The organism is Sediminimonas sp., from assembly GCF_024637375.1.
Lineage (GTDB): Bacteria > Pseudomonadota > Alphaproteobacteria > Rhodobacterales > Rhodobacteraceae > Sediminimonas.
The window spans coordinates 1-42,342 of record NZ_JAGXFK010000019.1; the positions used below are offsets into that span (position 1 = coordinate 1).

Annotated in this window: 43 protein-coding genes, 1 tRNA gene and 3 pseudogenes; 12 read left to right on the forward strand and 35 right to left on the reverse strand. The window is 64.6% G+C overall.

Going from position 1 to position 42,342, the window contains the following annotated elements; translation table 11 throughout:
- The 5 genes and pseudogenes from pyrB to plsY form a co-directional block, all read left to right on the forward strand.
- Positions 1-303 (forward strand): annotated as a pseudogene (gene pyrB, locus Q0L89_RS02440) (aspartate carbamoyltransferase catalytic subunit); the annotation flags it as partial.
- Positions 300-848 carry a hypothetical protein gene (locus Q0L89_RS02445; protein WP_296762260.1) on the forward strand — a complete coding sequence of 183 codons (549 nt, stop codon included), beginning with the start codon at positions 300-302 and terminating at the stop codon, positions 846-848. The pseudogene pyrB and the gene Q0L89_RS02445, both read left to right, overlap by 4 nt.
- Positions 849-856: 8 nt before the next feature.
- Positions 857-1,285 carry a hypothetical protein gene (locus Q0L89_RS02450; RefSeq protein ID WP_296762325.1) on the forward strand — a complete coding sequence of 143 codons (429 nt, stop codon included), beginning with the start codon at positions 857-859 and terminating at the stop codon, positions 1,283-1,285.
- Complete coding sequence (pyrC, locus tag Q0L89_RS02455; RefSeq protein WP_296762261.1) at positions 1,282-2,565, forward strand: dihydroorotase; 1,284 nt, start codon at positions 1,282-1,284, stop codon at positions 2,563-2,565. The genes Q0L89_RS02450 and pyrC overlap by 4 nt, the downstream gene beginning before the upstream one ends.
- Positions 2,566-3,171 carry a glycerol-3-phosphate 1-O-acyltransferase PlsY gene (gene plsY, locus Q0L89_RS02460; RefSeq protein WP_296762263.1) on the forward strand — a complete coding sequence of 202 codons (606 nt, stop codon included), beginning with the start codon at positions 2,566-2,568 and terminating at the stop codon, positions 3,169-3,171. It begins immediately after the preceding gene.
- Positions 3,172-3,288: 117 nt separating this feature from the next.
- Here plsY and Q0L89_RS02465 read toward each other — a convergent pair whose 3' ends face one another.
- The 3 genes from Q0L89_RS02465 to Q0L89_RS02475 all read right to left on the reverse strand — a co-directional run bounded on the left by Q0L89_RS02465 (position 3,289) and on the right by Q0L89_RS02475 (position 5,980).
- Entirely contained in the window at positions 3,289-4,659 is a 1,371-nt protein-coding gene (locus tag Q0L89_RS02465) for a glutamate--cysteine ligase (protein ID WP_296762264.1), read from the reverse strand.
- A gap of 71 nt (positions 4,660-4,730) precedes the next feature.
- The gene (locus Q0L89_RS02470; RefSeq protein WP_296762266.1) at positions 4,731-5,246 is read right to left on the reverse strand and encodes a hypothetical protein; all 516 of its coding nucleotides are present in this window, start codon (positions 5,244-5,246) and stop codon (positions 4,731-4,733) included.
- Positions 5,237-5,980: a 16S rRNA (uracil(1498)-N(3))-methyltransferase gene (locus Q0L89_RS02475; RefSeq protein ID WP_296762267.1), complete on the reverse strand. Its 744-nt coding sequence runs from the start codon at positions 5,978-5,980 to the stop codon at positions 5,237-5,239. The genes Q0L89_RS02470 and Q0L89_RS02475 overlap by 10 nt, the downstream gene beginning before the upstream one ends.
- A gap of 12 nt (positions 5,981-5,992) precedes the next feature.
- Between Q0L89_RS02475 and ubiA the strand changes: the two genes are divergently transcribed.
- The 3 genes from ubiA to Q0L89_RS02490 are packed head-to-tail and all read left to right on the forward strand — an operon-like array spanning position 5,993 to position 9,301.
- A complete protein-coding gene (gene ubiA, locus Q0L89_RS02480; RefSeq protein WP_296762269.1) occupies positions 5,993-6,967 on the forward strand; it encodes a 4-hydroxybenzoate octaprenyltransferase in 975 nt (324 codons plus the stop codon).
- Between the two features lie 59 nt (positions 6,968-7,026).
- Positions 7,027-8,988 (forward strand): OmpA family protein, encoded by a 1,962-nt coding sequence (locus Q0L89_RS02485; protein WP_296762270.1) that lies wholly within the window; start codon positions 7,027-7,029, stop codon positions 8,986-8,988.
- Positions 8,975-9,301, forward strand: a complete 327-nt coding sequence (locus Q0L89_RS02490; protein WP_296762272.1) for a hypothetical protein — start codon at positions 8,975-8,977, stop codon at positions 9,299-9,301. Before Q0L89_RS02485 ends, Q0L89_RS02490 begins: the two co-directional genes overlap by 14 nt.
- A gap of 24 nt (positions 9,302-9,325) precedes the next feature.
- On the opposite strand, the gene Q0L89_RS02495 is transcribed toward Q0L89_RS02490, so the two are convergent.
- The 15 genes and pseudogenes from Q0L89_RS02495 to Q0L89_RS02565 all read right to left on the reverse strand — a co-directional run bounded on the left by Q0L89_RS02495 (position 9,326) and on the right by Q0L89_RS02565 (position 20,938).
- On the reverse strand, positions 9,326-9,769 hold the full coding sequence (locus Q0L89_RS02495) for a molybdenum cofactor biosynthesis protein MoaE (protein ID WP_296762273.1): 444 nt from the start codon (positions 9,767-9,769) through the stop codon (positions 9,326-9,328).
- Position 9,770: 1 nt separating this feature from the next.
- Positions 9,771-10,019: a molybdopterin converting factor subunit 1 gene (moaD, locus tag Q0L89_RS02500; RefSeq protein ID WP_296762275.1), complete on the reverse strand. Its 249-nt coding sequence runs from the start codon at positions 10,017-10,019 to the stop codon at positions 9,771-9,773.
- On the reverse strand, positions 10,016-10,681 hold the full coding sequence (pgsA, locus tag Q0L89_RS02505) for a CDP-diacylglycerol--glycerol-3-phosphate 3-phosphatidyltransferase (protein WP_296762277.1): 666 nt from the start codon (positions 10,679-10,681) through the stop codon (positions 10,016-10,018). Before pgsA ends, moaD begins: the two co-directional genes overlap by 4 nt.
- Positions 10,682-10,729: 48 nt before the next feature.
- A complete protein-coding gene (locus Q0L89_RS02510; RefSeq protein WP_296762279.1) occupies positions 10,730-11,491 on the reverse strand; it encodes an enoyl-CoA hydratase/isomerase family protein in 762 nt (253 codons plus the stop codon).
- Positions 11,488-12,792 carry an AMP-binding protein gene (locus tag Q0L89_RS02515; protein WP_296762281.1) on the reverse strand — a complete coding sequence of 435 codons (1,305 nt, stop codon included), beginning with the start codon at positions 12,790-12,792 and terminating at the stop codon, positions 11,488-11,490. The genes Q0L89_RS02510 and Q0L89_RS02515 overlap by 4 nt, the downstream gene beginning before the upstream one ends.
- Complete coding sequence (locus Q0L89_RS02520) at positions 12,789-13,184, reverse strand: hypothetical protein (protein WP_296762329.1); 396 nt, start codon at positions 13,182-13,184, stop codon at positions 12,789-12,791. The genes Q0L89_RS02515 and Q0L89_RS02520 overlap by 4 nt, the downstream gene beginning before the upstream one ends.
- 96 nt (positions 13,185-13,280) lie before the next feature.
- Positions 13,281-13,469 (reverse strand): annotated as a pseudogene (locus tag Q0L89_RS02525) (hypothetical protein); the annotation flags it as partial.
- 86 nt (positions 13,470-13,555) lie between these two features.
- Positions 13,556-15,433, reverse strand: a complete 1,878-nt coding sequence (gene uvrC / locus Q0L89_RS02530; RefSeq protein WP_296762282.1) for an excinuclease ABC subunit UvrC — start codon at positions 15,431-15,433, stop codon at positions 13,556-13,558.
- A 299-nt stretch (positions 15,434-15,732) separates the two neighbouring features.
- On the reverse strand, positions 15,733-16,512 hold the full coding sequence (locus Q0L89_RS02535; protein ID WP_296762283.1) for an SDR family oxidoreductase: 780 nt from the start codon (positions 16,510-16,512) through the stop codon (positions 15,733-15,735).
- A 25-nt stretch (positions 16,513-16,537) separates the two neighbouring features.
- Entirely contained in the window at positions 16,538-17,527 is a 990-nt protein-coding gene (locus Q0L89_RS02540) for a calcium/sodium antiporter (RefSeq protein ID WP_296762285.1), read from the reverse strand.
- Positions 17,528-17,530: 3 nt separating this feature from the next.
- On the reverse strand, positions 17,531-17,698 hold the full coding sequence (locus Q0L89_RS02545) for a hypothetical protein (RefSeq protein ID WP_296762287.1): 168 nt from the start codon (positions 17,696-17,698) through the stop codon (positions 17,531-17,533).
- Positions 17,699-18,496, reverse strand: coding sequence for a S49 family peptidase (locus Q0L89_RS02550; protein ID WP_296762288.1), 798 nt, complete (start codon positions 18,494-18,496; stop codon positions 17,699-17,701).
- A gap of 97 nt (positions 18,497-18,593) precedes the next feature.
- Entirely contained in the window at positions 18,594-19,364 is a 771-nt protein-coding gene (locus Q0L89_RS02555) for an ABC transporter permease (protein WP_296762290.1), read from the reverse strand.
- Positions 19,361-20,293 (reverse strand): ABC transporter ATP-binding protein, encoded by a 933-nt coding sequence (locus Q0L89_RS02560; protein WP_296762292.1) that lies wholly within the window; start codon positions 20,291-20,293, stop codon positions 19,361-19,363. The genes Q0L89_RS02555 and Q0L89_RS02560 overlap by 4 nt, the downstream gene beginning before the upstream one ends.
- A gap of 114 nt (positions 20,294-20,407) precedes the next feature.
- Positions 20,408-20,938 (reverse strand): CoxG family protein, encoded by a 531-nt coding sequence (locus Q0L89_RS02565; protein WP_296762294.1) that lies wholly within the window; start codon positions 20,936-20,938, stop codon positions 20,408-20,410.
- A gap of 128 nt (positions 20,939-21,066) precedes the next feature.
- Between Q0L89_RS02565 and Q0L89_RS02570 the strand changes: the two are divergent.
- Together Q0L89_RS02570 and Q0L89_RS02575 are read left to right on the forward strand one after the other, a co-directional pair.
- Positions 21,067-22,055 (forward strand): annotated as a pseudogene (locus Q0L89_RS02570) (DMT family transporter).
- Positions 22,056-22,138: 83 nt separating this feature from the next.
- Positions 22,139-22,215, forward strand: a tRNA-Pro gene (locus tag Q0L89_RS02575).
- Positions 22,216-22,477: 262 nt separating this feature from the next.
- Here Q0L89_RS02575 and Q0L89_RS02580 read toward each other — a convergent pair.
- From Q0L89_RS02580 to Q0L89_RS02590, 3 genes are all read right to left on the reverse strand, one after another.
- On the reverse strand, positions 22,478-23,242 hold the full coding sequence (locus Q0L89_RS02580) for an EAL domain-containing protein (protein ID WP_296762296.1): 765 nt from the start codon (positions 23,240-23,242) through the stop codon (positions 22,478-22,480).
- Positions 23,243-23,311: 69 nt separating this feature from the next.
- Positions 23,312-24,289, reverse strand: coding sequence for a sensor domain-containing diguanylate cyclase (locus tag Q0L89_RS02585; RefSeq protein ID WP_296762298.1), 978 nt, complete (start codon positions 24,287-24,289; stop codon positions 23,312-23,314).
- 56 nt (positions 24,290-24,345) lie between these two features.
- On the reverse strand, positions 24,346-24,618 hold the full coding sequence (locus tag Q0L89_RS02590; RefSeq protein ID WP_296762300.1) for a hypothetical protein: 273 nt from the start codon (positions 24,616-24,618) through the stop codon (positions 24,346-24,348).
- A gap of 45 nt (positions 24,619-24,663) precedes the next feature.
- Between Q0L89_RS02590 and Q0L89_RS02595 the strand changes: the two genes are divergently transcribed.
- Entirely contained in the window at positions 24,664-25,071 is a 408-nt protein-coding gene (locus Q0L89_RS02595; protein WP_296762302.1) for an Hpt domain-containing protein, read from the forward strand.
- Between the two features lie 90 nt (positions 25,072-25,161).
- Here Q0L89_RS02595 and Q0L89_RS02600 read toward each other — a convergent pair whose 3' ends face one another.
- The 8 genes from Q0L89_RS02600 to Q0L89_RS02635 form a co-directional block, all read right to left on the reverse strand.
- A complete protein-coding gene (locus tag Q0L89_RS02600; RefSeq protein ID WP_296762304.1) occupies positions 25,162-26,139 on the reverse strand; it encodes a type II secretion system F family protein in 978 nt (325 codons plus the stop codon).
- A gap of 11 nt (positions 26,140-26,150) precedes the next feature.
- Positions 26,151-27,146: a type II secretion system F family protein gene (locus Q0L89_RS02605; RefSeq protein WP_296762305.1), complete on the reverse strand. Its 996-nt coding sequence runs from the start codon at positions 27,144-27,146 to the stop codon at positions 26,151-26,153.
- 19 nt (positions 27,147-27,165) lie between these two features.
- The gene (locus tag Q0L89_RS02610; protein ID WP_296762307.1) at positions 27,166-28,638 is read right to left on the reverse strand and encodes a CpaF family protein; all 1,473 of its coding nucleotides are present in this window, start codon (positions 28,636-28,638) and stop codon (positions 27,166-27,168) included.
- Positions 28,639-28,682: 44 nt separating this feature from the next.
- Entirely contained in the window at positions 28,683-29,933 is a 1,251-nt protein-coding gene (locus Q0L89_RS02615; RefSeq protein ID WP_296762308.1) for an AAA family ATPase, read from the reverse strand.
- 41 nt (positions 29,934-29,974) lie between these two features.
- The gene (gene cpaB, locus Q0L89_RS02620) at positions 29,975-30,751 is read right to left on the reverse strand and encodes a Flp pilus assembly protein CpaB (protein ID WP_296762309.1); all 777 of its coding nucleotides are present in this window, start codon (positions 30,749-30,751) and stop codon (positions 29,975-29,977) included.
- 33 nt (positions 30,752-30,784) lie between these two features.
- Positions 30,785-31,273, reverse strand: coding sequence for a prepilin peptidase (locus Q0L89_RS02625; protein WP_296762310.1), 489 nt, complete (start codon positions 31,271-31,273; stop codon positions 30,785-30,787).
- Positions 31,274-31,343: 70 nt separating this feature from the next.
- Complete coding sequence (locus tag Q0L89_RS02630; protein ID WP_296762312.1) at positions 31,344-31,523, reverse strand: Flp family type IVb pilin; 180 nt, start codon at positions 31,521-31,523, stop codon at positions 31,344-31,346.
- 192 nt (positions 31,524-31,715) lie between these two features.
- Complete coding sequence (locus Q0L89_RS02635; RefSeq protein WP_296762313.1) at positions 31,716-34,967, reverse strand: PAS domain S-box protein; 3,252 nt, start codon at positions 34,965-34,967, stop codon at positions 31,716-31,718.
- 726 nt (positions 34,968-35,693) lie between these two features.
- Between Q0L89_RS02635 and Q0L89_RS02640 the strand changes: the two genes are divergently transcribed.
- Complete coding sequence (locus Q0L89_RS02640; protein WP_296762314.1) at positions 35,694-36,374, forward strand: response regulator transcription factor; 681 nt, start codon at positions 35,694-35,696, stop codon at positions 36,372-36,374.
- A gap of 58 nt (positions 36,375-36,432) precedes the next feature.
- On the opposite strand, the gene Q0L89_RS02645 is transcribed toward Q0L89_RS02640, so the two are convergent.
- The 6 genes from Q0L89_RS02645 to Q0L89_RS02670 form a co-directional block, all read right to left on the reverse strand.
- Positions 36,433-36,801 carry a response regulator gene (locus Q0L89_RS02645; protein ID WP_296762316.1) on the reverse strand — a complete coding sequence of 123 codons (369 nt, stop codon included), beginning with the start codon at positions 36,799-36,801 and terminating at the stop codon, positions 36,433-36,435.
- Between the two features lie 201 nt (positions 36,802-37,002).
- A complete protein-coding gene (locus Q0L89_RS02650; protein ID WP_296762318.1) occupies positions 37,003-37,440 on the reverse strand; it encodes a TadE/TadG family type IV pilus assembly protein in 438 nt (145 codons plus the stop codon).
- Positions 37,437-37,997: a TadE family protein gene (locus Q0L89_RS02655; protein WP_296762320.1), complete on the reverse strand. Its 561-nt coding sequence runs from the start codon at positions 37,995-37,997 to the stop codon at positions 37,437-37,439. Before Q0L89_RS02655 ends, Q0L89_RS02650 begins: the two co-directional genes overlap by 4 nt.
- Positions 37,994-40,162 carry a pilus assembly protein TadG-related protein gene (locus tag Q0L89_RS02660; RefSeq protein WP_296762322.1) on the reverse strand — a complete coding sequence of 723 codons (2,169 nt, stop codon included), beginning with the start codon at positions 40,160-40,162 and terminating at the stop codon, positions 37,994-37,996. The genes Q0L89_RS02655 and Q0L89_RS02660 overlap by 4 nt, the downstream gene beginning before the upstream one ends.
- Positions 40,163-40,376: 214 nt before the next feature.
- Entirely contained in the window at positions 40,377-42,131 is a 1,755-nt protein-coding gene (locus tag Q0L89_RS02665; protein WP_296762323.1) for a calcium-binding protein, read from the reverse strand.
- Positions 42,132-42,201: 70 nt separating this feature from the next.
- On the reverse strand, positions 42,202-42,342 hold a 141-nt coding region (locus Q0L89_RS02670; RefSeq protein ID WP_296762327.1), incomplete at its 5' end, for a transposase domain-containing protein.

Consider the following 42,342-nt stretch of genomic DNA (forward strand, 5'->3'; position numbering starts at 1 on the left):
GACGTGGTGATGATGCTGCGCCTGCAACGCGAGCGAATGGACGGCGGTTTCATCCCCTCGGAGCGCGAATACTATCACCGCTTCGGGTTGGACACCGAGAAACTGGCTTATGCCGCCGACGACGCCATCGTGATGCACCCCGGACCCATGAACCGCGGCGTCGAGATCGACGGCACGCTCGCCGACGACATCAACCGCAGCGTCATACAGGAACAGGTGGAAATGGGCGTCGCCGTGCGCATGGCGGCAATGGACCTGCTGGCGCGCAACCTGCACAGCCAACCCGCCGGGGTGATGGCGTGAGCGACGCGGCGCATGTCACTGCGCGAGAGCACGGCGTCCTGCGCGTTTTCCACCTGTCCTACCCACTGTCGATGGAAGCCGAACACATGGACACATCGGGCGGGCTGGCCGATGCGCTCGGGGTGCCGGCGCTCGACGCGCGCGACGTGCAGATCGTCACCCTGTCGGAGATCGGTGACATGGGCCTCGCCGAGTTGATCCGCCGGGGCTATGGTGTCAGCGACGAAGACCTCGCGCCGCTGCGCGCGCGGCTCGACGCGCTGACGGGCAAGGTGGCGATCCTGCGCTCCGGCGCCTTCGGCGGCCAGCCGGCACACCTGAACACCGAGGGCGGCGCGCGGCTGGTCGCCACGATGCACGAAGGCGGGGCACCACCGCCCCGGATCACGGCAGGGGGCGGTGCGCACGAAAGCGCCCGCGGCACGCTGGGAACGGCGGGCGGGCGCCGCGCCCCGTCCAACGCGGCGATGTTGGGGCGGGTGGCGATGGGCGCGCTGGTGGTACTGTTCGCACTGGTGGCCCTGATGGTCTGGATAGGCGGCTGATGGACGAGATGACCCCGACAATCGCGCTGCCCCCCGGCGAAAAGGTGATCGCCAGCTTTCATGCCGACAAGGCGGCCTATTGGCGCGACCACGCCTGGATCGCGGCGGCGGCCATGGCCGCGGGCATGGCCATCCTGTGGGCCGTCGGCAACCCGCATGTCTGGACCGGTGCCGTCGGCGGGCTGGCGGCGGTGGCGGTGCGCGCCTTCTATCTGGCTTCGGACGAGGTGCGCGGCCGCTGGGACCTGACCGATCGTCGCCTGCTGGGCCCGCAGGGCCGCGCCGTGCGCCTGGGCGAGATCGCGAAGGTCCGCACCCTGGGCAGCGCCGTGCAGATCGTCACCCACACGGGCGACAAGCACCTGCTGAAATACCAGGCCGACCGCGACGCGACCAAGGCGCGGATCGAACGCGCCATTGCCGGAGGGACAAGATGACCACCACCCTGTTCACCAATGCCCGCCTGATCGACCCCGAAGCTGGCACCGACGCGCCTGGCTGGCTGCTGGTAGGCGCGGGGCGCATCACGGCGCGCGGGGCGCCGGGCGATCCGCTGCCAGAGGCGGCGGCGCGCATTGATTGCGGCGGCAAATGCCTTGCCCCCGGTATCGTGGATATCGGCGTCAAGGTCTGCGAGCCCGGCGAGCGACACAAGGAATCCTTCCGCTCGGCCGGGCTGGCAGCGGCGGCGGGCGGGGTCACCACCATCGTCACGCGTCCCGACACCGAGCCGCCCATCGACAGCCCCGAGGCGCTGGAATTCGTATCCCGCCGCGCCAACGAGGCGGCGCCGGTGAACGTGTTACCGATGGCGGCGCTGACCAAGGGGCGCCAGGGGCGCGAGATGTCCGAGATCGGTTTCCTGATGGATGCCGGCGCGGTGGCCTTCACCGATTGCGACCATGTCGTGACCGATACCCGCGTCCTGTCGCGGGCGCTGGCTTACGCGCGCAGCCTCGGCGCGCTGGTCGTCACCCACCCGCAGGAGCCGGGCCTGTCGCACGGCGCCGCGGTCACCAGCGGCAAGTTCGCCTCGCTGCGCGGGCTGCCCGCGGTATCGCCGATGGCCGAGCGCATGGGCGTGGATCGCGACATCGCGATGGCCGAGATCACCGGCGCGCGGCTGCATCTCGACCAGATCACGACCCATCGCGCCCTGCCGGCGCTGGAACGGGCGCGTGCCAACGGGTTTGACATCACCGCTGGCACCTCGATCCACCATCTGACGCTGAACGAACTGGACGTCGCCGATTACCGCACCTTCTTCAAGGTCAAGCCGCCGCTCAGGTCCGAGGACGACCGCAAGGCGGTGGTCGCTGCGGTGGGTAGCGGACTGATCGACATCGTCAGCTCCATGCACACCCCGCAAGACGAGGAATCCAAGCGCCTGCCCTTCGAGGAGGCCGCCAGCGGTGCCGTGGCGCTGCAAACCCTGCTGCCGGCGGCGCTCAGGCTCTACCACGCCGGCGACCTGACCCTGCCGCAACTGTTCCGCGCGCTGTCGCTGAGCCCGGCGCGGCGTCTGGGGCTCGACCGCGGCCGGCTCGCGGCCGGCGCGCCGGCCGACCTGGTGTTGTTCGACGCCGACGCGCCCTTCATCCTCGACCGCCTGACCCTGCAATCGAAATCGCGCAACACGCCCTTTGACGGGCAGCGGATGCAGGGTAAGGTGCTGGCCAGCTACGTTGCCGGCACCCGCATCTTCGGAGAGCCCTGAATGCCCCCCATCGACAGCAGCGCAGCGATGCTCGTCCTCTGGGCGGTGCTGGGCTACGGGCTCGGCTCCGTCCCTTTCGGCATGGTGCTGGCGCGACTGATGGGGCTGGGCGACCTGCGAAAGCAGGGCTCTGGAAATATCGGCGCGACCAACGTGCTGCGCACCGGCAACCGCGCAGCTGCGGCGGCGACGCTGGTCCTCGACGCCGGAAAGGGGGCGGTGGCGGTGCTCCTGGCGCGCGCGCTCGCCGGCGAGGCGGCGGCGCAACTGGCCGGGCTGGCGGCGATCCTCGGGCACTGCTACCCGGTCTGGCTGGGCTTTCGCGGCGGCAAGGGCGTGGCCACATTCCTCGGGCTGTTGCTGGCGCTTTCGTGGCCCTTGGGGCTCGCCGCCTGCGCGACATGGGCCGCGGTGGCCGCCGCGGCGCGCATCTCGTCGCTGGCGGCGCTCACCGCCGCCGCACTGTCCAGCATCTTGGCGATCTTCCTGGGCCATGGCGAGGTGTTCGTCCTCACCATCGCGCTGACCTTGCTGATCTTCTGGAAACACCGCGACAACATCACCCGCCTGCGCAACGGCACCGAACCGCAGATAGGCGCGAAATAGCGCACTGCCGCTTCGGCCCGGTCGCGCCAGAATCCCTTTCCTCTCATAGGATGTCCCGGGAAGTTGCCGTCAGGTGATCGGGGGCAGAGCCCCCCCGCCGCGACGCTTCAGGATGTCTCAATAGGAATGCTCGGCGTAGATGCGGCTCAGGTCGCCGCCCCATTCGCCGTGGTATTTCTCCAGCAACTCGTCGGCGGGAACGCGGCCCGACTCGACGCTTTCACGCAGCGTGTCCAGGAAATGCGTCTCGTCGCGCAGCAGCCCGCCCGCGCCGGTGCGGGCGCGTGCCTTCAGCCCGGCCTCGGCGATGTCGAGCGCGGCACGGGCCAGATCCTGCATGCGCACACCGCCAGCTTCGGCCTGCAAGCCATCGCGCGCTGCGGCCACGCGTAGCGCGTCGCGGGTTTCCGCGTCCCAGTCGCGGGCCAGATCCCACGCCGCGTCCAGCGCGCCCTGGTCATACATCAGCCCCACCCAGAACGCCGGCAGCGCGCAGAGCCTGCGCCACGGCCCACCGTCGGCGCCGCGCATTTCCATGTATTTCTTGATCCGCGCTTCGGGAAAGATCGTCGTCAGGTGGTCGGCCCAATCCGACAGGGTGGGCTTTTCCCCCGGCAGCGCCGGCAATTCGCCGCGCAGGAAATCGCGGAACGATTGCCCCAGGGCATCGACGTAGACGCCATCGCGGTAGACGAAGTACATCGGCACATCCAGCGCGTACTCGACCCATGCCTCGAAGCCGAAGCCATCTTCGAACACGAAGGGCAGCATCCCGGTTCGGTCGGCATCGAGGTCGCGCCAGATGCGTGAACGCCACGACTTGTAGCCGGTGGGTTTGCCGTCGAAGAACGGCGAATTGGCGAACAGCGCCGTCGCCACCGGCTGCAAGGCCAGCGCCACGCGCAGTTTCTGCACCATGTCGGCCTCGGACCCGAAATCGAGGTTCACCTGCACCGTGCAGGTACGATACATCATGTCCTTGCCCATGGTGCCGACGCGATCCATGTAATCGGTCATCAGCTTGTAGCGCCCCTTGGGCATTTGCGGCATCTGGTCGTGGGTCCAGATCGGGGCGGCCCCCAGCCCGATGAAATCGACGCCGACCTTGTCGGCGATGTCCTTGACGTCTGCGAGGTGGTCGTTGACCTCGTCGCAGGTCTGGTGGATGTTTTCCAGCGGCGCGCCCGACAGCTCAAGCTGTCCGCCGGGCTCGAGGCTGACGTTGGCGCCGTCCTTTTCCAGGCCGATCAGCTTGCCGCCCTCTTCCAGCGGCGCCCAGCCGTGCACGTCGCGCAGGCCCTCCAGAACCGCCAGGACACTGCGGTCGCCGGCGTAGGGTATGGGGTTCAGCGTATCGCGGCAGTAGCCGAATTTCTCGTGCTCGGTGCCGATGCGCCATTGCTCGGGCGGCTTGCAGCCGCTTTCGAGGTATTCGGCCAGTTGCGAATGGCGTTCGATCGGCCCGCCGCCGGATTGAGGAATGGACATTGGCGCTCTCCGATCCTTGCCTGTTTTCTGGTTTCGCCGGCGCATAGAACTGCGGCGAAACGCGGGCACTGTCAATGTAGGCGCCGCATCTCTTTCGCCCAGATCACGACGCGTTGTTTTCCCACCCCGCGCAGCGCCGCCAGCATCCGCTCGGTACGCATGCCGGGCAGCGCCGCGAATCTGTCGAACAGCACCTCGGCGTTCGCGGCCGTCACCGGAATGCTCAGCACCGGCTGCCCGGGCTGGTGCAGATACCAACGCGGTGGCTCGGACGCGCGGTCCAGTTCCAGCCGCGTGAGTTCCGACAGCGCCACGGCGCCGCCGTCATGAGGGCCGAAATAGGCGACCTGCCCTTCGTCCACCTGCACGATGCCGGGGCCATAACCGGGCCCGCGCGCAAAGCGCATGCGCTGCACCCCGATCGCCGCCAGCGCCGCCCCCAACGCCACCAGCGCCCAGCCCACCCAGGCCAGTGGTACCAGCGCAGCGAGGCCCCAGTACAGCCCCAGCGCCGCAATACCGGCACCGGCCAGCACCTCGCGCAGGCGCCGAAGGGTCGCACGCGCAGCAGGGCGGATCAGGGGCATTGCCAGTCTCCCAGCGTCGTCTGCCAGACGGTCATCGCCGCCACCGCCGCGGTGTCGGCGCGCAGGATGCGCGGGCCGAGGCTGACGGCGCACGCCTGCGGCATGGTGTGCAAGCGGGCGCGTTCGGCCTGCGAAAAGCCGCCCTCAGGCCCGATCAGGATGGCCCACGGCCCGGGCGCCGCCCCGGGCGTGGCGTCGAGGGCGACCGCGCCGCCCGCCAGCGTCTCGTCGCAAAACATCAGCCGCCGGTCGTCGGGCCACGAATCGAGCAGCGCACCCAGCCGTTCCAACCCCCGTACCGCGGGCACGAAGGTGCCGCCGCACTGCTCGGCCGCCTCGACCGCGTGCGCTTGCAGCCGGTCCTGCCGCACGCGTTCGGCATTGGTGAAATCGGTCTGCACCAGGCGGATTTCGCGCGCGCCCATCTCGGCGGCCTTTTCGACGATGAAATCGGTGCGCGCCTTCTTGATCGGCGCGAACAGCAGCCAAAGATCGGGCGGGGTGGATTGCGCCGCACCCGGCGCCTCGCAGCGCAACACGCCGGCGCGCTTGCCGGCCTCCTCGACCCGCGCGATCCATTCGCCGTCGCGCCCGTTGAACAGACGCAGCCGCCCGCCCTTGCCCTGCCGCATCACACCGAACAGGTAGTGCGCCTGCGCGCGTTCCAGAGGAACCGTTTGCCCCGGCCCGAGCGGATGCTCTACATAGAGACGGATTTTCGCGTCATCGCTCATGAGGCCGATACTATGACCGCACCCCGGCAGACACCAGAGGCGCAGGGACAGGTTTCCGATGCTGTCACCGGAAACTGGGTCGATACGCACGCCCCGACCCTGGCGCGGCCCTACCTGCGGCTGAGCCGCGCCGACCGGCCCATCGGCACCTGGCTGCTGCTGCTGCCGTGCTGGTGGGGGCTCGCGCTGGCCGTCCTGCACGACGGGGCGGTCACCGCTTTCGACGCCTGGATATTCATCGGCTGCGGCCTCGGGGCGTGGCTGATGCGCGGGGCCGGCTGTACCTGGAACGACATCACCGATCGCGGCATCGACGGGGCGGTGGCGCGCACCGCGTCGCGGCCGATCCCGTCGGGGCAGGTCAGCGTCACGCAGGCGCTGGCCTGGATGGCGGCGCAATGCCTCGCGGCGCTGGCGATCTTGCTGAGCTTCAACACCGCGGCGATCGTGCTGGGCATCATCGCGCTTGGCCCGGTGGCGATTTACCCGTTCGCCAAGCGGTTCACATGGTGGCCGCAGATATTCCTCGGGCTGGCCTTCAACTGGGGCGCACTGCTGACGTGGACGGCGCATACCGGTAGCCTCGATTGGCCGGCGGTGGTGTTGTACCTGGCCGGCATGGCGTGGACGCTGTTCTACGACACCATCTATGCCCACCAGGACACCGAGGACGACGCGCTGATCGGGGTGAAGTCGACGGCGCGGCTGTTCGGCGCGCGCACCGCGCTGTGGCTGCGCCGGTTCCTGGTGGCCTGCGTCAGCCTGATGGCGCTGGCGGTGCTGATGGCGATGCTGGGCCAGCCGCATCGCGGCCCACCGTCCATCGCAATCGCGCTGTTGGGGCCGTGGATGATGGGGTGGCACATGCACTGGCAATTGCAACGTTTCGACATGGATGACAACGCCCTGCTGTTGCGGCTGTTCCGGTCGAACCGCGACGCCGGGCTGATCCCCGTGCTGTTTTTCGCCGGTGCCGCGCTGGTCTGATTGCACGCACTCACCACAGCGCCTAAAGATCGGCGAAACCAACGGGAACGATCTCCGCCATGCGCATATCCTCCGCCTATATCGTCGCGGCCACTTTCGCGATCGGCGCGCTACTGAGTGTGATCACCGCGGCACTGGCCGTCGACGTGATCGAGGACAGTACCGAAATCAGCCTGCGCGGCGGGCTCGACGAAAACGGCCTGCACTGGGCCGAGATCCAGGCCGATGGCCTGCGGGTGACACTGTCGGGCACCGCACCGTCCGAGGCACGCCGTTTCAAGGCCCTGTCGGTGGCCGGCGGAATCGTCGATGCGGCACGGGTGATCGACGAGATGTCGGTCAAACCGTTCAAGACTGTCGCGCCGCCGCGCTTTTCCGTCGAAATCCTGCGCAACGAAACCGGCATATCGCTGATCGGGCTGATCCCGCGCGCCACCGACCGCGACGCGCTGCTGACGCGGCTGCGCGATCTCGACGATGGCGATGGCCGCGTCGAAGTGTCGGACTTCCTTGAAACCGCCGATTATCCCGTCCCCGAGCTGTGGCCCGGGACCATCGATTTCGCGATCGAGGCCACGGCGTTGCTGTCGCGCGCCAAGATCTCGGCCAACGCGGGCGAGGTGCATGTCACCGCCATGGCCGACAGCCGCGCGGCACGCCGCAAGCTTCAGGCCGAGTTGTCGCGCCTCGCCCCGCCCGAGCTACGGTTGGCGATGGACATCTCGGCCCCGCGCCCGGCGATCACGCCCTTTACCCTGCGGCTGCTGATCCGCGACGGCATCGCCCGCTTCGACGCCTGCTCGGCCGATACCGAGGCGGCGCGCGAGCGTATCCTCGCCGCCGCGCGCAAGGCGGGAATGGAAGGCGACGGCACCTGTACCATCGGGCTGGGCGTGCCCACGCCCCGCTGGGCCGCGGCGGTCGAGACCGCCATCGCGGCGCTCGACGACCTGGGCGGCGGGGCGCTGACCTTCGCCGATACCGACGTGTCGCTGGTGGCGAACGAAGGCACCGACCAGGCGCGGTTCGACACTGTGGTCGGGGCGCTGGAAAACGACCTGCCCGAGGTGTTCAGCCTGCATGCCACCCTGCCCGAACATGAGCAGCAGGAGGCCCGCGCGGCGCCGGAATTCACCGCCACGCTGTCGCCCGAAGGGCTGGTACAATTGCGCGGGCGGCTACGCACCGAACAGACGCGGCGCGCCGCCAACAGCTTTGCCAAGGCGCGTTTCGGCGCCGCGGCGGTGCATATGGCCGCGCGCCTGGACGACACCCTGCCGGCGCGCTGGACGATCCGGGTGCTGACCGCGCTCGACGCGCTCGCGCGGCTTTCCAACGGCGTGGTGACGGTGACCCAGGAAAGGCTGACCGTCTCGGGCGATACCGGCCAGCCGGATGCCCGAGCCGACATCGCCCGCCTGCTGGCCGACAAACTGGGCGAGAGTGCCCGTTTCGAGATCGACGTGACCTATATCGAGCAGCTCGACCCGGTAGCGCAGATGCCGACGCCCGAGGAATGTGTCGCCGACATCAACGCTATCCTGGCCGAGAACAAGATCAGTTTCGAACCCGGCTCGACCACGCCCGATGCAGCGGCCGCGGGCGTGATCAGCGACATCGCCGACGTGCTGAAGGAATGCGGCGAGATACGCCTCGAGATCAGCGGCCACACCGACAGCCAGGGCCGCGCCGAGATGAACCAGCGCCTGAGCAAGGCGCGCGCCCAGGCGGTTCTGAACGCCCTGCGCGCGCGGCGCATCCTGACCGGGTCTTTCGTGGCCCGGGGCTATGGCGAGGAGCAGCCGATCGCCGACAACGACACCGAGGAAGGGCGCGAGGCCAACCGCCGGATCGAGTTCCGCCTGCTGCGCCCCGAAGGCGCGGAGCAAACGGGCGAGTCGGACGCGGCAGAGGACGCCGACGCCGCGACGCCTGACAGCACCGGCGGCACCGGCGGCGATGACGGCGACGGCGGCGCAAATACCCAGAAGAAAGCGGGAAAGCAGGATGAGCAGGACTGAATTCATTATCGTGACGGCGATCATCCTTTTCGTGGCATTTTGCCTCGGATGGTTCGCCAACTGGCTGATTCATCGCTTCACCCGCGTGGCCCAGTCGGACATAAGCGAACTGGAGCGCATGGCGCAGGAATTGCACGAGGCCGAAGAGACCCGCGACCAGGCGATCACCTACATGCAGCAGCGTGAGGCGGAACTGACCAACCAGTTGAGCCAGACCGAGGCCGAACTGACCGCGGCGATGGACGGCCTGCGCGAGGCCCGACACGAGGCCGAGGAACTGCGCGTCTATATCGAGCGCAACAACATGGGCTGAGCCGCGCGGCGACCGCCGGGCCGCCTACCAACGCTCCAGCGCATCCTCGTCTTCGTCGCGCGCGGCCACCCAATCGCCGCCCGCCGCGCCATGTTCCTTTTTCCAGAACGGGGCGCGCGATTTCAGGTAATCCATCAGGAATTCCGCCGCTTCGAAGGCATCCTTGCGGTGGCGTGCGGCGGTGGCCACCATCATGATCAGATCGCCGGCGCGCATCGCGCCGTGACGGTGGATGATCAGCGTATCCGACAGATCCCACCGTGCCATGGCATCGGCGGCGATCCGGCCCAGGGCGCGTTCGGTCATGCCGGGGTAATGCTCGATCTCCATCCGGTCGAGCCCGCCGCCGGGCAGGTCGCGCACCACGCCGGTGAAAGTGACAATGGCGCCGGCATCGGCCTGCGCGGCGGCAAAGGTATCGGCCTCGGCGCCCAGGTCGAACGGTTCCGCCTGCACCCGGATCGCCATCTCAGCCCCCGGTCATCGGCGGGAAGAACGCCACCTCGTGTACGCCGTCAAGGGGCGCATCGAAATCGGCAAGCTCCTGGTCGACCGCGACGCGCAGTGCCGACAAATCGGCGAAGGCGGCGGCATAGCGATCCTCGCGCGCTCGCAACTCCTCGACCAGCCCGGCCACCGTGCCGGCCCGTGTCTCGACCCGTTCGCGCGGAAGGCCGATACGTTCGCGCACCCAGGCGAAGTAAAGAACGTCGATCATGTCGAATCTCTCAGATAGGGCACGGCCTTGCGGAAGTATTCCCACCCCGTGAACAGGGTCAGTGCCGCGGCGAGCCATAACAGCCACAGGCCGATGCGCCCGGCCCAGATCATGGCGGTGTATTTCCACACGACGCCGACCTCGTCAGCCGTGTCGCCGGACAATACCGCGCTGAATGTTTCGCGGTCCATCCCCCAGGTCGCGGCGATCAGGTAGTGCTCGAACACGCCCTGGCTGAACAGCACCGCGATGGCGATCATCTGCGCGGTGGTTTTCAACTTGGCCAGGCGCGTCACCTTGAGCAACCCGGCGGTGTCGCCCAGGAATTCCCGCAGCCCCGTGACAAACACCTCGCGGAACAGGATCACCGTTGCCGGCAGGACCAGCCATGGCGACATCGACGAATAGCCGACGATCACCATCAGCGCGATTACCACCATCGCCTTGTCGGCAATCGGGTCGAGCATCTTTCCCAAACGTGTTTCCTGCTTCCACAGCCGCGCGAGATAGCCGTCGAACCAGTCCGTCACCGCCGCGCCGACGAACAGCAGCAGCGCGAACCAGTCGGCATAAGGCCGGGTGAAATAGAGAAACATCACCGCGACAGCCGGGGCCGCCAGAAGGCGCAGCGCGGTCAGGATATTGGGCACGGTCCACGTCATGTCCCGTTTCTAACCTGTCTCGATCCCCGGGGAAAGCGCCCTTGCGCCCTAGAAGGCGCTCAGCCGCCGGGTGGTTTCGGGGTCCATGAAACCGGCCACCGTCGCCTCTGTTTCCAGATCCATCGCGCGGTGCAGATCGGTCGAGCGGGCGGCATTCAGCACCCGCTTCATCGCCCGCACCGAAAGCGGCGGCAAATCGGCCAGACGCCGGGCGGTGTCTTGCGCCATGCGCATCAGGTCGTCGTCCGGCGCGGTCTTCCACGCAAGCCCCATCGCGTGCAGATCTGCCGCGCCGTAGCGGTCTCCGAAGAACAGCATCTCGCGCGCCTTGTTGAGCCCCACAAGCGCGGGCAGAAGGCTGCTCACGCCACCGGTGACAAAGAGGTTGAGCGAGACTTCGGGAAAGAAGCCACGCGCCGATTCGGCCCAGATCGGAAAGTCGCAATTGATCGCCCATTCGAACCCGCCGCCCACGGCCCAGCCGTTGATCGCGCCGACCACCGGCTTGGGCGCCAGCGTGATGGCATGGGTCGCCCGCTGGATCGCCAACACCAGGTCGCGCGCCTGTTCCTCGGATTCGGGATGGACGTGATCCTGGCGGTCGTCGCCCGCGCAGAATGCCTTGCCCGCGCCGGTCAGGATGATCGCGCGGGTCGCCGGGTCGGCATTGGCATCATCGAAAGCGCGGGCCAGGTCGTCGATAAGGGCGCGGTTCATGGCGTTGAGCCGCTCCGGACGGTTGAGGGTGATGAGGCGCACGCCGTCCTCGTGCATGTCGCTCAGGACGGTGTCATAGGTGAAATCGCTCATTGGTATGTCCTTTGCACGCGTTTCGTTTTGCCCTCGGTCACCGGGAAGGTGCCGTGGGGCACCAGGCTGACCCGCGCGGTTGCGCCCAGCTTGGCCTTGATCCCTGCGGCCACGGCTTCGACCAGCCCATCGGTCGCGTCTTGCCCCCTGGCCAGTTCCGCTGTCACCGGCAGGGCGTCGTAGGGCGGCGGCCTGTCGAGGGTGATACGGTAATCGCCGGAAAGCGCGCCGAATTCATTGAGCACCGCAGCGACCATCGACGGGAAAAGGTTGAGCCCGCGCACCACCACCATGTCATCGGATCGCCCCACCACGCGAAACCGGAACCCGGTGCGACCGCAGGTGCAGGGCTCGGTTGCGTCTACCGCGATGATATCACCCGAGCGGAAGCGCACCAGCGGCTGGCAGTCCCGCACAAGGTGGGTCAGAACCAACTCGCCGGTCTGCCCCGCCTCCAGCGGCAGCGGCGCGCCGGTCTCGGGTGCGATCAGTTCGGGCCACAGCACGTCGGCGGCCATGAAGTGCAGCCGCGTGTCATGCTCGCACTGCGCCGCGAAGTTGCAGAACACGTCCGAGACGCCATAGTTGGCGTTGCGCGGCTCCATCCCCCACATGCCCCTGATCCGCGCGCGAAAGGCCGGATCGTCAAGCCCCGCCTCGCCGCCGAACAGCCCCAGCCGCAGGCCAAGGTCGTGCGGCGACAGGCCGGGGAACTTCTCGGCGATCACCCGCTCCAGAACTGCCGGGTAGGAGGGCGTGCACGATATCGCGGTGATTCCCACTTCCTGAATGGTCCGCACGAGGCGTTCGGTCGCCCCCACTCCGAAGGGCACCACCATCGCGCCAGTGGCCTGCAATGTCATGTGATCGGTGAGGCCCCCCATCCACATCTGGTAGTTCAGGCAATGCACGACCGTATCGTCGGGCGTAAGCCCGGCGGCGGACTGACAGCGCCCGCCCACGGCTTCGGTCACCGCGCAATCGCGCACCGACAGCGCAAGGTTCATCGCCTGCCCCGTGGTGCCCGAAGTCCTGTGCAGGCGCACGGCATCGCGGCGGGGGGCGGCCATGTAGTTGCCCAACGGGGGGTGATCGGCCTGGCTGCGGCGCAGTTGCGCCTTGTCCGACAAGGGCAGCCGAGGCAGATCGCGCAGATCGGCAGGGGGGTCTGCGCCCTGCCACAGATCGCTGTAGAAGGCCGAGCGCCGAGCAACGTGATCGCGTTGCGCGGCCCAGGCGGCATCCTGATGGGCGCGCAGGCTTTCGGCACTGGTGAATTCCGCCCGCTCGATCAGGCTCATGGTTGCAATCCCCGTTCCCAGATGGTGGTAAGCGTGTCGATGACCGCCGCGCGATCATCCGAGACCGCGACCAGCCCCGGCTCTTGCGAGAGGTAGAGGCTGGAAAGATAGTGATCGGTCATGCCGCCAAGCGCGTAGGCGCGGCGGGTCAGCTCTGCCTCGGTCACGGCGTCGCCACGCCCTTCGCGCGCCAGTCGGCGGCGGGTGGCGGTGACCACTGTTTCGATCCATTCGCGGTTGAGACGGTGGAAGGCAGCGCGCGCCGCCGGAAACGCATCCAGATGGTGGATCAGGCATTTCATCAGGCCGCGATTACCCTCGAACAGCCGTGCGTAGGCTTGGGTCGCGCCCAGCATCGGCCGGCCATGGCTGCTCTGGCTGGCGTCGATCATGCCCGCCTGAAGGAACCCGGCAAACCCTTGCAGCAGATCGTCAAGAAGATGTGCCTGATCAGGGAAGTAGAGGTAGAAGGTGCCATTGGCGACGCCGGCCTCGTTGCAAATGGCAGCAACGGTCAAATCCTGCAAGGCGGCCCGTTCCAGAAGCGTGCAGGCGGCAATGCGGATTTGCTGCGCGGTGCGCTGCCCCTTTGGCTGTCCTTCGGCCTGCGCGGCAAGGGCCTGGGGATAGCTGTATTCGTCTTGCGGCGCGGCGCATCGGGCAGGGACAGGGCGCATGGAGTGCCTCGGGTGCCTAAAAATAAAACTGATGTCAGTTTCATTTTTAGCGGCTGATCTGTCAATCGCGATGTTTTCGGGGCGGCTCAGCCCTTGTCGTGGAAGTAGGCATAGATGGTCTCCGCCAGCTTGCCCGACACACCGTCAACCGCCTTGAGATCGGCCAGGTTGGCACGGCTGACCGCCTTGGCAGACCCGAAATGCGCCAGCAGCGCGCGCTTGCGCGCGGCCCCCACCCCCGGCACGTCGTCAAGCGGGGTGGCGCCCACCGCCTTGGCGCGCTTGGCGCGGTGGGTGCCGATGGCAAAGCGGTGCGCCTCGTCGCGCAGCCGCTGGATGAAATAGAGCACCGGGTCGTTGCGCTGCAACGCAAACGGGCGCTGGCCGGTGCGGTGGAATTCCTCCTTGCCTTGGTCACGGTCTATGCCCTTGGCGACCCCCACCACGGGAATGTCGCCGACGCCGTGCTCGGCCATGATCTGCGCCACCGCGCTCACCTGGCCCGCACCGCCGTCGATGAGCAGCAGATCGGGCCAAACACCCTTTTCCCGGTCGGGGTCATCCTTGAGCAGGCGCTTGAACCGGCGGCCGAGCACCTCTTTCATCATCCCGAAATCGTCGCCGGGGGTCAGATCGTCACCGCGGATGTTGAACTTGCGATACTGGTTCTTCATGAACCCCTCTGGCCCGGCCACGATCATCGCACCCACGGCGTTGCTGCCCTGGATGTGCGAGTTGTCGTAGACCTCGATCCGCTGGGGCGGCGCCTGCAACCCGAACGCCTCGGCCAGTCCCTTCAGCAGCCGCGCCTGGGTGGCGCTTTCGGCCATGCGGCGCGCCAGCGATTCGCGCGCGTTGCGCGCCGCGCCCTCGACCAGTTCGGCCTTTTCGCCGCGCTTGGGCACCGTCAGCGTAACCTTGCGGCCGGCCTTTTCGGACAGCGCCTGCGCCAGCAGGTCGGCGTTGTCGACCGGGTGCGACAGCAACAGGCGGCGCGGCGGCTCCTTGCCATCGTAGAACTGGCCGATAAAAGCCTCCAACACCTCGGCCGCCTCAATGTCGGCGCCGACGCGCGGGTAAAAATCGCGATTGCCCCAATTCTGCCCCGCGCGGATGAAGAAAACCTGGACGCAGGCTTGCCCGCCCTCCAGGTGCAGGGCGATGATGTCGGCCTCGCTGACCGTGTGCGGGTTGATGCCCTGCGCCGTCTGCACCTGCGTCAGCGCGCGAATGCGGTCGCGCAGGGCGGCGGCGCGCTCGAATTCCATCGCGTCCGAGGCTGCCTGCATCTCGGCCGCCAGCTTTTCCTGTATGCCGGTCGAGCGCCCCGACAGGAAGCGTTCGGCGTCGCGCACGGTGGCGGCGTAATCCTCTTGCGATATCTTGCCCACGCAGGGCCCCGAGCAGCGCTTGATCTGGTAAAGCAGGCATGGCCGCGTGCGGCTGGCAAAGACCGAGTCGGTGCAACTGCGCAGGCCGAACACCCGTTGCAACTGGTTGAGCGTGCGGTTGACCGCGCTGGCGCTGGCGAAGGGGCCGAAGTAGCTCCCTTTTTCGCGCTTGGCGCCCCGGTGCTTGCGAATCTGCGGAAACGGATGATCGCCGGTCAGCAGGATATTGGGGAACGACTTGTCGTCGCGCAGCAGCACGTTGTAGCGCGGCTTGAGTTGCTTGATGAGGTTCTGTTCCAGCAACAGCGCCTCGGTCTCGGTGCGCGTCGTCAGAAACATCATCGACGCGGTTTCGCGGATCATCTGCGCGATCCGGCCAGAATGCCCCGTGGGGCGCGCGTAGCTGCTGACCCGCGCGCGCAGATTGCGCGCCTTGCCCACGTAAAGCACGCGTGCCTGGGCATCGAGCATCCGGTATACCCCCGGCGAGGCGTCGAGGGTGCGCAGGTAGCCCTGGATCACCTCGTGCCCGGTAGGCACTTCGGGGGGCGCGGGATCATTCGCGTCGGTCATGCTCACCAGATACGATTCCCACCCGGTCGCTGCAATCTTTCGGGGGTGGCTGGCAAGAGCAAAGCTGTCCACCATTTCTGTGGATAAGTCTGGTGACAGGTTTCAGGGAAGCCGAAATTTCCGTTGCAGCATGCGCAGTTCATCGGATTGCACAATAATTAGGCAGAATTTCAAGCCCCTGATATTGCAGGACAATATCCTTGAGCCTTGGCAATATACTGAAAACATTGACGTTTTTGTAACGACATTGTGAAACGCCCGGCGGGGGTGCAAAACTTTGCGACATTGGCCTGCCTCCCCTATTCGAGGCCCAGCACATCGGGCGTCCGCCAGCCCAGGTGCTGACCGCCGTCCACACACAATAGCTGCCCCGTCACCGCGGGGGCATCCAGGAAATAGCCCAGCGCCGCGTTGATGTCGGCTGGGCTGGCGCCGCGGCCCAGCACCGTGGCATCGCGCTGGCGGCGGAAGTGGCTGTCGCTCTGACGCTGGCCCTGCAATGTCGGGCCCGGCCCGATGGCATTGACGCGCACACGCGGCGCCAGCGCCTGCGCGGCGGTGCGCGTGAGGGCCCAAAGGCCCATCTTGGCCAGCGTATAGCTCATGAATTCCGGCGTCAGCTTGCGCACCCGCTGATCCACCATGTTGACGACCAACCCGCGCGCGACCGGTTCGCCCGTGTCGTCGGTACCGGGCGCGGGAATGTCGCGCGCCACCGCCTGGGTCAGCACGAAGGGCGCACGCAGGTTGGATTCGAAATGCCTGTCCCAGCTTTCGCGCGTCGCGCTGTCGATGGAATCGTGCTCGAAGATCGAGGCGTTGTTGACCAGGCAGGTGAGCGGCCCGCCAAGCGCGTGCACTGCCTCGGGCACCAGGCGCGCGACCTGGCGCTCGTCCAACAGGTCGGCGTGCAGCGCGCAGGCGGTGCGCCCGATGGCGCGGATCTCGTCGGCGACGTCCCGCGCCGCGTCGCCGGAGGATGCGTAATGCACCGCCACGTCGAAACCACGGCGCGCCAGGTACAGCGCCATCTCGCGGCCCAGCCGTTTGCCCGCCCCGGTGACCAGCGCCCGCGTCATCGTCATTTCTCCTTCAACGGTTTGCTCAGTGCAGCACGATCCAGACATAGCCCAGATAAAGCGCGGTCAAGAGCACGCCCAAGGGCCAGGTCATGTTCCAGCGCAGGAACACGAACGGCGCCAGCAACAGCGACGCGCCCAGCATCACCCACAAATCGAAGCGCAGGAAGGCCGGATCGACCGGGATCGGGCTGACCAGCGCCGCGACGCCGATGATCGCCAGCAGGTTGAACATGTTCGACCCGATGACATTGCCCAGCGCGACATCCGCCTCGCGTCGCAGCGCCGCCATCACGGTGGTGGCAAGCTCTGGCAGCGAGGTACCCAGCGCCACCAGCGTAAGGCCGATCACGCTTTCGCTCAGGCCGAAGTCGCGGGCAATGACGACCGCGCTATCGACAAGGATATCCGCACCCAGCGGCAACCCGATCAGCCCCAGCACCAGGAACATGATGATGCGCCACCATGGCATATCGGGGTCGGCGCCTTCGATATCTTCAAGGAACCCGTCGGCCAACGTCGCCGCGCGTGCATCGCGCGCCTCCTCGCGCGCAGTGTGCTGCGCACGGCGGTGATTGCGCGCGTCGATGAACCAGAAGGCCAGCACCAGCACCAGCACCGACAGCAACAAAAGGCCACTGGGCACACCGAAGGGGGCGACGAAGGCAAGCCCGATGAACAACACCGAGACAAGCAGCATGATCACGAAATTCTTGCGTGTATCAAATTCCGAGGTGTGCATCGTCGTCATCATCGCCGGAATACCAAGCACCAACAGGATGTTGGCTATGTTCGACCCGACCACGTTACCCAGGGCGATACCGGGCGCTCCGCGTAGCGCCGCCTGGACCGAGACCAGCATCTCGGGCGCCGACGTGCCGAAGGCGACGATGGTCAGGCTGACGATCAACGCCGGCACACCCAGCCGCAGGCTGGTGTTGACGGCGCCGCGCACCAGCGCATCCCCGGCCAGCAGAAGAATCGCCAGACCGAGCACCGCCATCGCCCATACCATGTCTCAGCTACCTTTCTTCTTGCACGGGCACGGCCCCTTGCCGATGCGCAGGCGCCCGCAGTCGGGGCAGCGCGTGGCGCCCAGCCGTTTTACCCCCGGTACGCGCAGCTTGCCGAACATCGCCAGCACGCCGACGGCGATCAGGAACAGGGTGACGATCTTGACAATCAATTAAAGCCCATACCGCGCGAATGCCGCGCGGTCCTCCACCCCATCGAGCACATCGCTGACCACCGAGGCGCCGAGACGCTGCATCAGGCTGCGCCGCGGACCGTAGCGCAGCATGATCGTCTTGTCGCCGTAAAGCTCCCTGAGCTTGTCCTCGGGGTGGGCGATGCCGTCGATCAGGCCCAGATCCCGCGCCGTGCCGCCCAGCCAGAAGCGACCGCTGAAAAGCTCGTCGTCGTCAGCCAACTTGCCGGCGCGGCGTTCTTTCACGTAGGCGACGAAGCTTGAATGCATCTCATCCAGAAGGCCCTTTAGGATCGCCACATCCTCGTCCTCTTGCGGCAGGAACGGGTCGAGGATGCTTTTCGACCGTGCCGAGGTGTACACACGCCGCTCGACCCCGTGGCGGGCCAGCAGCTCGTGCGCGCCGAACCCGGCCGAGATCACCCCGATCGAGCCCACGATCGATCCGGTATCCGCCCATATGTCGTCGGCCGATGCGGCCAGCCAGTAGCCGCCCGAGGCCGCGACATCCTCGACGAAGGCATGCACCCTGACCTCGTGCTTTTCCGCCAGATGCCGGATGCGCGCCGCGATCAGCGCCGACTGCACCGGCGATCCGCCGGGCGAGTTGATCACCAGCGCTACCGCCTCGGGCCTGCCGCGGCGGAAGGCGCGCTCGATCACCGGGCGCAGGGCGTTGTCGCTGAGGCTGGCGCGGCCGCCCAAGCCGATGCTGCCGGTCAGGCGGATCACCGCCACCACGGCCGGTTTTTCAATGAACGGGATGAAACGTCTCATGGTCGTGGATGTAGATGGCCACGAGGGTGCAAACAAGGCTCGGCCCCGCAATCAGGCGGCGCGACGTCACCGCGGCGACACAAAAGCAACACGCCCCTCAGGGCCGCAGCCGCCAGCCGCTGCGGAAAATCCACCATACCGCTGCCATGCACAGGCCCAGGAACAGCCCGATCGCCAGCAGGCTCAGCCCGATGGGCACGTCTGCCACCCCGTAGAACGACCAGCGGAAGCCGGAGATCAGATAAACCACCGGGTTGAACATGGTCACGGTCTGCCACGCCGGCGGCAACATCGAGATCGAGTAGAACGAGCCGCCCAGGAACACCAGCGGCGTGACGATCAGCAGCGGCACCAGTTGCAGTTGTTCGAAATTCTCGGCCCAGATACCGATGATGAACCCGAACAGAGCGAACGACACGCAGGTCAGCATCAGGAAAGCCACCATAGCGAACGGGTGCATCACCTGCATCTCGACGAACATCGACGCCGTGACCATGATGACCGTGCCGATGAACAGTGCCTTGGTCGCCGCCGCCCCGACATAACCCAGCACGATTTCCAGGAAATTCACCGGCGCCGAGAGAAGTTCGTAAATGGTGCCGATGAACTTGGGAAAATAGATCCCGAACGAAGCATTGGTGATCGACTGCGTCATCACCGTCAGCATCACCAGCCCGGGCACGATGAAAGCGCCATAACTGACGCCCTCGACCTGTTCGATACGGCTGCCGATGGCGGCACCGAAGACAACAAAATAGAGTGACGTCGAGATCACCGGCGAGACGAAGCTTTGCAACAGCGTACGGAAGAAACGCGACATCTCGAAACGGTAGATCGCGCCGATCCCGCGCCAGTTTGGGCCGGTCATGCCGCGTCCTCCTCTTGCACCAGCCCGACGAAGATATCTTCAAGGCTGCTCTGGCTGGTCTGGATATCGCGCAACACGATGCCGGCCGCGGCGAGGTCCGACAACAGTCGCGTGATGCCGGTGCGCGGCCCCGCGGTGTCGTAGGTGTAAACCAGCGCGGCGCCATCATCGACCAGTTCCAGGTCGTGCCCCGACAGGCCCTCCGGCAGGGCGGTCAACGGCTCGTGCAACTCGATGCGCAACTGCTTGCGGCCCATGCGCGCCATCAGCTTGTCCTTGTCCTCGACCAGCAGGATGCGGCCCTTGTTGATGACACCGACGCGGTCGGCGATGGCCTCGGCCTCTTCGATGTAATGGGTGGTCAGGATGATGGTCACGCCATCTGCCTTGAGCCCGGCAACGGTATCCCACATGCCGCGGCGCAATTCCACGTCAACACCGGCGGTGGGTTCGTCGAGGAACAGAATGCGCGGCTCGTGCGCCAGCGCCTTGGCGATCAGCACCCGGCGTTTCATGCCGCCCGACAGCTCCTTGATGCGCGAGTTGCGCTTGTCCCACAGCGAAAGCTGGCGCAGCGTGCGCTCGATATGCGCCTCGTCGCGCGGCTTGCCGAACAGCCCGCGCGAAAACCGCACCGAGCTTATGACCTTGTCAAAGGGCTCCAGCGTGATCTCCTGCGGCACCAGCCCGATCAGCGCGCGCGCCTGACGGTAGTCGGCCGCGATGTCGTGGCCATCGACGTGCACACTGCCGCCGGTGGGCTGCACCAACCCGCAGATGGTGGAAATCAGCGTCGTCTTGCCAGCACCGTTGGGCCCCAGCAGTGCCAGAACCTCGCCGTGCGCTATATCGAGCGATACGCTTGATAGCGCCTGGAACCCGTCGGCATAGGTCTTTTCCAGCCGGTCCACTTTCACGATCGCTGACATGGGGCCTCCTGTTCAACAATGGCGGAGCATAGGGCGGGCGCGCATTCAGGGAAAGCCCCGCCCGCGCAGGGGCGGGGCTGCGCGGGCGCACAGTTGCGGGCTCGGCGGGCGCGTTCAGCCGCGCAGGCGGCGCCACCAACCCTTTTTTGGGGCGTCCGACGCATCTTCGGCGCCCGCGTCCTCTTCGGCATCGTCGTCGTCCTCGGGCGGCTCGATAGCCTGTTGCAGGCGGGTAAAGAACTGATCGGCCATCTTCTTGGCGAACCCGTCGATCAGCCGGCTGCCCAGTTGCGCGAGCTTGCCGCCGACCTTGGCCTCGACATCGTAGTGCAGGCGCGTACCGCCCTCGATTTCCTCCAGGCGCACATCGGCGGCGCCCTTGGCAAAACCCGCGGCGCCGCCCTTGCCCTCGCCCGACAGAGTCAGGCTTTCGGGCTCGACCATCTCGGTCAGGGTGACGGTGCCCTTGAACGTGGCCTTCACCGGGCCGACCTTCTGGGTGACGACCGCCTGGAAGCCGTCCTCGGGGGTGCCGGTCAACTCCTGCGTGCCGGGCACGCACTCCTTGAGTACCTCGGGGCTGAGCAGCGCTGCCCAGACGGTTGCGCGGTCGGCGTTGATGTCACGGGAATCTGTCATCTTCATGGGTGGGGTCCTTTCGCGTCGCCTTGCACGAACCTAGCCCAAGGGTCGAGGCCCGCCAAGCGGCGCGTGTCGCAAACGGACTGGCGAGCGCGCGGCGGGAGTGCTAGCAAGATGCGCAAGGAGCCCCGATGACCCCTACCGCCCCCGCAACCGGCAACCCCGCCATCGGTATCGGTTTCGTCCTGCTGGGCGTGACCGCGATTTCGGTCAACGACATGCTGATCAAGCAGTTGTCGGGAGGGTATCCGCTGCACCAGATGGTGTTCATCCGCTCGGGCATCGGCATCCTCTTTTCGCTGATCCTCGTGCATTTCGAAGGTGGGCTGGCGATCCTGCGCACGCGGCGCCCGATGTTGCACATGGCGCGCGGGCTGCTGGTGGTAATATCCAACATGACCTTCTTCGCCGGGCTGGCGGTGCTGCCGCTGGCCGACGCGACGGCGCTGTTCTTCGTCGCGCCGCTGATGATCACGCTGCTGTCGATCCCGTTGCTGGGCGAAAAGGTAGGACCGATGCGCCTTGGCGCGGTGATCGCGGGGCTCGCGGGCGTTGTCATCATGATGAAGCCCTGGCAAAGCGCCGGCGCGCTGGAGGTGCCGCGCGCCGTCTTCCTGCTGCCGGTGGCGGCCGCGGCCACCTACGCGATGTTCCAGATTCTCACGCGCAAGCTGGGCGCGTCGACGCGCGCCTCGGCGATGGCGGTCTACATCCAGGGCATGTTCCTTGTCGTTTCGGCGGCGATCTACCTTGTCGCCGGCGACGGGCGACTGGCCGAGGGGGTCGAGAACGGCTCGCTGCTGTTCCTGCTGCGCGCCTGGGTCTGGCCACAGGGCACCGACGGCTGGCTTTTCCTTGGGCTGGGGCTGAACGCGGCGATCATCGGCTATTCGCTCAGCCAGGCCTACCGGCTGACCGATGCCGCGGTTGTGGCGCCGTTCGAATATGTCGGCCTGCCACTGGCGGTGTTCTGGGGCTGGGCGATCTGGGTGACCTGCCCGACGCGGCGGTGACCGGCGGGATCGTTCTGATCGTGGGATCGGGGCTGTTCGTGTTCCTGCGCGAACACCAGCGCAAGCGCCGCCTGGTCAGCGTGAAAAGGGTCCATCGTCGCTATTGACGGGACGGCGCACAGGCGGTGGCATTTGCCTGCCATTCTCTCTTGCAAAAGCCCGTCAGGGCGGTTAATCGCCTCTGCACGGTCGGAGTGTAGCTCAGCCTGGTAGAGCACCGTCTTCGGGAGGCGGGGGTCGTAGGTTCGAATCCTGCCACTCCGACCAATAAAACAAGGGGAACTGCGAGTTCCATTCATTATTCGCAGAATGGCCGCAACGATACCCGCAACGTTTCCCGCCAATGCTGTGCCAGCCATGTTCTCGCTTGCAGACAGACCGACAAGTTGCCCGGCTTCCGGTGTTTCCGGTTCATGACCCCGGCGGCATTCCTGCGCGCATCCGGACTGTGTGGGCGGTAGACGCTTTACAGTGTGTCACGACGTAGCGAAATGGGCTGTTGTTAACAATGAACGACCGGGGCGGTCATCTAAATTCGCGCAGCCGGGCGCCCATAAAGAAACCCCTGGATCAGACTACAGCCATTCATTTGCAACCATTCGGCTTGCTGGGCCAATTCCACACCCTCCGCAACAACCCGCAGACTCAGCTCAGAGGCGAGGTTGATCGGGGCGCTCATGATCGCGGCGTCCCGGTGCCGGTGAGGAAGCCCGGAAACGAAGCTGCGATCCAATTTGACCTCCTGGATAGGCAGGGTCCGCAGGTGAAAGAGCGACGAATAGCCCGTCCCAAAATCGTCAAGCGCCAGCGAGACACCTATCTCGCGAAGGGCGTAGATGTTCTTGAGCGTCGTTTCATTCTCGTCCAGCACCGCTCTTTCCGTAATCTCCAACGTGAGACAGGTCGGGTCGACACCTGTTCGGGTCAGGATGTCGTCGACTGATTGCGCAAAGTGCCGCTGCCCGAACTGCTGCGGGCTGACATTGGCCGCCATGCCGAGGCGTCGCGATGCGCCGGTCGCCTTCACCCGGGCTAGTTCCTTGCAGACCGTGTCGATCACCCAGGTGTCCAGAATCAGAGCCAGTCCGCAATCCTCGGCCACCGGAATGAAGCGGTCTGGCGGGACGAAACTGCCATCCGGTTGCGGCCAGCGCGACAGCGCCTCATACCCGACGATCTTGGGCCAACGCCGCGACACATCCACCTGTGGCTGATAGTGCAGCAACAGATCGCCGTTCTCGAAGGCTCTCGTCAGATCCCGTGCCTTTACCGGTATCGATGGCGTCGCACTCATCGCGGGCGTCCTTGCAACGGAAGTTGCATGCCGGAACTCATATCGGGCATCTCGGCAGGACTGCCATGATCATGGCGTGACGACGCGGTTACGCCCCAGTCGCTTGGCCTCGTAGAGGGCGCTATCGGCCATTTTCGTGACCGCGTCGGATGTCGAATGTGTTTCGTCGACCACGGCCAGACCGACGCTCAACGTCACCTTTATCGCGCTTTCTCCGTCGAACCGGGTTTCGGCCACCTGTGTCCGCATCCGGTCTGCCCAAATCTGGGCGGACTCGAGATCGGTGTCGGTCAGCAATACGGCGAACTCCTCGCCGCCGAGGCGGGCGACCAGGTCGTTCTGGCGGCATTGCCCCGCAACGATGCCGGCGAATTCCCGCAAGACACGGTCCCCGACCGGGTGTCCGAAAGCATCGTTCACCCCTTTGAAATGGTCGATGTCGAGAAAGGCGACGACCGCGGTTCCCCTGCTGCGGCGCAGCCTCGCCAGTTCGCGCTCCAGTCCCGACACGAAGCTGCGCCGGTTAAAGACTTCGGTCAGGAAATCATGGTTGGCCTGGCTGCGAAGTTCCAGCTGGTTCATGACGAGCTTGGCACATTTGGAAGTTATCCTGACCTCACGCTCGGTGAATTTTCGTGGCTTGGAGTCAGCGGCGTAGATCGCGCCAAGGTTGTATCCGTCAACCGTTGTCAAGGGCGCGCCGATATAACAGCGCACGAAAGGCGGCCCCGTTACGAAAGGGTTGTCACGAACGCGCGCATCCTGATGCGTGTCCTCGATAACCAGCGGTTCGTATTTTCGGATCGCAATATTGCAGAACGCATACTTTCTCGGGGTCTCCGTCGCGTTGAACCCCTGGCGTGCCTTCAGAATCTGCTTGTCCGCGGTGATAAGGCTGATGGTGACCATCTCCATCTCGAGAGCGAGTTGAAGCAGCCCGGTGATATGGTTGAAGCTGGCCTCGGAACTGTAGGTCTGCGCATCGAGGCGCGTGAGCGCCTTGATGCGGCCTGCTTCGTCCGTGAGCTTGATGAGTTGAATGTTCATGGCCCGTCAAGGCTCCTGCCGGAAAAGGAGGTTCATCATCTGTCCGCAGTCGAGGCTCACCAGGTGTTCGCGGCGAGGTAGTCGAAATTCAGCTCTGGCAGGATGTCCGCCATGTCAGAGATCTCATCCATTTCCAGCAGATCGACCTGGACCAGCTTGGACTTGTTCAGCAAAATGGTACTGTCTCGGAGCTTGAAAGGGATGAATGGCCGTTCGTCGCAAAGCACATCCAGAACCCGCTGGCTTTGCCTGACATAGACGCCGCCGAAGTGCTGACTGCCATTGTCGAGAGTTGCTTTGACCGGGATGCAATATTTCGGGTATTTCATGATGGGTGCCTTCATTCTTTGAAGCCGATTGTGAGAGGAAGCGGAATGGCAAGCATGGTGGACCGCGAACGGGCCGAGCAGGCGGCACGCGGCACCCAGGATCCGGAAGCGTTCCGGGAAGCCTGCGCAGTCTTCGGAGACGCGGGCGCGCTGGCCCGTCTGGATGTGTTTCGTGCTGACCTTGAGACGCATCTTTCCTGGATCGAACAGGGTCGCCCGGATCACGAACAGCTTCGTGAGATGGCCCACCGGACAGCGGGCTGGGCCGGGCTTTTCGGGTTTCCGGCGCTTGCGGAGGCCTCCGCCCATCTTGATGAAGCGGTACGTGGCAACCCCGGCATAGAAGCCGCCCTGGCGCGCTGGACCGAACAGGCGCGGCTTGCCAGCAAGATCGCGACCGACGAGACAACCTCGGGCGTTTCGGCAACGAAGGACATCCCGCCGGGTCGCTGACCGGTGCGATGGCCATCGTGCGGATTTGGCGGCATACGCACGACAAAGGGTTTGCGGACCTGCCAGCGGGAGAGGGTGAACACGCCATCGTCAGGATGCCCCGATTGCCTGAAGGACCGCCGGCGTCGCGATCACCGCAAACAGGACCGGCAGGAAGAAAAGGATCATCGGAACGGTCAGCTTGGGCGGAAGCGAGGCCGCTTTCTTTTCCGCGGCAGCCATCCGAAAATCGCGGCTTTCCTTGGCCAGTACCCGCAGCGTCTGCCCCAGGGATGTGCCGTATTTCTCTGACTGGATCAGGCCGATGACGGTAGCCTTTATGCTGTCCAGACCGGTTCTCGTGCCAAGGTTCTCGTAGGCCTGCCGGCGATCGGAAAGATAGGCGAGCTCGGCTGTGGTAAGCGACATCTCTTCGGCCAGTTCCCTGGACTGGCTGCCGATCTCTTCGGCCACCTTGCGAAAGGCGGCTTCGCTGCTCATCCCGGATTCGACGCAAATCAGCAGCAGATCAAGCGCGTCGGGCCAACTGCGCCGCAGGCTGTTGTGTCGCTTGGAGATCAGGTTGCGGACATAGAGCTTGGGCAACGTGAATCCGATCACCGCGCCCACCAACGCCACGGCGGCCATGATCAACAACGACGTATCCGGTCGGACGACGAGGGCAATATAGACAACGGCGATACCTGGCACGATCACCGCCGCGATCAGGCGCGACGCCAGAAAGGCGATGAGCGGCGCGCGCCCGCGCAGTCCCGCCATCCGCAATAGCTGTGACGCGCTGGTTTCATCGGACAGATGCGCCAGACCCAGCCTCTTCACGATTCCCACGAAAACCCGGTTCGGCTCCTTGGCGAAAAGCAATGAGGGCGCGCCTCCCCTCTCCCCACGCCCGGTGTGCTTGGGGCGCGGCGCTTGACGCAGGTCTTGCTCGACGCCCTGCATCCGTTCGGCAAACCGGTCACGCGCGATCCACGGCCAGGCGATCGTCAGAACCGCACCGACCACGGACAGGGCGGAAAGCGCGATGATCACCTGCTGAATCTCTGTACTGGTCAGGTCAATTGGCAAGGTCCGCCCCTTCACATGTCAAAGTTGATCATCTGGCGCATCACGAACACGCCGATTGACATCCACATCGCGCAGGCGGCTATCACCATGAGCCCGAGATCGGTCTGGTAGAGAACCGCAAGGTAATCGGGGCTTGTCATCTGAACGAGACCGGCCACGATCACCGGCAGAGAGCCGATGATCCCCGCCGATGTCTTGGCCTCTGCACTCATCGCCTTCACCTTGGCGTGCAGTTGCCGGCGCCCGCGCAGCACCGTCGACAGGTTGCCCAAAGCCTCTGTCAGGCTGCCGCCCGCCCGGTTCTGGATCGCGACCACGATCGCGAGAAACCCGACTTCCTGAAGCGGTACGCGCTGAGCCAGCCGATCGACCGCCTCCTGGATGGGCAGCCCGACAGATTGATCCTCGACCACCAGCCGGAATTCGCTGCGGATCGGATCCTCGCTGTCGGTCGCAACTACGGCCAGACAATCCGCCAGCGGTCGTCCCGCGCGAACGCCCCGGACGATCACGTCGATCACGTCGGGAAATCCGGCCGCAAATGCGGCCAGACGCCGCCGCCGCGCCAGCGCCACGTAAAGATGCGGCACCGCAAGCCCGGCAATCAGCGCGATGCCGCCCGCGAGAAGCCATCCGAACGCCAACGATGCGGCGAACGCGCCGGCGGCAATCGCCACTCTCAAAAGGTGGTAGGAGCGCGGTTTCCAGTTCAGGCCCGCCTCGCGCAGACGCTGCTCGAGGCCGGGCCGGCGCTGGTCTGTGCGGGCCGATTGCCGCTCTGCGATCTCCCTAAGCGTTTTCTCAATGGCCTTTCGGCGGGGCGAGGCCTGCCCGTCAGGGCCGATCTGGGCGCTTGCGCCGGGGCCCCCGCCGCCAAGGGCCAGCGCCATCCGCTGCTGGCGCCGCTCACGCGCCCGGACCCAGGGCATGGCAACTGCAAGCAGCAGCCCACCTGCCGCCAACGCGACGAGCGGTACGATGAGAAGCGTGAGATCGAATTGCAGCATTTTCCTGTCAGCCCATGATTCAGTTGGATTTTGTCGCCGCTTCAAGCGCGCGCGATAGCCGGTCTTCTTCGCCGTAATAGCGCGCGCGGTCCCAGAACGCCGGGCGCCCGATACCCGTCGATTGGTGTTGGCCGATGATCTGCCCGTTTTCGTCTTCACCCAGAAATTTGTAGACGAAGATGTCTTGCAGGATCGGAACGTCGCCCTCCATGCCAAGCACTTCGGTCACATGGGTGATGCGCCGCGAGCCGTCGCGCAGGCGCGCCGCCTGAATGATGACATCGATGGAAGAGACCGCCATTTCCTGGATCGTTTGGGACGGAAGGTCGAAGCCGCCCATCGTGATCATCGCCCCAAGGCGCGATAGCGCCTCGCGCGGGGTGTTTGCGTGCAGCGTCCCCATCGAGCCGTCGTGTCCGGTGTTCATTGCCTGAAGCAGGTCGAAGGCTTCGGGGCCGCGCACCTCACCGACGATGATCCTATCGGGTCGCATACGCAGGCAGTTCTTCACCAGATCGCGCATCGTCACCTCGCCCGTGCCCTCGACATTCGGGGGGCGGGTTTCCAATCGGACGACGTGCGGCTGCTGCAACTGAAGCTCGGCGGAGTCCTCGCAGGTCACGATTCGCTCTTCCGCGCCTGCATATTTCGTAAGACAATTGAGCAGGGTCGTCTTGCCCGATCCGGTGCCGCCCGAGATCAGCAAGTTGCAGCCGACCCGGCCGATGATCTTCAGTATTTCAGCCCCTTCCGGCGTGATCGAACCGAAATCAACAAGCTGATCAAGCGTCAGCTTGTCTTTCTTGAACCGCCGGATTGTCAGGCTCGGCCCGTCGATCGCCAGGGGTGGCGCGATCACGTTGACGCGGCTACCGTCGGGCAACCGCGCGTCACAGATCGGGCTCGACTCGTCGAGTCGTCGGCCAACCTGGCTTACGATGCGCTGACAGATGTTGAGAAGCTGTTCGTTGTCGCGAAAGCGGATGTTCGTCTGCTGAACGTTACCACCCACCTCAATGTAGATCAGGTTGGTGCCGTTCACCATTATGTCCGAGATGTCGTCGCGCGCCAAAAGCGGCTCCAGAGGGCCATACCCAAGAACATCGTTGCAGATCTCTTCGGTCAGATCGGTCTGCTCTCGGCTGGACAACACGGCCCGCTTTGCCGCAAGAATATCGCTCACCGCGCCGCCCACCTCGCGTCGCGCGGCAGGGCGGTCCAGCCGATCCAATTCGGTAATGTTGATCGAATCGATCAATGCGCTGAAGACTTCTTTCTTCAGGTTGATGTATTCGACCGTGTTTTCCGGCGAGGCCTCCACAGGCGCGACGCGTGGTTGTGGGGCCTGGACATCCGGTGGAGGTGTCGGTCGTTGGTGTGGCTCTTCCGAAGGACGCTCCGCATTGGCCGCGATCCCCGTCCTGTCGGGGACGGAAGGCACAACTTCCTGCGCATCGGCCAGCGCCTTTCTTTTCCCGAAGGATTGTGACATCACGGGTCTCTCCAATTACTGTTGGGTGCGGTGCGGTATCGCCTTCAACCGCGGCCGAGCAACTTGCCAAGCCAGCCGCGAGATATGCCCTTGCCCGGTTCCATCAGATCCTGGGCAAGGTGTTTCACGGCCCCTTGCACTTTGCTGCGTGGCGCCTGCTCGCGTATCGTGCGCCCTTCCGCAGCGGCGTTACCGAACGTCGCCGAGTCGAATGCGATTGCCGTGCAGGCGTTGCCCCCGATGCTCTTGGCGAACTTGTCGGGGGTGATCTCCTTGCGCCGGGGCATGTGACAGGTATTCATAACCACACGGGGCAACGCATCATTGGGGCGCAGGGCGCGCACCCGCGCCATCAGGGCCCGCGCATTGCGCAGGTTCGCCAGATCGGGTGAGGCGACAACGATCACCTCGTCGGCCGATGTCAGGGCATCGCGGCTGGCAGCAGACCAGTCATGCGGCAGATCGAGCAAGACGAAGGGGAACGACGCCCGGGCTATCTCGATCAGGCGCTCGACCGCGTCCGGTGCGGGATCGGCATCGCCCAGCTGATCGTCGAAACCCGGCAACACGTTCAGGTAATCCCCGCGCGGCACGATCAGCCGGTCCAGCAGCGCGGCGTCCAGCTTGTCGGGATCGCTGAGGTATTTGGCAAGCCCTGTGACCGGCTTGAGATTCAGGTTCACGGCGGCCGATCCGAACCTGAAATCCAGATCCAGCAACAGCGTCGGGCTGGCCTGCTCCTCGGCGATGGTCCAGGCGACGTTCTGCGCCAGGGTCGATGCACCGACACCACCCTTGGCCCCCACGAACGCATAGACCTTGCCAAGCCGCGTTGCGGCCGCCTGTGCGAAAAGCCTCTGAACCGTCGCAACATAGGTCAGTGGCGTGATCGGGCCGACAAGATATTCCGCGATCCCACGCCCCATCAGTTCGCGGTATAGGGTAATGTCGTTTTCGGCCCCTATCACGACCACCTTGGTTCCCGGGTCGCAGACCTCGGCAAGCGAATCGAGTTGTTTCAGGAGTGCCGCGCCTGCGCTGGTGACCTCGATGATCAGCAGCGAAGGCGTCCTTTTGGTCTCGAACACCTGACAAGCCTTCGCGATCCCGCCGTCACTCACCTTGATCTTGACCCGGGTCAGGCGACGATCCTCGCTGGCACGCTCGATCGCATCGCGCGTGGCGGCCGTCACGCTGAACGCGGCGGCCGTCAGGTGCGGCACACGCGCGCTTGACGGCGACTCGGGCGCATACGCGCCAGCGCCTTCTTCCGTCGTGATTAGGGCATGTTTCATCGTCTGTTCCTTCTCCCGCGTTGTGGCGCGAGGGGTCGACATCAGTTGATCACGATTTCCTCGATGGCGGTTCCGCGGCGAACGCGGATCGTCTTGGGGGCATCCTGGATTTCCATCGACGCTTCGCCCGGCAATTCCTCCCGTGGGCGCAGCGACAGGGAAAGCGTGCCCGTCGATCCCGCTGCGGTTACGGCTTCGACCTGCGCCTCGGTCAGTTCCAGGGTCGCTGTCTTGCCAAGCATCGTGCCGGAGTCGGTGTCTTCGGTCGTCTGGTCGATGGCCAGAACCCGCACGTTGCGAAAAATGGTGCGGCTCTGGGCCTCGGTGCTGTCACGCTCGCGCGTGTCTCTCACGGTATGGAGCACGTCAACGCGGTCATTGGGCAGGATGAACCCGCCCGCGGTGCTCTGCGCGTCCACCTGGATTGCGACCGCGCGCTTTCCGGGAACGAGCGTCGCGGCCAGAAATCCGTTCGGCTGCGGGGACAAGGCCCGCCCTGCGATCGGTTCGCCGGCCAAAATCGGCCGAATGGCGAATTGCCCTGCAAGTTCCGTTAGCGCATCGGGCCGCGCCGTGCGTTCGATGAAGGCCGCGGGCACGGCATCAGCCGGCCATTGCTGCCATCGCAAGGCTCCGGTCGTGACTCGCGCACCGTGCGACACGTCCCGTGCCGCCACGAGCACCGCCGTCATTTCTGCGGCAACCGGTGTCGGTACATCGGCAACCGGCTCAGGGGCGGGGGCGGTTTGCTGTGCCGCGATCCACGCGGCACCGCCGCCCGCCGACAGGGCAATGAGCACAATGATGAGTCTGAGCATAGCGGTTCTCCAGCCAGCAGCGTGTGACAGCGGTCACCCCGCCAAAAGGGTGCCCGGCCGCAGGAACACGACGGCGACAGCCGCCGCCGCAATGGCAATTCCGTAGGGCACGCGCTCTACCGGGTCGCGCAGCGCGGCGATACGGCCGCCAGCGATGCGGTGTGCGCCGACCGCGCGACAGGCGACAAGCGCCAGGGTCAGCACCCCGCCCGCCAGGGCGGTCAGCAGCAGCAGCGCCGGCGTCGCGGCGGGTCCGAACCACAGCCCGGTCACCGCAAGCAGCTTTACGTCGCCGCCCCCCATCCATCCGCGTGCGAACAGGATCGCGCCAGCTGCGAGGATCGCGATCGCGACTGCGACGCTGGCGGCAAGATCGGCCCAGCCCGGTGGTGACAGCGCGGACGTGGCGGCGTAGCCCGCCAGGAGATACAGGATAAGCGCGTTTGGAATGCGCATTCGAACGGCATCGCTGGCGGCGGCGAAAAACTGCCCGCCGATGAACCAGAGGGATGCGAAGATCACAATGCCCTCCTGCCGAAACGTTCGCCTTAACGGGGAGGCGCGGGGCGACATCGCCCCGCCCTGCGTCAGATCACTCCGGGACTGCGCCCTGCAATTCGTCCGAAACTGCGCCGAAAATGTTATTCAGGTCGGTTCCGAGAAGCGAGAGCGCGGTGATGAGGGCGACGGCCACGAGCGCGGCGATCAGGCCATACTCGATGGCTGTTGCGCCGGAATCGTTCTTCTTGAAGTTTTTCATGAATTGCAACATGGGTTGCGTTCCTTCTTAGCAGGTTGCCCGGCTTTTCCGGTAGGGCGACAAGCTTTGCTCGCCGGATCGCCAGAAGCCGTGGACGATTGTTCGTCTACACTGCAAGATGGGGCGCGTGAGGGGCTGAAACCACCTAGCGTCGTGACCTAGCCATCTGGTCAGGTCGATCCTCGCCCGGTGAGATAGGCGGGCTCACTCCTCGGGCGCGGCCGCGCTTGCCAAGGCAGCCTCTACCTTTCCCACCAGCTCGCTTGTGCGGAAGGGCTTGGAAAGCATCGGAATATCGCTTGGCAAATGCCTTTCTTTCGGCAAGGCATCGTGGGCATAGCCCGATGTGAACAGGATCTTCAGCCCAGGATACATCTCTTGTGCCTCCTTGGCGAGCTGGATACCAGTGACACCGCCCGGCATGACGATATCCGTGAATACCAGGTCAAAGTCGTCGTTCTTTTTCAGGATCTCCAGAGCGTTTACTCCATTCTCGGCCTCGACAATGTCGTATCCCATACGGGTGAGCACGTTGTGCACGAAGGACCTGAGTTCGATGTCATCCTCGACGACCAGGATCCGATACCCTGCGCCGACATGCGGCGCGGCGATCTCTGCCAGTTCGTCCCATGCAGGCGGCGCGTGCGCGACGGGAAGGCGAAGCGTGACTGTCGTGCCCTTGCCCGGTTCCGACACGATACTGGCGTCGCCATCCGATTGCTTGACAAGGCCATAGACCGAACTGAGGCCCATCCCTGTCCCGGCGCCTGGTTCCTTGGTGGTGAAGAACGGCTCGAAAGCGCGTTCCGCGACGTCTGGTGACATCCCCGACCCGTCGTCTTCGACGTCGATTTCGATATACGCGTCGGGCGCGATGTCGGCGTCGCCGTCGGTCACCAGATCATCCGCCGACCGGGTTCTGACAGTGATGGTTCCTTGCTCCGGGATCGCGGCCATCGCATTGATGACAAGATTAAGCAGCGCCGCCTGCAACTTGTCTGGATCGACCTGGGCGATCGTCGGCTCCTCGGTCAGGTCATACCGCAGGTCGACGCTGGCATTTATAACCCGTTCGAAAAGGCTGGACGACCGGCGGACCAGTTCGTTGATGTCGGTCGGTCGCAACTCCAGAGACTGGCGTCGCGAGAAGGCCAGCAGATCGGTCGAGACGCGGGCACCACGCTCGGCCGCGTCCTCGATAGACTGAAGCAACGGGCGCAGCGGCGAATCGTCGTCGATATCGTCGAGCAGAATGTCGCAGTTGCCCAGAATGACCGTGAGCAGGTTGTTGAAATCATGCGCTATGCCGCCGGTGAGCTGGCCAACGGTTTCAAGCTTCTGTGACTGGTGCAATTGAGCGTCGAGCGCCCGGAGATCGGTAAGGTCCGACATGGCGCCAACCATCCGCCGGGGGGCGCCATCGTCGTCGCGCACGATGAAACCCTTATCGGTTATGTTGCGCCACGAACCGTCTTGCGCCTTGACCCGATACTCACAGCGCCACGTCTCCGCGTTCCCGGCCAGCGCGGCGTCAAGGCTCTCGGTGATCTTCAGGCGATCGTCGGGATGGATGCGCTCCAGCACGTTCTCGATGCGCCCCTCAAAAACGTTCTCGACAAGCGATTGTGAAGCGACTCCGAAGATCTCCTCGGAATTTCTGCTATTCCACATGATGCCGGTTCGCATGTCCCAGTCCCAGATGATGTCCTGGCTTGCTCGGCTGGCAAGCCGAAACTGTTCCTCACGCGCACGCAGGTGTTCTTCCTTTTCCCGCCGCTCTGTTGTGTCTCTCTGGACGCCAACGAAATGCGTGCATTCGCCTTCGGCATCGAACAGCGGGTTGATGTTGATCTCGGCTGTGAAACGGCTCCCGTCCTTGCGGTAATTCGTGAGTTCCGTGCGCACGGGCTGCCGGGCCTCCAGTGCTTTGCGGATCTCTCTCAGAGGCTCCTGCTCTGTTTCGGGCCCCTGCAGAATACGCGGCGTATCCCCAAGTATTTCCTCTTGCGTATAGCCCGTCGTGCTCACGAAGGCATCGTTGACAAAAACAACGCGCGGGCCGGGTCGATCAAGGCTCATCGCGTCCGTGATCAGCACCACGTCGCTCACCTCCTTCATGGCCGCGTCGAGCAGGCGCAACCGCACGCGCGCCTCGCGGTCTTCGGTCATGTCGTTGAGATAGATTCCGATACCCGAGGCCGTCGGGTGCACCGCAACGTTCACCCACTGATCGGGCGTGGTGATTTCGCCTTCGAAGTTCTGGCTCTCGCCGGTTTTCAGCGCATCCGTGACCACGCGTTCGAGCTGCGACTCGCGGGCCCGGGGGATGTCGTGCCAGATGTTACCGCCGATAAGGTCGCGGTCCGGCACGCCGAGAATACCGTGCGCCTTGCGGTTCATGTACTGGATCGCGCCGTCACAGTCTAGAATGACGAAACCATCGTTCAGATCGTCCAGTATCTTGCGCAGAAGCGCGCGGACATCTTCAGTGGCCGACCGGGCGCGGACCAGTTCTCCGACATCCTGCATTGCACCGTAAATCCCGATGATCGTGCCGGACTCGTCGCGTTCCGCCTCGCCGATCACCCGCAGCCAGGTTTCATCGCCGTCAAACTTCGTGTACTTCGCGATCTCGTCATAGCGGATGCCGGCCCCGACGCAGGTCCAGAAACTGCGCTCCATCCGGGCGCGACCCTCCCCGGGCACCAGGCGGTCTATCGCGTCGTCGATCGAAGACCTCCAGCTGTCGTCCAACCCAACGAGTTTGGCCGTCTCCCGCGTTCCGGTGAACTTGCGGGTCGCGATTTCAAAGCGCCAACCGCCGATGTGCGCCACCTCGCCCGCCAGCCGTTCAAGGGTTTGCGATTTCGTCAGCGCCGCCTCTTTGTGTCTGAGATCGGTGATGTCCTGGATTATACCGGAAATCCCGCCCTCCGTGTCGTCCGGCATCGCGCCGCCCGGCCCCGTGCGGGCCCGGAAAACGCGGACGTCTTCAGCCGCGTCGAGGGCGCGGAACTCCACGTCGGCCATCCGGCCTTCCTGAACGGCACGCGCAAGCGCCGCATCAAAAGCGGCGCGGTCCTCTGGCAATATCCGGTTCCTGAGCGCATCGAGTCCGACGATGCTTTCTTTTTCGGAAAAACCCAGCATCGTCCCAATATGCGAAGACCCGCGGACCGAGACCAAATCCGGAAGAATGGACCAGGTCCCGAGGCCGGCAAGCTCGCAGGCCTGGCCCAGGGTCGCGGTGCGCGCCTTCAGGCGCGCGCTCATCTTGTTGAACGCCGCTTCGAGGCGTTCCAGATTGTCCAACAGGTCAACCTCTTGCGCGGTCCCGTCGGGCGCACCCGCGCGCGCGGCGTCGAGCATACGCCGAACCGGGGCACGCACGCCGCGACGCAACCGCCCCAAGGCGACAAGCGACGCGGCGAGGCCCAACAGCAGTGCCACCAGCACCGGTGCTGCAATTACCCATGGCACGCCCGTCATCGGGCGACCTCGGCCGGGTCGCAGGGGACAATCCTGTCAGACCGGGATGGGGCAAGGCGCGCACCGACTGGCGCCGGGGCGAAACAGCCGGCAGCGCCGATGGCCAAAACCGGTGACGCAAGCGACAACGCGACAAGGCGTTTTGGCGAAATTTCCGACCTCATCACGATCCAGAGATCTTCTGCTTGGTGCCGGGCACGACGCGATGGCCGCGTTCGAACATTCGGCGGGGGCGCCGCGGTGACGGGGTCCGATGATACGGCATGGGCCGGCTCCTTGGACGCATGTCTGAGCGTGGCCAGGTCTCAATCAATGCGCGGTGGGGTAAATGGATATTGCTATGCTTCCACCAAGCGGCGGCGCGCCGCAGGGCTTTTCGTGGGCGATGCCAGCCCGGTGAAGTTTATTCTTGTCGGCTCACACTATAGTGGAAGATCGGCTGGATCACAAACGTCCTCGACCGTTTGAGCGCAGATTGCCACCTCAAAGCGAGCCCCGGTCGTCCTTGATTCGCCTGCTACCGATGTTTATGTATGTAAGGCTGCGCGTGCTTCGGGCGAAGTATGAAAAACGGTTGATCGAGAGATCACATTTCCACCATTGTAAATGGTGCTGCCCGATTTGGCCTCCCTGAAAATTGGAGAAACCTCCCAACAATAAACCCAAGAATGTTTCAGTCGATTCCGAGGTCCCATGTCATCGAAAATCCATTTGTCAGAGTTGTCACCGGTGGTCGTCATAGATGACGACGATTTCTTTCGTGTGGCCATAGACTCAGTGCTGCGCGAACGGTTCGGGGTCGAGACAGTCGTCGTCTGCGCAACGGCACAAGACGCCATCGAGCAGCTTTCCAGCGGCACCCATTTTGGCCTTGGCCTCGTGGATCTGAACATGGCCGGGGTCGACAATCGACAGTTGCTGGACAAATTCAAAGCCGCACAACCCGATAGCCGCCTTGTGGTGATGTCAGCCTCCAGATCTCGTGAAGACATACTCATGGCGCTCTCGGCTGGCGCGCAAGGTTTCATAAACAAGGGCCTGGGCATCGCCGAGACAGAGGTCGCGCTTCGGCAAATTGCTGACGGCGCCGTTTATGTGCCAGCCTTCACACCGCATACTGGCGTTGGAACAGATGCGAAGGAAACTGGCGGCGAGAAGCACGCCGTTTCTGTTGCCGCGCTGACACCGCGCCAGTTGGAAGTGCTTCGCCTGCTTGTTGCGGGACAACCGAATAAAGGGATCGCGCGGGCGCTGGACATCAACCCTAGCACTGTCAAATTCCATCTCTCCTTCATCTTCCAAATTCTAGGAGCTTCGAACCGCGTCGAGGCCGCGATACTCGGCGCACAGCTCCTTGACGAAAGCGAAAGCTAACCGGCACCAGGCACCATATCCAAGGCGTTGACAGGCTGTCGCCGTGGCGGCAGGAGCTTCACAGTATACTGGCCAACCGGTCCGCCAAATCGCGCCGCCGATAGGGTTTAGGCAAGAGACCGACATCTTGTGGCATTTCCTGCGCAGCGATTTTCAGTGAACCGGGGTCGCCCGAGGTAAGTATCACGCCGATGCCCGGGCGGATCGCAAGTGCCTGGTGCGCGAGTTGCGTTCCGGTTGGCCCTTTTCCCAGACGCATGTCGATGATCAGGATCCGAATATCCCGGTCCTCTTCCAACCGCCGCAAGGCCGAAGCGGCATCTTCGGCAGTCACACATGAATATCCCAATGAAATCACCGCGCGCTCGGTGAATTCCAGCATCATGTGGTCGTCGTCCACGACCAACAGTTTCGTGCTGTCCGGCATCATGCGCCCTCCGGTTTCGAGCTGCGGTCACACGTCTGGGAAACGGCCCATTTGACCTGCCCCGTTTCCCGGGGCTATTCACAAGTAGAGCCTGTTTTCCTTTCGTGTGCCATCATTCGGCTGCGCAAGCAACGGGCGGCACGGAGGCATAAAGCGGTTCCAGCTCACCGATCTCCGCCCATCACAACCCTACGCGCGCGGCTAGTCGGAGGACATGGCGGGGAAACAGGCCTCCACTTCTATCCACGTCTCCGGCAGGACATCCAGGACACTGACAAATCGGGTCCGGATCCCAATCCGCGCAAAATCGCTCCCGCCGTGACAGTCCGAAACCGCCTCGGGCGTGATGGCGTCGTCAGCGATCGTGATGGCCCAGTCTTTGGCCTGCTGCCGGACGAAACCGACAGTTGCGGGCCGGTCCATGCTCTCGTCCGCGAAACAAGGGGCAATACCCAGACCGAGACAGCGCGCGCCGGTCGATGCCGCGTCCTGCAACGCGTGGCGCGTCCACATGTAGCGGCTGATCTCGACCGACCCGCCAAGCAGCAACAGAAGTGGCAGTGCGATGGCGGCAAATTCGATCGCGACGGCGCCGCGCCGATCCAGAAGACATGCCCTGAGGGTGCCGAGAGAGGTCACTGCACCCTCAGCACGGTGCGCGACTCGACCGTCTCACCGTCGATGAATGCGTACCCCCGAAAGAGCGTGACAAGGCGCGCCGTCGCGGAAATCTCCACGAATTTCCCGGCGCTTTCGCCAGTGGCGCAGGTCGTCCCGCATTCCACAGGCGCTCCCCATGCGAGGCCCCCCTGTGCGAGGGTCGGGCAGTAACACATACCAGCATCCCCGGGCCGCGACGCCGTGGTCACCGTCGCACCGTCCCATTGCGCGCTGGCCGCATTGTTCACGATCACTTCGGCGGTATCTGAGGCCCCGTCGCGCAGTAATCCTACCAGGTTTTCGGCGAGTGCATCGGCGGCTTCCTGGTTCGCCGGCGCGGGTTGAAACAGCGCGTATTCCGCCGCCGCCGTCAGCCGGGCGTCAAGCGAAAGCCGCGCATAGGCCGCACTGCCGATGTCGATCACCCCCGCAAAAATGAACAGCAGAACCGGCGCGACCAAGGCGAACTCCACCGCGATGCTGCCGCCCTGATCGCCCTTCAGCGACCGAACAAGGGATGCAACCTTCCGGGTCATTCGAGCAGGACCACACGACCTTGGCTCGCAGAGCCCGGCAGGTCGCATTCGGACGAAATCGAGGTGCCGCCGGACATAAGGATTTCCGCCCCGATCAGTTGCAGGCATCCGCCGTCGCCGCCGCTTGCGCTGGCCCCGCCGGACGTTGTGATCGGGCCTGTTGGAAAATAGAACGCGCCGGACACTTCACTGCCACCGGCTCCGCCCGCGAACAATGCGCCCTCGGGCCGCGACGGATCGAGCGGGCCGACAAATGCCAGATCGGTGAAGGGGCCGGATTGCGGTGCCGTGAAGTGCACATCGCTGTAGCCGGCGGTGAGGCAAAACGCCTGATCGTGACATTTTCCACCCTTGGGTTCGGGCCCGTTGGCCGAAATCAGGAAAGTGGTGTCTTCCGCCTCGATGCTGATCGTCTCGCCGCCGCAATAGGCGCTGCCGCCCCCATTGCCCCCCAGATGCATGTACCCGTCGATCGCATAGACCCCCGAGCCAAAGCGAACGGCCCCCGACGAGATGACCGATCCTCTGATTTCGTGCAACTCGGTCGAGGGAAGCACAAGGCAACTGCCGCCACGACCACCGTCGATCCAGCCTACAGCCTCGAACACTCCGCCATCCGCATCGCCCATGATCGTCTCGGAACCACCGCCGGTCGAAATCGCGTCGCCTGCCGATGAGGGGCCAATTCGGAAGCTGTTGCCGTTTCCCGTGCCGAGCGTCAGTGCCGAACCGCCCGTGTTCCTGACGCCGCCGGGCAGAACAAAGTCGCTGGGTCCTTCGAAGGTCATCTCACTGGTATTGCAGATGCTGTATCGGCCCCCGTCGCAGTTCTTGTCCGAGCGGCCGACACGATAGGTTCCGGCGCCGAATTCGGTCACCGACCCGCCACCGGTGATGATGCCGCCGGCCACGTTGTAAATGCCGCCCGCAAAGGTCATTTTGCTGCCGCGGTTATCTATGCCGCCTGACAAGTCGTAGGTGGTTGTTTCCGCGCCCCCCGGATTGAAGCGCAACGTCAGGCCGCCCCCAAGGGTGATATCGCCGATATTCACGGTGGACAGGCCGGAGCAGGAGAAGGTCCATGTGCTGCCCGAGGATGTGAAGGAGGCCGTGCAACCGACCGCCTCTGCCTGATCGATGGTCTTTTGTTGGTTCCAGCCAAAATCGATGTCCGGGCCGGACGCGACGACCACGTCATCGGGCGGCGATAGCGCGGCCGTCCGGGCCATCTGAGCACGGGCCTGAATGACGGCATCCGAGCCTTCCAGCGGATCGGGCGTCGGTCGGCGGGTGATCTGCGTGGCCTCGCCGTCCTGCGACCTGATCGTGCTGCATGATCCGGTGTCGGGCGGGTTTGCCGAGTCGTAGCTCAGGAATGAGGTGATGATGCTGGTGCCGCAGGGGGCTGCCACCTCCGCATTGGATGCGATGGCGCAATCATCCGCCTGCAAGGTGGTCGCGCCTGAAAGGGTGATCCCGCCGCCGTTCGGGTTGAGCGCCTGCACGCAGGCCGGCTGGCCCGCCGACGCGCCGGCGACGGCCGATGCGGCGACATCGACCGAGGTGTCGCCGCCCACCAGCGACGGCAGATAAAGCGGTTTCGGCGTCGTGATCGTCGCGCGGACCGCCGCGCCCGACGCGGTCTGAAAAGAGCTGTCGAGCACTACGGCAATTTCATCGGCGCCAAAACCGTTCAGCCGTGCCACACCTCTGGCCGCATCGGTCATGGCATTTGTGTCGCCCGTCCGGGAATACGCAACGGCCCCGGCGTGAGAGGCGAGATCGGCGGTGCGCTGTGCCTCGGCACGGACAACAAGCAGCTGTCCGTATTCCAGTGACAGCCCCGCAAACCCCAAAAGCACAGGGATCGCCAGCCCCGCAATGATCGCGACCGCACCGTCTTCGGACCTTGCGAAGGCCGCGACAGACCTTCCCCCACCCATAGCTTGCACGGGCTTTTCTGCAGTCACCTGGCCCGATGCAGCCGACACAAGCGACGTGACCTTTTCCCTGGAAGCTGGATTCATTTTGCTGGTCCTGTCCTGCCCGTTGGCATCTGTGAAAAACTGAAGTGACGGGCGCGTTGCGAGTATAGACACCGCCGCAACGGCGCAGTAGCTGTCCGGGTGGCCCAGCCTTTTGGCCAGCCCTGCGATGTCTTGCATCGGGTGCAACCTGGCGACGTCATTCATCACCCCAAGGTGCCTGCCAACAATCTGCCGCGTAGTGGTGTGACCCGACGCCGTCGTGTTGAGGATGTGGCGCGGATCATCAGCCTTTTCCAGTGACCACCTCGATCGCTTTACGGCCTTGTCGACCGCGGGCGCGTCAAGATACTTTCGTTTCGGAATCCATATCGTGGCTGATGCGCCCACGGGTTCAGATACGTCCGCTTGCCCAGCCCTTTTGCAGGGTTCGCACGATCCCGGAAATCAAGACCCTGAAGCCGAACGCAAGCCAGGCGCTGCGCCGCACCGGAGCTGCCATTTTTGGACCGACCCACCAGTAAAACGTGACGAAAGCGCGTCCCCAGGCACGATGCACCAGCCATTGATCCCGAAAGGCGCGCAGGAACACCACATCCGGATGCCATGGGTCACGGTAGGCCGCCGTCGCGACAAAGCAGGATCCCTGACCGGCTTCTTCCTCTTCGTCGATAGGCCTCGCCTCCTCTTCCTCCTCTTCTTCATCGATCAAGGGGATTTCAGGGAGCGGATCAAGCTCGTCCCCTTCATCCTCCTCAACAGCAGGTTCATCACTACCAGTACCGTCGTCTATTTCCTGCTCCGACACATAGGTGTAGCCGCCGGGTTCGGGCTCCCGGAACGCGGTGGCGCCATACTGGACCCCCTCGACCATGAGGTCTGGAGGCTCCTCGTCGCCATAAAACCCGTTCTCGACCCGAAGTTCCTGAAGCATTTCCTCTTCCGGGTCGGGCGTGACCGTTATGATCGGGTTACCTTCTTCCGCCCTGATCTCCGCGGCATCCCGGAAGTCTTTCAGCGCCACGCCGCGCAATTCGACCGAGCCGGTCTGCGCGTAATTCAGGACCGTGTTGCCATCTTCATTCTCATATAACTCTACGGTCAGCGGATCGATGTCATCCTGAAGCGTTATCTGGTCCAGGCCGACCTTGAAGTCGGTAACAGTATCGTCGCCACCTTCTTCGTAAAAGTGGAAGCGGTTGATCGCATCTTCCCCGCCCCCGCCTTCGAGCGTGTCGTTTCCTTCGCCACTGAACAGCGTGTCATGACCCTCTCCCCCGTTCAGGGAGTCGTCGCCCCGACCGCCATGGAGATAGTCATTCCCGAGGCCGCCATTCAGGGTGTCGTCGCCGTCCCCGCCCCAGATCATGTCATCGCCAGATTCACCATGGAGGACATCATTGTCGATGCCGCCGGCGATCAGGTCATTGCCATCGCCGCCGAAAACCGTGTCATTGCCGTTATTGGCATCGATCACGTCATCGCCGGTGCTGCCCGTCATCACCTGTTCGCCATCCGAACTGGGAGCGTCCGGGTTACTCTTGCTGCCGAACATATGGGCTGCGGTCTTCTCGCCGGTGTCGGCAAAGACTTCCTCTCCGGGCTGATTCCAGTTCAGGTTCAGGTCATCTTCCCGGTCTTCGTAGAATTCGCGCGGGACGAAATTCTTCGGGTTCTCATACTGGACGGTCTCTGCTGTCCTGAGCGTTTCCAGCGCGTCCGGCTTGAGAAAATGGCGCTCTTCGCCGGTCAGACCGGAGGTGCCGTTCTGCAAGTCGCGGGCCCCCTCCAGCGCGTAGAAGGCATCGTCCCCAATGGCGAGGAAATGCTGAGCGCCAAGATTTTCGGCGATGAACTCCGGATGCTCGATATTGACCACACGGACCTCCACCACCTCCCCGCCGGGCAAAGTGATGCTTTTGGGCAGGTCGGTCAGGTCAATTTCGGTATCTTCGATAAAGATGCGGTCCGAGGTCGGATCGAAATCATCGAGACGACCGACAATAGGCGAGGAATTCTCCTCGATATTCTTGAACTGGAACGTATCCTGGCCGGGGCCGCCATAGGCGTGATGGCCTTGTATTCCGATCGCGTCGGAAACCTTGGTGACATCAAGGATCAGCCAGTCATTCCCTGTCGCTGCGAACATATGGATTTGTCCGCTGATCGGGACCGACCCTTCGAGTATGTGTAAGCGCCAGCTGGGCCCCACGGGCTTTTCAGCTTGACGGCTGGAAGTTCCAAGGGAGGAGTTCGTCGATCCGGTTTTTCGGATGGCCGGCGGCGATGGCCTCGAGGGTGGCCTTGAGATAGGCGAAGGGCTCGACGCCGTTGATCTTTGCGGTTTCGATCAGCGACGC

Bases quoted from the DNA above. Each gene is read 5' to 3' on its own strand.
- Q0L89_RS02550 (WP_296762288.1), bottom strand. From the start codon at position 18,496: ATGAGACGTTTCATCCCGTTCATTGAAAAACCGGCCGTGGTGGCGGTG.
- Q0L89_RS02595 (WP_296762302.1), top strand. From the start codon at position 24,664: ATGGCAAGCATGGTGGACCGCGAACGGGCCGAGCAGGCGGCACGCGGC.
- Q0L89_RS02580 (WP_296762296.1), bottom strand. From the start codon at position 23,242: ATGAGTGCGACGCCATCGATACCGGTAAAGGCACGGGATCTGACGAGA.
- Q0L89_RS02450 (WP_296762325.1), top strand. From the start codon at position 857: ATGACCCCGACAATCGCGCTGCCCCCCGGCGAAAAGGTGATCGCCAGC.
- pyrC (WP_296762261.1), top strand. From the start codon at position 1,282: ATGACCACCACCCTGTTCACCAATGCCCGCCTGATCGACCCCGAAGCT.
- plsY (WP_296762263.1), top strand. From the start codon at position 2,566: ATGCCCCCCATCGACAGCAGCGCAGCGATGCTCGTCCTCTGGGCGGTG.
- Q0L89_RS02665 (WP_296762323.1), bottom strand. From the start codon at position 42,131: ATGTTCGCAGCGACAGGGAATGACTGGCTGATCCTTGATGTCACCAAG.
- uvrC (WP_296762282.1), bottom strand. From the start codon at position 15,433: ATGACCGACGCGAATGATCCCGCGCCCCCCGAAGTGCCTACCGGGCAC.
- Q0L89_RS02640 (WP_296762314.1), top strand. From the start codon at position 35,694: ATGTCATCGAAAATCCATTTGTCAGAGTTGTCACCGGTGGTCGTCATA.
- Q0L89_RS02485 (WP_296762270.1), top strand. From the start codon at position 7,027: ATGCGCATATCCTCCGCCTATATCGTCGCGGCCACTTTCGCGATCGGC.
- Q0L89_RS02515 (WP_296762281.1), bottom strand. From the start codon at position 12,792: ATGAGCCTGATCGAGCGGGCGGAATTCACCAGTGCCGAAAGCCTGCGC.
- cpaB (WP_296762309.1), bottom strand. From the start codon at position 30,751: ATGCTCAGACTCATCATTGTGCTCATTGCCCTGTCGGCGGGCGGCGGT.
- Q0L89_RS02590 (WP_296762300.1), bottom strand. From the start codon at position 24,618: ATGAAATACCCGAAATATTGCATCCCGGTCAAAGCAACTCTCGACAAT.
- Q0L89_RS02615 (WP_296762308.1), bottom strand. From the start codon at position 29,933: ATGAAACATGCCCTAATCACGACGGAAGAAGGCGCTGGCGCGTATGCG.
- Q0L89_RS02475 (WP_296762267.1), bottom strand. From the start codon at position 5,980: ATGAGCGATGACGCGAAAATCCGTCTCTATGTAGAGCATCCGCTCGGG.
- Q0L89_RS02645 (WP_296762316.1), bottom strand. From the start codon at position 36,801: ATGCCGGACAGCACGAAACTGTTGGTCGTGGACGACGACCACATGATG.
- Q0L89_RS02490 (WP_296762272.1), top strand. From the start codon at position 8,975: ATGAGCAGGACTGAATTCATTATCGTGACGGCGATCATCCTTTTCGTG.
- Q0L89_RS02540 (WP_296762285.1), bottom strand. From the start codon at position 17,527: ATGGTATGGGCGATGGCGGTGCTCGGTCTGGCGATTCTTCTGCTGGCC.
- Q0L89_RS02560 (WP_296762292.1), bottom strand. From the start codon at position 20,293: ATGTCAGCGATCGTGAAAGTGGACCGGCTGGAAAAGACCTATGCCGAC.
- Q0L89_RS02610 (WP_296762307.1), bottom strand. From the start codon at position 28,638: ATGTCACAATCCTTCGGGAAAAGAAAGGCGCTGGCCGATGCGCAGGAA.
- Q0L89_RS02535 (WP_296762283.1), bottom strand. From the start codon at position 16,512: ATGACGCGGGCGCTGGTCACCGGGGCGGGCAAACGGCTGGGCCGCGAG.
- pgsA (WP_296762277.1), bottom strand. From the start codon at position 10,681: ATGACGTGGACCGTGCCCAATATCCTGACCGCGCTGCGCCTTCTGGCG.
- Q0L89_RS02660 (WP_296762322.1), bottom strand. From the start codon at position 40,162: ATGCAAGACATCGCAGGGCTGGCCAAAAGGCTGGGCCACCCGGACAGC.
- Q0L89_RS02565 (WP_296762294.1), bottom strand. From the start codon at position 20,938: ATGAAGATGACAGATTCCCGTGACATCAACGCCGACCGCGCAACCGTC.
- Q0L89_RS02605 (WP_296762305.1), bottom strand. From the start codon at position 27,146: ATGCTGCAATTCGATCTCACGCTTCTCATCGTACCGCTCGTCGCGTTG.
- Q0L89_RS02470 (WP_296762266.1), bottom strand. From the start codon at position 5,246: ATGCCCCTGATCCGCCCTGCTGCGCGTGCGACCCTTCGGCGCCTGCGC.
- Q0L89_RS02655 (WP_296762320.1), bottom strand. From the start codon at position 37,997: ATGACCCGGAAGGTTGCATCCCTTGTTCGGTCGCTGAAGGGCGATCAG.
- Q0L89_RS02510 (WP_296762279.1), bottom strand. From the start codon at position 11,491: ATGAGCGATTTCACCTATGACACCGTCCTGAGCGACATGCACGAGGAC.
- ubiA (WP_296762269.1), top strand. From the start codon at position 5,993: ATGACCGCACCCCGGCAGACACCAGAGGCGCAGGGACAGGTTTCCGAT.
- Q0L89_RS02520 (WP_296762329.1), bottom strand. From the start codon at position 13,184: ATGATCGACGCCAGCCAGAGCAGCCATGGCCGGCCGATGCTGGGCGCG.
- Q0L89_RS02585 (WP_296762298.1), bottom strand. From the start codon at position 24,289: ATGAACATTCAACTCATCAAGCTCACGGACGAAGCAGGCCGCATCAAG.
- Q0L89_RS02465 (WP_296762264.1), bottom strand. From the start codon at position 4,659: ATGTCCATTCCTCAATCCGGCGGCGGGCCGATCGAACGCCATTCGCAA.
- Q0L89_RS02630 (WP_296762312.1), bottom strand. From the start codon at position 31,523: ATGTTGCAATTCATGAAAAACTTCAAGAAGAACGATTCCGGCGCAACA.
- Q0L89_RS02495 (WP_296762273.1), bottom strand. From the start codon at position 9,769: ATGGCGATCCGGGTGCAGGCGGAACCGTTCGACCTGGGCGCCGAGGCC.
- moaD (WP_296762275.1), bottom strand. From the start codon at position 10,019: ATGATCGACGTTCTTTACTTCGCCTGGGTGCGCGAACGTATCGGCCTT.
- Q0L89_RS02555 (WP_296762290.1), bottom strand. From the start codon at position 19,364: ATGACCGGCCCAAACTGGCGCGGGATCGGCGCGATCTACCGTTTCGAG.